This is a genomic window from Nostoc sp. 'Peltigera membranacea cyanobiont' 232 (assembly GCF_002245985.1).
Classification (GTDB): Bacteria; Cyanobacteriota; Cyanobacteriia; order Cyanobacteriales; family Nostocaceae; genus Nostoc.
Map to the genome: position 1 here is coordinate 173,015 of NZ_NOLK01000001.1, position 41,043 is coordinate 214,057.

Genomic DNA, 41,043 nt, shown 5'->3' on the forward strand with positions numbered 1-41,043 from the left:
AGCCACGTAATTCTGTCGGCGATTCAGCCAGAAACGGTAGCGAATCGCTTTGTAATTTCCCGCGATCATCAAACTGTAGATAATTAGCAGTGGATTATTCCTACTCCTCTTTGCACCGGATCAGCAGTACTATGTGAATTAGATAAGTTTTCTGTCGCCCTTGCTACAAACTCTTTAGTTACTAGTGGACTTGGCCGGGAACACAAGACTAATGAATAATATCTATTGATGATTCACAGATTGAGGGGATAATGCCAGTTTTACCCATCCAGAGTAGTGTTACCACCGAAGATTGCTTATATTTAGGCAGGTTGATTGTTTTAACTGGCCCTAGTGGGGTTGGTAAAGGTACTTTAATGCGATCGCTCCTACAACGTCACCCAGAACTTTATTTTTCAGTATCTGCAACAACTCGTTCTCCCCGTCCAGGGGAAATCGATGGCAAAAATTATTACTTTGTCAGCCGTAGTAAGTTTGAACAATTAGTGGCTGAAGGTGAATTTTTAGAATGGGCAGAATTTGCTGGTAACTATTACGGCACTCCCCGTGAAGCTGTACTTAACCAAATTCATTCTGGTAAGTTGGTAGTGCTAGAAATTGAACTAGAAGGCGCAAGACAAATTCGTGCTTCCTTCCCCAGTGCCCTTAGCATTTTTATTTTACCGCCTTCTTTTGATGAATTGGAGAAACGAATACGCTCTCGTGCCCAAGACTCTGAAGAAGCGATCGCCCGCCGTCTACTCCGCGCCCAAGAAGAGATTCAAGCCGCAGATGAATTTGATATTCAAATCGTTAACGACGATTTTGAAACTGCTTTAAATGACATTGAAACGGTTTTGTTTAAATAAGCGAAGAGTTAATTAGGAGTTAAGAGTTAAGAGTTAGAAGTTATGAACTTTAACTCCTAACTCCTTACTTCTAACTCCTAACTCTTAATTTCTCAATTAACCAAATAAACCTTGAATTAGTCCGAGGTTACTAGTCAAAAAGTAAGCAACTACTGCACCACCAATACCACCAATTAAGAAAGAACTGGCAAAGTTGTTCCAGCTTTCTTTAGAGTTAAAAGCATCTACCGGGGGATTGGGTACGGTAACGCTAGAAAGTGCTTTGTCGGGATTGCTATTGGAATACAAGGATAGACAAGCGGTGAGCAAAACCACCAAGCCGATAGCTCCCAGTAAACCAGCCAAGTTAGCGTTAGCTGTATCCCGCAGCGGGCCCAATTTGGCGAAGGGGCCAAATAGCAAGTAACCATGAGCCTGTCCAACTTCTAAACCGCGTCTGGCAGGAGATAGACCTGGGCGATAGGCAGGTAAGTTATTAATGAACCACTTGCTCAAGGGAGAAGAATTAATTGGGGTCTCTAGGTTGCCCAATTGCGGATCGCGAAATGCAGGGAAAACAACTTCCCTATTTCTGGGATCGCTGGGGAGATTCTTTGATGCATCTACAGCTTGTGCCATATTTTATGTTCGCCTCTAAATTTAAAATGGTGCCATTTTTATATTAATAATAATTGTAGCTAAAGATGTCTTTTGGCTAAGAAGTTTAGAAAAATTAATTTAGCTAGTTTTAAAAGAGTGAAACTCGCGAACTGTAAACAGGATCGCGAGTTTCAAAAAACTATTTGTGCTGCCTATTTTGGTGATAATTCTGGCTAACTAAGCTGAATACATCTACTACATAATTCTAGGCAAAACACAAGAAATTCATCTGTGCTAAATTCCATTTTCTACTTATGGTAGTGGGTGGAAAAGTAAGTCGGGGAAAAAGCGGTTGAATTCAATCAAGATACCTGCTGTGATTGTCAGCCAGATGGTAGCTGCCACAGGTGCTGTGGAAATAAATTTGATCAAATAAGCTGATTGATCGCCTTTGTCTGCCATGAATTTAGTCTCCAAAACGAAGTGAATTAATTAAGCTGATTTAGCGTGGAGAAACAGGGATTTCTGAATCCTTGGCTGCTAATTTGCCAGAGAGTAATTCTTGAACAGCTGCTGCTGGCCAAGCAAAACCTGTAGCGATGATGGGTAGTGCCAAACCAAGATCGATTTGGATTTCTTTGAGTTCAGTGTCAGATTCCTTCTTGATCGCTTGCAGATAGGCACGACCTACCCAGCCAATCCAGCCAGCAATATATAAAAACAGAATGCTGGGGATCAAAAAGTCACCAGCCCGATCTAGACGACCATCAACAATCAAGTGGGGGTAGCCTTCAGGGCCGCACAGCGCCTGAGAATAACGCTCAAACCGCTTTTTCCCAGATTCGGGGTCGGCAGTTGTATTACGGGCATTAGCTGCTAGCTCTTGAAAAGCGGGATTGTCCTTGCACGGTGTCAAATTAGCCCCTAAAGCTTGTGCTGGGGAGGCGAAATTGAACCAAAGACAAATCGCTAACATCAAAGCAAACAATCGTCGCATAGAGTTGTTTCCTTTTATTACAAAACAAGAAGTTCTTTGTACAAAACGAAGCGGCTTGTACAGTTGTTTATTTGCATAACTAGGAAGTCATCATACTCTTGGGTGGGAACCGAGTAAAGTTTAAGTAAATAAAAGTTAAAGCTTCTCAACCAAAATGCAGTAGCAAGTCTTGAGTGCTGAGTATAAGAATTGGTGTTGTAGGGTAGTAAAGAAGCAAGATTTTCTCTTTATTACTCAGGACTCCAGACTCAGTACTGATTACCTCAATGACAACCGTTTTAGCAATAGAAACCAGTTGTGACGAAACTGCCGTCGCAATTGTTAAGAATCGTAAAGTTTGCAGCAGTATTGTAGCCTCGCAAATTCCAGTTCATCAACAGTATGGCGGGGTAGTACCGGAAGTCGCGTCTCGCCAGCACTTGGAAACGATAAATGTTGCGATCGCACAAGCCCTAGAGCAAGCCCAGCTAGACTGGGGAAAAATTGACGCAATCGCCGCCACTTCTGCCCCTGGACTTGTAGGAGCGCTGTTAGTAGGGTTAACTGCTGCTAAAACCCTAGCGATGGTACACAACAAGCCATTTTTGGGAGTTCATCACCTGGAAGGTCACATTTATGCAACTTACTTGAGCGAATCAAGTTTAAATCCCCCTTTCTTGAGTTTATTAGTTTCTGGCGGACATACAAGCTTGATTTTTGTCAAAGATTGTGGTATTTACGAAACACTAGGACAAACCCGTGATGATGCTGCGGGTGAAGCCTTTGATAAAGTGGCGCGATTATTAAAGCTGGGTTATCCCGGTGGGCCAGTAATTGACAAGTTGGCACAACAGGGAAATCCCCAAGCCTTTGCCTTACCAGAAGGAAAAGTTTCTTTACCGGGCGGCGGGTTTCATCGTTATGATGCGAGTTTTAGTGGGTTAAAAACGGCTGTATTGCGTTTAGTGCAGCAATTAGAGAAAGATGGTGGACAAGTGCCAGTAGCAGATGTAGCAGCTAGCTTTCAGGAAACCGTAGCGCGATCGCTAACCAAAAGAGCGATCGCCTGTGCCTTAGACTATGGTCTAGATACAATTGCTATTGGTGGCGGTGTAGCAGCTAATAGCGGATTAAGAAAAAATCTCCAAGCCGCAGCCGTTCAACATAACCTCCGTGTCCTATTCCCACCTCTAAAATTCTGTACCGATAACGCTGCTATGATCGGCTGTGCCGCCGCAGATCATCTATCCCGTGGTCATACATCGCCCCTCACACTAGGCGTTGAGTCTAGGTTAGCACTGACCCAAGTGATGAAGTTGTATCACTCTTTTGAGTAGTCATTAGTCATTAGTCATTTGTCATTTGTGAATAACCAATGACCAATGACCAATGACCAATGACCAATGACCAATGACCAATGACCAATGACCAATGACCAATGACCAATGACCAATGACCAATGACCAATGACCAATGACCAATGACCAATGACCAATGACTAATGACTAATGACTATTGACCGAATTCGAGCGGCTACTTCATCAGGCTGTTCCAACATCGCTAGATGTCCGCAATGAGGAATTTCCAGAACATTGTCACCACAGTATTGAAACAGCCTGTGAAAGCTAGCTAAATGGCGCACATACTTGGGTTCCATAACCTTATCTTCCGCACCAGCCAAAAAATAAACTGGCTGCTTCAGTTGAGATACTAGCTCAGGTAAACGATTGATTTCTTCCTCAGTTGTGGAATCTAACAGAGTTCCTAGCGCTGCTTCTGGGTCAGCCACAACGAAATCAATCAGCCTCTGACGAGCCCAATGGCGGTCTAAAGGACGAACTACACTGGCTCTAGTAAACAGCAAATCAATCAAAGGCACTTGGGATAGCCAACGCGGGCGGACTTGCAAAAATTTCTGACCCGCCGAGCGAAACTGCTCAAAGGCTTCTTTGAGGTAAATACCACCGCCAGCGTTGATACAGATAACTCCCTTAACACACTCAGGTATTCGATCTGCTCCCCAAAGAGCGATCGTACCTCCCAATGAGTGACCAATTAGCCAAGCACTGGTAATATTCAGTTGTTTTAGGAGAATGGCTAAATCCTGAGCATAGGCAACAGGAGTATAAAGAGAATTGATTGGCGAGCCAAGCCCACTACTAAAAATAGGCATCAGACTCAGAGAAGTTTGGGCCCCACTAAAATCGGTTTTTACCTGGGACTGGGATTCACCAAAACCCCGCAAATCATAAGAAAGGCACTGCAAATCATCTGATAGGCGGGAAATCACAGGTTGCCAATATCCACGGCTATTAAGCCAACCGTGAATAAATACTAAAGCATGGGGGCAGGAAGAACTGGGAGCCGTTAGCTCGTATGCGTGTGGAACGCCCAAGATTTCGATAGTTGCCATGCTTATATCGTAACCCGAAGGGCGGGTGCGACTAAATACGGAATAGAAAGAGAGTTAGGAGTGAGGAGTTAGGAATTGTTAATTTTTAACTGATAACTCCTCACTTTTTCATTTCCCCAGCAACCTCTGTCGCACCCCTTCGGCAATTTTGTGACCGAGATATTCAGGAATAAGGCTTTCATTTGGCCCCAACAAGTAGAGAATTAGCCGTGTACGCCCGCGCCAAACCAATAAATTGGCATTGACTACCAGCAGGTCTTCTTGCCAGATGGCATACATCACTTTGTAGAATAATCCTGGTTGATTATCGGCTTCAATTACTAGGGCAGGGAGATGAAAGACCGGATCGACATAGAACTCAGTTTGTACCTGCTCTAAGCCAGTATCAAGATTAAATTCTACTGCCAACATCTCTTCTACCTCAAACCGACCTCCTAAAGCCTCGCGAATGGCGCGACAGACATTTTCTGCGGTTTTCTCGGTTAAGGCTTTACTACCACGAGATACCAATAATTTGATAAAAACTAACATCGGCGGACGGATCTGACCGTATAGACTCAGACCGTGAATAGTCAACCCATAAGCTGCTAGTACACCAAAAATATCGCTGAGGAGAAAAGATTGGTTGCGGTAAGCAAAATGCAAAGCACTTTTACTACCTTCCGGTTTCAGTTCAATAACAGCGCGTCTAGTTTTATAGAGACGGTAGGCTAACCGTAAATTTTGCAGTTGAATCTCACTGCTGACAAATTGCTCATAAAACTGGGGAAACGCTCGATTAAAGCGCTTTAGGAGTTCCAGTGTTGAAGATTTTAAACCAGAAGCCATTGTTAAGGGTAAGACTCGCTTGCTTTCGTCACCTGGGTGTTGGGTGTTGGGTGTTGGGTGTTGGGTGTTGGGTGTTGGGGACTAGGGACTAGGGACTAGGGAAGAACTTTCCCAAAGACTCAATCTCTTGTATACAATTCACTCCTAAGCTAACGTGCATTTAAGCTCTATACGAGCAATTGCCAGGATTTGGTTTTTCCATATTAAATTTTTAATTTGAAGCAGAGGCTTCTGACAATCATAACTTCGGTGTCCAATTGCATTAGCAAGTAAGAGGGCGAACTGAACAGGATGCGATCTGGAATTTTGAATTATGAATTAGTTTATATCCTTACCCTTTTGGTGAATTTCTCCTAGCCTTTACAACAAAATGCTAAAGTTGAAAATGATTGGTGTGAAACACGCTCTAACTAGCTGTTACCATTGTAAATCCCGAAAACAACCGAAAAACTTTGAGTGTAAGGGATAGTAAATGGGGATAGCTATGTTAAACATGAATCAACACTCCTGAGAGTGGAAACCAATTTAGTTATACTACCCGAACCACGTTGGCATGGGTTTTTGGAAAACTTGGTTTAGTACTCCTGAATCTGTAGCGACAACTAGGACAAACCCCTTTGAAGAACGTGTTGATGCTGCGGGCAACTCCAACCCCACCAGCATTAGCGAAGCTTCTTCAAAGGAGACTCGCATCGTCTTCAGTACTGAGCGAGATATTGACCTGTATGAGCTAGAAGAACTCTGTGATGCAGTTGGTTGGTCGCGTCGTCCTCTAAGAAAAGTGAAAAAAGCTATTGAGCATAGTTTTCTTGTCGCCTCAATGTGGCAGGTGAGAGGAAACCAAAAGCGGCTCATTGGTTTTGCCCGCGCTACCTCAGATCACGCGTTTAATGCCACTATTTGGGATGTGGTGGTTCACCCAGACTTCCAAAGTCAAGGACTGGGTAAGGCACTAATGAAATACGTTCTGAAAAAACTTAGAAGTGAAGAAATTAGTAATGTGACTCTCTTCGCCGACCCCCATGTTGTAGATTTCTACCGGACTATGGGGTTTATGGCTGATCCAGAAGGCATTAAAGGCATGTTCTGGTATCCTCACTAGCACTCGATCAAAATAAAACCCGATTTGCATAAGAAAATCAGGTCAAATGGTGAAAATCTATTATTTTGATGTGGTTTTGCTTTTTTTCTGCCGACGAAGGCGCAAGTGTATATATATCTTGTAAAACTAAGTCGGCAAAAAACCTTTGTTAGTATAAAAATGTAATTTATCTTGTTCTTGGCAAAACAGAAAAAAGGTTAGGCACAAGCCGTATGATGTGATATTATAGATTTCATGGTTTTGGTGAAGCGAAATTCGCTTTAATGGAAAATTGAAACCAAAGTCCAAAAGTAGATGAGTGGAAACGGGATGTAGCGCAGCTTGGTAGCGCGCCTGCTTTGGGAGCAGGATGCCGCAGGTTCAAATCCTGTCATCCCGATTTAGATAGTATATTTAATAGCTAAGGCGAACTCAATAGGCTTTTCTTGCTATAGTGTGTGATTTATTTATAGGTTTTTACGGTTAAGAACAAATCGCCTGTTAGAGTATTGGTCTGGCTGTTGAACCGTTACACACGCATTTCGCCCTCAAGTTGTAAGATATTCCTGATACTGAGCTTTCTATCAGATTTGAGAAGATATTAAAGCAAGGGCAGATGGAACGATTGATTTAGTAATAGCGTCACCCGATATTAGAGAAAGCCGATAAAATGGCATTTATCATATCCAAGGTTGGAGAGACTGAAAAGCTTTTCACTGTCGGACAAGACATATAATAGGCATCTACGGCATTTCGTGGTAAATAGCAAAGCGAAATCGATAAAAACACAACTTTTGCACAGTCTATTTGTGAAAACCATACTACAGCAACCCTAAATAGTTGTAGAATATTGGATTCTGACCGTTGACGCTTAACACTCAACCTCAACGCTCACAATGAATTTTTTACAACTGAAATAGATTGCTATATAACTAAAGCTAGTTGGTGCTGTGCAAATCCAACCATTTGTTTAATTTAATTGGATTATTGATGCGAGGAGCAGTCATGAAATCATTTATTCGCTTAGGCGCAACATTGGGTATAGCTGGGAGTGTATTTTTAACGGGACTTTCAGGAATAGGGAATCTACCGGGAATAGGCAATCTAGAGGCGGTAGCATTGCCACAAGATCAGATAGTGAAAAAGCTCCAAGAAGTACCTGTATTCACGCTCACCAATCCTAAAGGTGAATTCGTAGTTCTTTCGAGGAAAAACGAATCCAAAACGATCTCGCAAGTTGGATTTTTTATTAGCAAGCAAGATGCTCAAACATTCCTTGACAATCGGCTCAAAAAAGAAAACCCCCAGTTGGCAAGCACGCTACAGGTGAGACCTTTGTCCTTGGCAGACTACTATAAAATAGTCCAAGAAAGCAAAAAGAAATCAGACTCTGTAATTTACACTTTAGTCCCGACGCAAGCACAGGTAGCTTCAGCAACAAGTATGCTGAATCAAAATGGTAAAAAAGGGCAGCAATTCAATGGCATTCCCTTATTTGTACCTAAATTTAAGAAAGATAATAGCTATTTGACCATTCCCCTTGCAAAAGGCAACGAGCGATTCATCCCATTCTTTTTTGAAAAAGAGCAAGCAGTGGCTCTGTTAGATCAATTCAAAAAAGCCGTGCCAAAGGAAGCAGACAACACTGAAATACAGGTAGTGGATTTATATGGTGTTATGGAGGCTCTCAATAGCAGCACCGACCCTAGTATAAATAAAATTGTTCTGTATCCATCGCGGGAGTCCATCAGTTTTATTCGATCGCTTGCGCCAAATCAGTCATCCGCGCCTAAAAAATAACGGATATGCTCTCCAAGGTTGAAGTATGGGGGAGAAACATCTGATAGTTTCTGGTTTACAACTTTGGCAGTGGCGAAATGCAGCTATCCAAGCAGCGATCGCCACTGATGTCTCTCCAAGGGAGGTAGATTGGCTGCTCTTAGAAGTTGCTGGGTTAGATCGCTTGTCACTGCGTTTGGAATCTTTTAAAGACTGGCCGCAAATTCAGTTGCAATTGCCTCTAGAAGAGTTAGACTGGCTATGGCAGAGACGATTGAGCGATCGCTTGCCAGTGCAGTATATTGCCGGAGTAACACCTTGGCGTAACTTTCAAATCGCGGTGTCAAGCGCAGTTTTGATTCCCAGACCAGAGACAGAGTGCTTAATTGATTTAGCTTTAGCAGCTGCTAACGATGTGTCAGGACATTGGGCAGATTTAGGTACTGGGAGTGGAGTGATCGCACTAGGATTAGCAGATGTCTTGCCAAAAGCAACAATTCATGCAGTTGATTACAGTTTAGAAGCTTTGGCGATCGCTCGAACCAACGCCGCTAATTTGGGTTTTGCTGACCGGATTAAATTTTATCAAGGTTCCTGGTGGGAGCCACTGGCATTCTTAAAAGGTCAGTTTAGTGGTATGGTGTCGAACCCGCCTTACATACCCACCAGTACCTTACCTACCTTGCAACCAGAAGTAGTTAACCATGAACCACATCTAGCTTTGGATGGTGGTGGTGATGGCTTAGATTGCATCCGCCATTTGATAGAAATCTCCCCTAGTTATTTACAACCTGGTGGCGTGTGGCTGATTGAGATGATGGCAGGACAGGCGGATGCCGTCGGAAAATTTTTGCAAAATCAAGGTAGCTATCACAATATTCAAATTCACGCTGATTTAGCTGGAATTGAACGCTTTGCCCTAGCTTATAAAAGTTAGGGTTTTTCTTTCTCAATTTTGCTATCTCCATCTGTTTGAGCCATTCCAACATCACTGGAATATCATCAATCACAAAAGAACTTATCTTTACCATTTACCTCATTTAACTGTTTTCTAGACTCCCTTGATTCCTAAACCGTAATGCAGTCGGGTTATAAAATACACCTATTCCTTTTCGCTCAAGGCATTAATTTATTTTGCCATCTTCAAACGAGCGAACGTACAGTTATTGATATTATCTCCGCTATTAACGAAGTTTTTAGAATAGCACAAGCAATCGGCAATTCGTCTAAACCAATTATGTGGTTGTTATATATCTAGGCATATTCTGCATCTATATCTACCTATATATTTTTATCTAAACATTTTGTTCAACTCATTTTGTTTAGCTTTTGTTGATTGACAACCCCGAAAAATAATGATAGTTTTAATTTCGGATTGAAAAAGAATTTTAATCCATCCAAATTTACAACACATCTAAAAATGTTTAGAAATAGGTAGATTTTCTACCTATTTGGTTAAAACTAAATGAAGTTACTAGATCAAAGGGATTGTACTGCTTTAATTTCTGTAGATAGTGGTCTTGTTAAAGAGTTTAGACAAAAAGACCAAAATATTTATCTGTATTCTCTTCCACTTAAAATCATGTTTAAAGTGGAAAATTGGGTAGAATATTGGCCAACTGGCACTCCTCGTTAAATTAAACACAGTAATCTTAAATGCTTTATAAAACTGAGAATAGATTAAGCCTCTCTAGTTTTATGATGCTCACACTTCAAATAAGATTGCTCTAGAAAGTACTTGATGATGTTTGCTGGCTAATATTCAAAGTCAAAATAACACTAGTTTTTAGCGAAATCAGTTTTAGCAGTTTTTATGGTAGACAAGTGCTTTGTAAACTACAGCATATAGACAACATAAAAATGCTAGTAATAGAGCTTTATTCAGATAAAAATTGCTAGCTATTCTGAATAAATTTACTAAAAAGGTAGATATAGTTTTTATCAGAAAAACGCTATTAACCTGTGTGATTGACTATTTTAGAAAAATGTAAAATCCCTTTGTATTCACACGCAGAGTAAGACACTTGCGTGTAGGAACTACTCATAATTTGTAATCGCATTAGGTCTATTAATTAAAAGACTTGAGTGGTTAATTTGCTTTGCTAAAAACAGAAAAACAGACGGAGGTAGAGTTCACCATAATGTTAAGTAAACAGACTAATAAATCCCCAGAAGATGTTAAGAATATATGGGCTGCACCAGATACTAGCAGCCATGCCGAGAATTTTTCCTTCAAAGATTTTTTCCCAGCAATCGGTTCATCCTTAGCTGAACGTGTAAAGCCTTGTTCTAATTGGTTGCATACGCCAAATACTTCCATAGGTTCCAATGCCTGTATGCTGAATTATTTCCCTCGTGAGGTTGTTGGGCCGATTGAAAATCGAACTCTCATCAAAGATCCGCTCACTGGTGAAATCAGATCGATGCTGATGTTCGGATCGAATAACTACCTTGGATTAACCACCCATCCCTATGTTCGAGAAGCAGCAAAGCGAGCTATTGAAGAATTTGGTGTTGGTATGGGTGGGCCACCTTTACTCAATGGTATGAGTAGCCTTCATCGCCAACTTGAAGCTCGTATTGCCCAATTCAAAGGCGCTGAAGATGCTCTCCTTTTTGCTAGTGGATTTCAAGCACAGTTAGGCTGGGTTAATGGTCTGTTACGGGATGATGATATTTTGATCTGCGACGAGTTAGGCCATGCCAGTCTATATGATGCCATTAAGCTAGTTTCTATGGGTTCCAAGGTTCGTGCTTTTAGCTTCAAGCATAACGACTGCAACGACCTCGAACAACGTCTGATTAAATGTCAGCAATTGGGAACACCGGAACGATTAATCTATGTGGCTGTCGAAGGTGTGTATTCGATGGATGGCGACTTAGCGCCACTCGTAGCAATTCGTGAACTTTGCGATCGCTATGGGGCTATTCTTGTCGTGGATGATGCCCACGGCACTGGTGTCATGGGTAAAAAGGGCGGCGGTAGCGACGAACACTTTGGTCTTAAAGGTCGAATTGATGTAACGATGGGGACATTTAGTAAGGCATTGGGTGTCACAGGCGGCTTTATCGCTGCTAGTCGTGATGTAATCGAGTATCTACGCTTCTTTGCTCGGTCTTATATGTTCTCAGCATCTTTGCCTGCTCCTGTGATTGCGGCTGTCTTGGCAGGTCTGGATATCATCGAGCGAGAGCCAGAGCGGATTAGTCAACTTCGGGTCAATAGCACTTACTTATTGCAGCAACTCCAAGAGGCAGGATTCCAAGCCAGCAGCGATTCCGCAATTATACCAGTGAGAATCCCGGCAGAAGTCGAAATTCGCACACTTGCGTGGAGATTTCACCAAGAAGGCATCTTTGTGAATTCCGTCGAGTACCCTGCTGTTCCCCTCAATGCCCAAAGACTCCGAATTAGTGTCATGGCAACCCATACACAAGAAGATTTAGACACATTTATTCACATTTTCCAAAAATTGGATTGTGAATTAGGCATCATTCGATAAATCGTTGACGGTTAGAGAGACGCGATAAATCGCCGTCTCTACAGGGAATTTATCCATCAATTATTTATTGACAGACTCGTAGCTGACAAACCCATACATACACATGACGTTACTGTGTAAACTGTGAAATTGGCTTATGACTATTTGTTTGGCTGATCTCCAAAACCCTCTAGACAACTTTTCAACCTTAGTAGAACTACTGAGCTACAGAGCTAAAAATCAGCCGGATAAAACGGCTTATATCTTTCTCCGAGATGGAGAAACTGAGGAAAATAGCCTAACTTATGGAGAATTAGACCTCCAAGCCCGATCGCTCGCAACCCATCTTCAGTCTCTACTATCCCCTGGCGATCGCGCTTTACTCTTATATCCACCCGGTTTAGAATTCATTACCGCCTTCTTTGGCTGTTTATATGCAGGTGCGATCGCAGTTCCCGCTTATCCACCCAGAGCCAATATGAACTTGCTCAGGTTACAGGCGATCGTTAAAAATGCCCAAGCCAAGGTAGTTTTGACCACAAAATCCTTGTTGGATAACCTGGAAAATCACTTAGTCGAAAATCCAGAATTGGCAACAATGCGCTGGTTAAATAGCGATCGCATTGACACCAATCTCAGTTCAAATTGGCAAAAACCGAAACTAGATAGAGACACTGTAGCTTTTCTCCAATACACTTCCGGCTCTACAGGAACTCCGAAGGGAGTTGCGATCGCTCATGGAAATTTGTTGTGCAACCAGAGATCCATCAGAATGGGTTTCGGACATACAGATAAAACAATTTTTGTCGGTTGGTTGCCCTTATTCCACGATATGGGACTGATTGGGAATGTGTTGCAGCCCCTATATCTGGGTATACCGTCTATTTTGATGTCACCAGTCGCTTTTCTCCAGAAGCCATTTTCCTGGCTGCAAGCTATTTCTCGTTACAAAGCCACTACTAGCGGCGGGCCAGATTTTGCTTACGATCTGTGCGTTCGCAAGATTACGCCCCAACAGCTTTCTAGTCTTGATTTAAGTAGTTGGGAAGTCGCTTTCAACGGAGCCGAACCAGTCCGAGCCGAAACACTGGAACGATTTGCTAGCTATTTCGCACCTTGCGGTTTTCGTCGGGAAGCGTTTTACCCCTGCTACGGGATGGCTGAAGCAACCTTATTCATTTCTGGAGGTTTGAAAACAGCTTCCCCCATTCTCTACCAAGTTGAAGGAGCAGCCCTGGAGGAAAATCGGGTGGTGGCTACTGAATCTGGGGAAGGAACTAAAACAATTGTGGGCTGTGGTCGTACCTGGTTAGATGAAAAAATCGCCATTGTCGATCCCGAATCTTTAACTCAGTGTCCTTCTGGCAAGGTGGGAGAAATTTGGGTATCAGGTTCTTCTATAGCTAGTAGCTATTGGAACCAACCAGAAAAAACTGCGGAAACTTTTCAAGGTTATCTAGCAGATACAGGAGAAGGCCCGTTTCTTCGCACGGGGGACTTGGGATTTTTGCAAGACGGCGAACTGTTTGTTACAGGAAGAATCAAGGATGTGATTATTATCCGAGGACAAAATCATTATCCCCAGGATATTGAGTTAACAGTTCAAAAGAGTCATTCAGGACTGCGATCGCATTGTGGAGCAGCATTCACTATAGAGCGGAAGGGACAACAGCGATTAGTTGTTGTTCAAGAGGTAGAACGAACCTATTTAAAGCGGTTGGATATTCAAGAAGTCATCGGCAATATCACTGAAGCAGTTGTAGATAATCACGGTTTACAAGTGTATGCCACAGTTTTGATTAAACCTGGGAGTATTCCCAAGACATCTAGCGGGAAGATTCAGCGTCATGCCTGTAAGCGTGGGTTTCTAGATGGCACTTTGAATGTGGTGGCGCACTGTAGTGGAAATACTCAACATCAAGCCCAGTTTCAAAAGTTGGAAGTTGATGTCAACTCACTCTTAGCAAAAGTGCAGCAAGGTAATCCTGATTCTCAAAGAGTGAATATTAATGCAGTTCAATAGTCAAAGTCAGTTCTTAGAAAGTTCAAGTCGTCAACGTGCAGAAAAAGTTATCCATTGGTTACGTGATTATGCCCAAAGACGAATCAATTCTAGACTGATGGACGAGCGGCGCTGTATAACTCCCCATGTCGTTCTAGACTTTGGTAAAAAAGGCTTGTTAGGAATGATTGTCCCCCAATCATCTGGGGGTCTTGGCTTAAATTACACTGATATGTTGCAAGTAATGGAACAACTAGCAGCGATCGATCTCAACTTAGCTTCATTTGTTGGTGTAAATAATTTTCTTGGAATCTATCCAATTCTTAAATATGGTACAGATGAAATCAAAGAAACCTATCTCAAAAATTTAGCCCAAGGGAGAGATTTAGCAGCCTTTGCCATTACAGAATCATCTGCGGGATCTAATCCCAGAGGAATCAAAGCCGAAGCTGATCCAGATGGAAGTGGTGGGTGGTTAATTAGCGGTACTAAAATTTGGAGCGGTTCTGCATCTTGGTCAAGTGCAATCAATATTTTTGCTCATGTTGTAGATGAACAAGGCGAATCTTTGGGAATCACAGCATTTACTATCCCAGAAAATGCTCAAGGATTGAAGCAAGGTACTGAAGCCTTGACTATGGGAATGCGAGGTATGGTTCAGAATACTATTTACCTTGAGCAAGTAAAAGTTGATCGTGAAAATGTTTTAGGCGAAATTGGTTCTGGTTTTGAGGTGGCTCAGGACGCGATGCAACTGGCACGATTGGGAATTTCTGCAACGTGTATTGGGGGAATGAAACGCTGTGCCCAACTCATGCTTCGTTATGCTACCCGTCGCTCAATTGGTATAGAACGGCTAATAACTCAACAGATTACTTTACAACGTCTGAGTGATTTAACAGCAGCAATTGGCGCAGTTGAGTGCTTGGTAAAAACCATTTCTACATCCTTAGATGAAGGAAAACCTGTTCCTCCAGAAGCTTATCTTGTCGCTAAGATTATCGCACCCGAATTAATGTGGCAAGCAGCAGATAATCTTGTTCAACTGCTAGGTGGACGGGGTTATATCGAATCGAATATTGCGCCCCAAATCTTACGGGATGCTCGTTTGTTTCGGATTTTTGAGGGGCCGACTGAAACTTTACAAATGCACTTGGGCTTAATAGCTTTATACCATACCCCTCAACTCTGTTCATCTCTTAATGAGTTTCTGGGAGCTACAAAAATCAGCGAGCAATTGCAACACACGGCTGAATCTTGTACTTCTGAACTCACAAATAAAAACCTATCTCGGAGCAGTAATAAGAAATTCAGTAAAATATTATCCCAAAAGTTAGGTGACGTAGCTGCATGGGCATTTGTACTTGGTTGCATCCAAAAGTCATATCAAAGTGAACCAACAGATGAACTAAAACGTGTCGAAAACTGGGGTCAAGAATATTTTCAGGCAAAGATAGCTAATGCTCTGGCAGAAAATCTCTCTGAGCAGACTTTGCTAGATACTAATCAGGTAGAAAATCTGATTAATCAGTATGCAGAAGAAATTGGTGATGTCGAGCAAAATTTAGCTGGAGAAGAAGATGAACTTGATGAATATCTCTGTAAAAAAGCCTAATTTTCAAGAATTGAATGAGGATGTAAAAGCTAATGCAGTTAAATAATCAAAGTCCTTTGTTATTAGCTTCAACTAAAGAAGCAAAAATAACAATCAAGAATGATTACTTGCAAACCGTACAGAAGCGGTTTGCCGCAGCCACAATCGCAATTCCTTTGATCGGTACACTGATTGCCCTCAAATTCGCTTGGGATTTTGGAATTAGTCTCATAGAATTAGAACTATTTTTAGTCTTCTGGTTCCTAACTATGGTTGGAGGGGTTACTGTAGGAAATCATCGGCTTTTATCTCACTGTTCCTTTAAAACTCACCCATCTGTTCGAGTTACTTTGGCTATTTTGGGTTCGATGGCGGCTCAAGGCCCTGTGATTAATTGGGTTAGCAATCATAGACGACATCATCAATACAGTGACCAAATAGGAGACACTCATTCACCCAACCTTTACCAAGGAGAACCTTGGGGAAAGTTAAGGGGAATGTGGCACAGCCATATTGGTTGGATGCTGACCGGTGAACTCACAAACTCTACAGTATTTGCTAAGGATTTGTTGCAAGACTCGGTGATGACAAAAATCAACCAACAATACCTAACTTTTGTTGTTTTAGGTCTTTTGATTCCATCTATTCTTGGAGGACTATTATCAGGTACTTGGATAGGTATATGGCAAGGATTTTTGTGGGGAGGGCTAGTCAGAATTTTTGTAGTACATCATTTAACTTGGAGTCTTAATTCCATTGTTCATCTGTATGGTAGTCGCTCTTTCAATACTAATGAAAAGAGTACTAATAATGTTTGGCTAGCAATTCCTACAGGAGGAGAAGCTTGGCATAACAATCATCATGCTTTTCCTAACTCGGCAAAGTTTGGCTTGCAATGGTGGCAAGTTGATTTAGGAGACTATTTGATTCGCACTCTGGAAGTATTGGGTTTAGCTTGGGATGTGAAAGTTCCTACCCCAGGAATGATTGAAGCGAAGAAAACTGCTTGCTGATTTTTAGTTTAACCTTTGGAGGATCTATGCTTACTCAACAAACTGAAGCTTTGAAAGTATCTACCACAGAAATCAAAGAATGGTTGATTGCTTATCTAGCAGATTTGCTAGAAATTGAACCAGAGCAAATAAATGTAGAAACTACTTTTGCCCGTTATGGTTTAGATTCATCGGTAGCGGTAGTTTTAACAGGAGATTTAGGAAATTTGCTCGGCAAAGAGCTAGATTTAAGGGTAATTTGGGATTATCCCACGATCGCATCTCTTGCACAACATTTAAGCGAGTAATTGCATACTGTGCTACTGATTGATAAATATTAGACATCTTGCACAAATATATTTACGCAAAAATGGGGAAAGGACTTAAAACCTTTCCCCTTTCACACTTTTATTTTTTCCCTAACTTATGCAAGAAGTTGAGTCAAAATATATATTGAATTGTTCTCACCAACTCACTTAGTAAGATGACGCAAGTTTCCCTCAAAGACCTAATCGTTGGCGCACGCTCTGGCTTGTTGGTGAGCTTTCCTACGGATACTGTTCCTGCACTTGCAGCGATACCAGAAAAAGCAGCATTAATTTTTGCGGCGAAACAACGCAGTCAAGACAAACCTTTGATTTTGATGGCTGCTAGTGCTGAAGATTTATGGCTGTATGTCAAAGGTAATGAGAATGAGTATAAAATTTGGCAAGAAGTAGCTAATAAATATTGGCCAGGAGGGTTGACATTAGTATTGCCAGCGAGTCAACGCTTACCAAAAGTTATGAACCCCATCGATCCAACAACAATTGGCATTCGAGTCCCAAATAGTGCGATCGCTCGAACTATTTTGGCACAAACTGGCCCCCTTGCCACTACTAGCGCCAATTTTTCCGGTCAGCCGCCTTTGCAAACGATGGCAGAAATTGAGGTTCAGTTTCCCCAAGTTTTGACTCTAGGAACGACAGAATGCCAAGAAGAGCTAGGGATGGGTATACCTTCCACTGTTGCTAAATGGACAGGGATAAATTGGCAGATTTTGCGGCAAGGTGCGATAAAGTTAGATATTTCGACTAATAACCAAATATAGGTAGCTATAATGTTGTTTTCCTGATTTTCACAACAGAGAAATCTGGAACTTTAGTTTGCGCTGTTGTGGTCAATTAACAAGTTAATAATTGCCAAATTATGAATTGGAGTAACTGGATATATCTAGGAGCAGGACTAGCACTAGGTATAAATTTTCGTAGGTTATTTGCGCGATGGCTACGCCCGTCGCAGGCATCGCCAAAGGTTTCATCTAACTCATCTCCTGTAGCCCCATTAGAGCAAGAGGATATGCTACCAATATCGCAACAGCTACAGCAAACGCAGTTGGCATATCAAATGGCAAGGGAAATGAGCCAGTTTAAGGCTGGTTTTTTGGCGCGGACTACCCATGAATTGCGATCGCCTCTCAATGGTTTGATTGGCTTGCATCAGTTAATTTTGTCAGATTTGTGTGAAGATCCAGCTGAAGAACGAGAATTTATTGCTCAAGCTCACGAGCGAACCTTGAAGTTGCTCAAGTTGATGGATGAAATTCTTACTGTTGCTAGAACAGAACACGGGACTAATAAATTAGATATTCAGCCCAGACAGTTATCGCAAATTTTGGAAGAGGTTCATAACTTAACTTATATGCTGGCGGCCAATCGCAATTTTCCCTTGCAATTGTTACCCGGCGATCCAGAAATTTATGTTTTGGCAGATTATCTCTGGCTCCGCCAAATATTGATCGGTTTAATAGACACTGCCATTACTCAAATGGAGGAAGGCAGCATCTGTATTTCCAGTAGCACCATATCTACAAATAATTTTGTAAATATTTGGCTGGATGTACCAACTCATGCTATTCCCTGGAGCGAGCCGATTGATTTGATCGAATCTAATGAGCAGCATATCCAGATTGACCCAAAGAACGCTGCTCTTTCCCCAGGAATGAGGCTATTAATCAATCAAACTTTAGTGGAAGTTATGGGAGGAAAGTTAGAAATCCTGCCTTCGAGCATTGTGAAGGAACCACATCAGGAGATTACCAGACTACAAATTTCTATCCCCCTAATAATTCCTGAAACTGAACTTCTGTAGTAGTAAGAAAAGCGCGGTTAGTTAGGTTGTGTAGTACCATTGTAGTGGTAGAGTTGGTTTGAAAACCAATCTTTTCATAGAAACCCTGCTGGTGAGTAGTCATCAGGTAAATGCGCTCAACCCGCCTCATCTGGGGATGACTCAAAATGGTTTCTACTAACTTACTTCCCAACCCACCATGTTGATACTCTGGATGAATTACAACATCCCAAATTGTGGCGCGATATATGCCATCAGATGTTGCTCTAGCAAAGCCAATGAGTCTAGCGCTATCTGACACAGAAATCACGGGTTCACTGTTGGTAATGGCTATACCTAAATCTTCAATACTGCGTCCCTTTGCCCAGAAAGCAGAAACGTTTAACAGTTCTTGGAGTTGGTAAAGGTCAATTTCAGACTTGCAATCGCTAAATTGAATCCGAGACTCATTCATGTATGGCATCCACTTTTGGCAGTATCTTTGTATATTTAAGTCATATTTTGCTAAAAATTGCTGTCCGTGTATATGTATATGCAACGAGAAAGAAAAACTAATGACAAACCCACTTCCACAGAGGATGAGTTGGCCCCTGTTGACGTATCCGATAGACTTGTTTTTCTAAACGTTGTTTTTCCGCCTGTGGTAGTCCAAATAAGATATTCCGACTTTGCCAAACCAAAACAGAGGCAGTCATCCCAATACAAAAGGCTAAACCAAAGGTAGAGAGTGGATGGTAGAAAAGTCCATATCGCACTGCTACCCAGGTAAAATATTGTTGCCACAGAGCCAATTCTGTACGTAGACCCCACAAGCTAACAGGTGCAATGGTAAGCCATAAACAAGCGACAAACAGCCATCTACCATATATTGTCAGTTTGTGTAACCTCTGTACTTGTTGAATAAAGGATGCGTCAGAGTTCTCAAATTCTGGGTCAGTGATTGATGGTTCTTCAGGTTGATCCATAGAAGAATAAAATTCCAAAGCATGAGTGAGCAATTTAAAATGCTTTAACCCAATTGTGAAATGCACACAAATTTAACTATCTTGAGAGCTGGCAGATGTATCAATTGGCTCTGCACTCTCCATCACCTGTGATTGACTCTTGCGCTCTCGCCACCAAGCCAAGAGAGTACTGGCAAGGAAAATACTTGAATATGCACCCATTGTGAATCCAATAATTAAGGCAAGGGCGAAGTTTCTCAGGGTTTCGCCGCCAAATAGGAATAGGGAAAACAATGTTAGCAAAACGGTTAACGTGGTATTGATCGATCGGGTTAAAGTTTGATTGATTGCATCATCAACAACTTTGTCAATGGGATCGTTAGGATGTAAAGTCAGTATTTCCCGAATGCGATCGTAGATGACCACGGTATCTGTCACCGAGAAACCAGTAATAGTCAAAATAGCAACGACGAAAAGGCTATCAACTTCAATACCTGCGACTAATCCCAAGATGGAGAAAACACCAAGCGTAATCAAAACATCATGGAACAAGGCAAGAATTGCGATTACGGCATAGTCCACCTGAAACCGCACACTCAAATAAATAACAATCCCAGCAAAGGAGACAACCAGAGCTAATAACCCTTGGGTAAATAGCTGACGACCAAGTGTTGGGCCAACGGTGTCAATTTGAGTGGCTTTTGGGTCAAAGGCTCCAATTTTTTCACTCAAAGCTGTTTGCAACTGGGTGCGTTGCTCAACATTTAATGTCTTGGTGCGAACGGATATTCCCTGTTGGTTTTTACCAACAACTTGGATGCTACTATTATTTAACTTTTCAGCGTCAACTACTTCTCTGACATCAGAGATATTAATCGGTTGAGTGCATTTGTCTGGTTGTGTACAATCGCGTTCAAATTGTAGTCGCGTACCACCAATAAAATCTAAACTGGGACGTAGCGGTGCGCCTAGTTGTTGCCAAGAAATCAGCATTGCCACGATGCTAACAATCATCAAGATGGCAGAAATTGTCCACCAAAAGTTCCGACGTTTGATGACACTAAATTTCATGAAACCACCTCCGCACCAGACTTAATTGACGTTGATAGATTGGGACAAAACAATTCTGGCTTACGCAAATTGGGAAATTGCAATGTTAGGAACAGTAGGGTGCGACTACAAGTAATAGCAGTAAACAAATTTACTCCTAACCCTAGCGCTAATGTCAAAGCAAAGCCTTTAACTAAACCTGCTCCTAACCAAAACAGTGCTGCACAAGAAATTAATGATGTGACATGACTATCTAAAATGCTAGACCAAGCTCGGTAAAATCCTGACTCTACAGAACGATATAAAGTTTTACCAGCACGTAGTTCTTCACGGGTGCGCTCAAAAATCAATACGTTAGCATCAACTGCCATACCGATACTGAGAATAAACCCAGCAATACCGGGGAGAGTTAATGTAATGCCTAGCAAAGCGAAGGTAGCATAGGTCAATAGCGCATAAATAATCAAAGAAAAGTCGGCAATTAATCCTGGTAGTCGGTAGTAAACTAACATGAAAATCAATACTAACAGCAATCCGCCCATACCAGCGTAAATACTGCGTTGAATACTATCTTTACCTAAAGTTGCTCCGACGGTACGGTTTTCAACTATTTCTACTGGTACGGGTAATGCCCCACCGCGTAGTTGCACGCCTAAGTCATTGGCTTGTTGTGCGGTAAACCGTCCTGTAATTACGGCAGAGCCACCACTAATACCTGCGGCGGCAAATTCTATACCTACGGTGGGAGCGCTGATCAGTTCATTGTCCAGAAAAACACCAATGCTACGCCCAGTACCGGCAAGATTTTTCGTCAAATTGGCAAAGAGTTCACCACCCTTTTGGTCGAAGCGAATGCCAACATGCCAGTTGTTACCTTGAGTGGGTTCACCGTATGCATCCTTGAGGTATTTGCCAACTAGCGGTGGATTGGTGCTTTCAAACAATTCTGCGATCGCTTGATTATTTTTTTGTAAATCTTCTTGGTTCTTAGCAATTGCTGCTTTGTCAGTACTCTTTCTCAACTCTTCTTGCTTGACTTTCAATTCGGCCTTAGATGCTTGGAAAGCAAACAATTGGGTTTCTGTATTTGGCTTTTGGGTACGAAATTCTAACTGCGCCGTCCCCCCTAGTACCCGTTCGGCTTGTTGTGGATCGTTTACCCCTGGCAATTGTACCAATATTTTATCTGAACTGACTGTTTGGATTACTGGCTCGGAAACACCCAAACCATTAATCCGACCTTCGACAACTTTCTTTACACCTTCCAATTCACGGTCGGTGATTTTGGGAATTTCCGGTGATGGTTTCACCTGAATTGTGAGCTGTGAACCTCCCCGCAAGTCCAGTCCCAGAGGTATCGGAATTGTCGCAATCACCGTAAACGCGGCGATTATCAGGACTAAAATCAAAATTAATAGCGATCGCTGTCTTTGCATACCATAACTCGCAACTGACAAAGGCTATAATAGCGCTCTTTTATGGAGTTATGAGTAAGTATTGGGTACTAGGGATCGGGGATTGGGAATGAGTTATTCTCCTAGTCCCCAGTCCCCAGTCCCCAATCCCTACACTCGCAACGCCACCATTTTTTCTACAGCTTCCACGATTTGCTCTGGCTGGATGATTGTTAGTCGTTCCAGATTGCCGTTATAGGGTGTGGGAATATCTTGGGAAGAAAGCCGCAGTACTGGCGCATCTAATTCATCGAATAAGCGATCGTTTATTGAGGCGATGACTTCTGCTCCGATACCCGCAGTTCGCATGGATTCTTCCACAACAATGACTTTATGTGTTTTACGCACTGATGCACCAATTGTATCAAAATCCAATGGCTTAAGGGATATTAAATCAATAACTTCTGGATCGTATCCTTGTTTCTCAAGTGTTTTTACCGCTTGCAGCACATGATGCCGCATCCGAGAATAAGTGATAATTGTGACATCTTTCCCTTGGCGCACAACTTCGGCTTTATCTAGGGGTAGTAAATATTCTTCTTCTGGTAAATCTTCTTTCAAGTTGTAAAGCAAAACGTGTTCAAAGAACAACACGGGGTTATCATCGCGGATTGCAGATTTTAGTAGTCCTTTAGCGTTTCTTGGTGTGGAACATGCAACAATTTTCAATCCTGGAACTGCTTGGAAGTAGGTTTCTAATCGTTGCGAATGTTCTGCACCTAGCTGCCTTCCTACACCCCCAGGGCCGCGAATTACCATTGGAATTTTAAAGTTACCGCCAGAAGTATAGCGCAGCATCCCAGCGTTGTTGGATATTTGGTTGAAAGCGAGCAGTAAAAAGCCCATATTCATGCCTTCGATGATGGGACGTAACCCAGTCATCGCTGCTCCTACTGCCATGCCGGTAAAGCTATTTTCAGCGATGGGGGTGTCTAGAATGCGAAGTTCGCCATATTTTTGGTACAGGTCTTTGGTAACTTTGTAGGAACCGCCGTAGTGTCCTACGTCTTCACCGAGAACAAATACGCTGGAGTCTCGCGCCATTTCTTCATCAATGGCTTCCCGTAAGGCGTTGAAGAATAGTGTTTCTGCCATTTAGACCTTTTAGTACGATTATGGTTTTAGAATTTTATCGTGCTGCTGTCGCAAATACGGTGAGCGATCGCACTAGTTAGAGATTGGTTTTTTTAAATGAACCGCCCAACGATAGAGCGAGTAATTGCCATAACTATATCAAAGCCATTTTATTTAGATTTTAGAGGTTTTACGAGCGATCGCTTCACCTTCTAGTAAATGGGCTGATTTTTTTATGTAATAAAACGTATATTTAATGTATAAAATACACCAAAAACTTCACGATTGAAATATACCGACTTAACTGAAATCACCCCAGTAGCAAAAATATACCTACTGTAGAATATAGCGGTTCTCGTTTGCATAAAGTACATTTTTAAACCTCACCCCGTATTTGTGTGAGCAAATACGGGGTGAGGTTCAGACTGTATTGCACCGAAGTGAGAACCGCTATAATTAAAAGCGTTATTTATCTGAAGTTTTTGGGCTACTAAAAAGGAGTGCGATCGCGCTTCTTTTCTACTTCATAATCCTAATTCTTACTCAATCGCCCACCCTACTTTAACCATCGTGCCGCATCTTTGGCATGATAAGTCAAAATCAAGTCTGCGCCAGCGCGTTTAAATCCAGTTAAAGTTTCCATGACTACTCGTTCCTCATCAATCCAACCGTTGAGAGCCGCAGCTTTTACCATCGAATACTCACCAGAAACATTGTAAGCCGCAACGGGTAAGTTACTCGCTTCCTTCACGCGCCAGATAATGTCCATGTATGCCAAAGCTGGCTTAACCATGAGCATATCAGCACCTTCAGCGATATCCAATTCAATTTCTTTAAGGGCTTCGCGGGCGTTACCTGGATCCATTTGATAAGTTCTTCTGTCCCCAAATTGCGGTGTCGAGTCTGCTGCATCCCGAAACGGGCCATAATAACCCGAAGCATACTTAGCAGCATAAGACAAAATCGGCGTATCTTGAAATCCTGCTTCATCCAAACCCACACGAATCGCCTGCACAAACCCATCCATCATCCCCGAAGGCGCGATGATATCAGCACCAGCTTTCGCTTGAGAAACTGCTGTTTTTTTCAACAATTCCAAAGTTGGGTCATTTAAAACTCGTCCTGTTAAATCACCAACTTGCAGATAACCACAATGACCGTGGCTAGTGTACTCACATAAACAAGTATCAGCGATTACAATCAAATCTGGCACTGCTGCTTTTACCGCCGTTGCTGCTTTTTGGACAATACCGCAATCATGCCAAGCGCCAGTGGCATCTACATCTTTATCAGCCGGAATACCAAATAAAATAATAGAAGGAATTCCTAAGTCATAAACTTCTTTTGCCTCTTCAACTATTTTATCTACCGAAAGTTGGTAGACTCCGGGCATCGATTTCACCTCATTAGCAATTCCTTCACCCGGTACAGCAAATAATGGGTAGATAAAATCGCTTGTTGTCAAAACAGTTTCACGAACCATCCGGCGCAGTTGGGGATGAGTACGCAGACGACGGGGGCGATGTGTAGGAAACATAAAATTTTATGAAGAAAAACAACGCAAATGGACACAAAATAAAGCGTCACAAAAGCAGGTTAAAATTTTCCTGCCGTCAGACAGACTACAAACAGTGCTTAACTGTCCTTTGCCCTACTCTTAATCAAGTTGTGGGGCAATTTTGTATTCTACAGCTTGGTTGCACCTATCCGACGGACTGGAAAAAAAACAACATAAGCAATTCAAAATTCAAAATCGTAAGACCCTATGTTGGCAAAATCCTGGCGATTGGTTGTGTGCAAACTCAAGGCACAACAGCTTAATAAAAATAACTGACAATTCCCAATGCCCAATGATAATTTCTTCTAAAAAACTCGAAAAATGTAGGGATAACGAAAAGGTATATCAGGATTGTTGAAAACTCCGATGAGCGCCCAAATTGTTAATCCCCAGTGTAATAGATATCCCAGACCGGCTATTGGGCCTAGCAATAATAGAGGTAAGACTAACCAACCAAATAGAAAAAACAGCGCTCCTAGAATTGCGCCATAAAACCAGACATTAAAGTGGAAATTGATGGATTCTTTGGCGTTTTCTTTAACAACAGGATCGTCAGATACAAGCAGTATGGCAATAGGTATACCTACAGATACCACTGTTGTGCTGAAAAAAATGGCTCCATGAGACAAGGCAGATAGAAGCTTTCGCTTGTCTGTGTCGTACATTGCTTTCTCCTATTTAATCAGATTGTTGGTTATACTACGACCCTATCACGAGCATCGTTGTCTTAAGATTAAAAGACTTGCCACAGTCAAAAAAAATTAAGCTAGCTGACAAACAAATACAGTTATGTCTACTGAACTTCAGTCTGAACTTATTCAAGCAGTTGAACTTCGCCGCAACTTTGCGATTATATCTCACCCCGATGCAGGTAAAACTACACTAACAGAAAAGCTACTGCTGTACGGAGGTGCAATTCACGAAGCTGGGGCCGTCAAAGCGCGACGGGCACAGCGTAAGGCTACCTCTGACTGGATGGCAATGGAACAACAACGGGGCATTTCCATTACCTCCACAGTGTTGCAATTTGAATACAAGAACTGTCAAATAAATTTATTAGACACTCCCGGACACCAAGATTTCAGTGAAGATACTTATCGCACTCTCGCCGCCGCCGATAATGCAGTGATGTTAATTGATGCGGCAAAAGGTTTGGAACCCCAAACCCGCAAATTATTTGAAGTGTGTAAGTTGCGGGGTATTCCGATTTTTACATTTATCAACAAGCTCGATCGCCCAGGAAGGGAACCTCTGGAACTGTTGGATGAAATTGAGCAAGAATTGGGATTGCAAACCTATGCAGTAAACTGGCCCATTGGCATGGGCGATCGCTTTAAAGGTGTTTTTGATCGATACAAACAACAAATTCACCTGTTTGAACGCAGTGCCCACGGCAGCCGAGAAGCCCGTGATACGATAGTGGAATTAGGCGATCCAAGAATAGAAGAACAGCTACAACAAGACCTCTACTACCAACTGAAAAATGATTTAGAACTCTTAGAAGGAGTTGGCCCGGAGTTAGATTTGCAATTGGTACACGAAGGGAAAATGACACCTGTGTTCTTTGGTAGTGCCATGACTAACTTTGGGGTAGAGTTATTCCTCAAGTACTTCCTCGACTATGCCCTCAAACCCGGTTCTCATCACAGTAGTGTGGGCGAAGTCGCTCCTACCTACCCGGAATTTTCAGGGTTTGTCTTTAAACTGCAAGCGAACATGGATCCGAAACACCGCGATCGCGTTGCATTTATCCGGGTCTGTACTGGTAAGTTTGAAAAAGATATGATGGTGAATCACGCCCGCATTGGTAAACTTATCCGTCTGTCTCGCCCGCAAAAACTCTTTGCTCAAGAGCGGGAATCGATTGATGTGGCTTATCCTGGCGATGTGATTGGTTTGAACAATCCCGGTGTTTTTGCGATCGGGGATACAATTTACACGGGACAAAAGCTCGAATATGAAGGGATTCCGTATTTTTCGCCGGAACTGTTTGCATCTCTGAGGAATCCCAACCCCTCGAAGTCAAAACAATTCCAAAAAGGCGTTGCGGAATTGCGAGAAGAAGGTGCTGTGCAAATTATGTATTCAACTGATGAAGCCAAGCGCGATCCAATTTTGGCGGCGGTGGGTCAGTTGCAATTTGAGGTAGTGCAGTTTCGCTTACAAAATGAGTATGGTGTAGAAACCATATTAGATGTATTACCCTACAGTGTCGCCCGTTGGGTTGAGGGTGGTTGGGAAGCATTAGAAAAGGTGGGACGGATATTCAATACCACTACAGTTAAAGACAGTATGGGACGACCAGTGTTGCTATTCCGTAATGAATGGAATTGTCAACAGTTGCTGGGCGACCATCCAGAGTTAAAATTAAGCGCGATCGCTCCAGTATTTTCTAGTCAACAACCAGTGGAAGAATGAAGAAGAATACAGAATACAGAATCCAGAATTCAGTTGAGTCTTCATCTGAATTCTGACGGAGGCGGAGCGTCTCCGGCTCTACTCCTGAATTCTTTCTCGATCAATTCACTTAGACAAGCAAAACTTGGGCGCGGTTGATTTCCACGGCATCCGAGGTTCGCGCTTTTGCACAAACGTGGATCACTTAGAAGAGATTGGAGTGCCAGAATTTGTATGCCTTCACATGCCAAATCATCTTTGGAGGCTGGTTTAGTTGCCCTCAAACAGGGAAATTATCAAACAGCGATCGCCCAACTAGAACCTATTGCTAGCAGCCAAAATAATGGTACTGCTAGCTTACAAGCCCAAGTTGGTTTAGTGATGGCTTATGCTCGCACTGGCGAAGTTCCCAAAGCGATCGCTATTTCCCAGAATCTCATTGAGAGTAACAATCCACAAGTTCAAGAGTGGGCAACACGCGCTCTCGAACACCTAACAAAACGTAAAAAACCCGATCGAGAATCAAAAAATGTCGAAACTGGATTTGTTGCTTTTGAGAATTCAACCCCAAATTCAACCCCACATTCAACCCCAAATTCAATCCCGATAACTCCTACATTAGAGGAAAAGCCAGAAGATCGAGTAATAGAAACCAAAAGCGACGACACCCCGGCGATGGTGCCACTAACTAGACTCAAAGCTACAGTAGCGACACCCTTACCACAACCTGCTACACCTCTAAGCGGCTTCATGGGTTCTGTTACCCGCACCCAAGCCAAATTATTCGGCGTTATTTATTGGCGGCAAGCACAACGTGCCAGAGCATGGCAACCACTACGCAAACCGAAATTAATTCCCTTGCGACTACTGTCAGCAGGAACATTTATCGCCCTGTTTTGGGTGATGCGAGAAATCCTTAAGTTCGTAATGGGATTAATCAACCAAACTTTAGTCAAACTACCTTATCTGGAGCCGTTGCAGCTTTTATACCGCGACCCTACTAAATTGTTGCTGATAGTATTAGCGATCTTGATGGCAGTATCACCTTGGTTGCTGGATCTGCTACTGGCAAAGTTGTATGGTCAGCGAGAATTTCCTAAAGATGTATTGAATGCCCATAGCCGTGAAGCCGTCCGGGTACTTCAACGTTGCAGCCAACAGCGCCACTGGCCGTTACCCAAATTACGAATTTTACCAATGGCTGCACCAATCATCCTGACCTACGGTATTTTACCACGTAATGCCAGGATTGTTGTGAGTCAAGGGTTATTAGAGCAACTAGCAGATGATGAAATCGCCACTATCTACGCCACGCAGCTAGGGCATATTGCTCACTGGGATTTTGCTGTGATGTCTTTGTTGCTGCTGGTAACAGTACCTATCCATAAGCTATATCAGCAAGTGTCACAGTTGGGAGACAAGATATCAGGCAAAATTTGGCGCTGGCCGGTGACGATTCTAGCTAGTATAATTTATGGAGTTTGGTGTTTGCTGACTGGGACTGGATTGTGGTTGTCGCGGTTGCGGCTTTATTATAGCGATCGCGTTGCAGCTGAAATTACTGGTAATCCCAATGCTCTGATTCGGGCTTTACTCAAAATTGCTATTGGCATTGCAGCTGATATCCAAAAAGAGGAAGAGACAAGTTGGCAACTAGAAAGTTTAAATCTCCTGATACCAGTCAGCCACCAACAGAGTCTTGCTTTGGGCACTATTGCTAGCAATTTATCTTTTGAATCATTTTTGAAGTGGGATACTGCCAATCCCTATCGACGATGGTTTACGATTAATAATAGTCATCCTTTGATTGGCGATCGCATCGAACGCCTCTGCCAAATCGCCCGTCACTGGCATCTAGACACTGAACTACATTTTGCTAGCGAACCATCAAAGGTGAAGCGTCAGTCTTTCTTATTACAAATTGCTCCCTGGTTAGGAATTCCTTTAGGGGTTCTGTTTGCAGCTTTAGTCTGGCTAACGTGGCAACTAGCATTCACACTCAAGTTTTTAAATCTAAAGTGGATATATGAAGATTGGTCTTTCATTACAGGCTGCCTTCTAATTGGCTTTAGCATCGGTACAGTAATGCGGATTAATTCTTTTTTCCCCGATATTAAACCCACGACTGTGCAAACTGACGACTACCTGCCCAACCTCTTAGCTGACCCTTCTGCCTTACCTATTGATAGCGTCAGCGTGCGTCTGGTGGGCAAACTATTAGGTCGTCAAGGCACTAGCAACTCCCTAGCGCAAGATTTAATCTTTCAATCCAGCGCGGGTTTGGTGAAATTGCACCACATTTCTTGGCTAGGACAGTCAATTAATCACCAGGATCTCATTGGTCGCCAAATTATCGTCACAGGTTGGTTCCGCCGAGGAGCAACACCTTGGATCGATATCCAAACTCTGGAAACCCAAAGTGGTAAAACCATTTATAGCCCTCATCCCATCTGGTCTACTTTTTTGGCAGTTGCAGCACAGGCTTGGGGCGCATACGTTTTTCTCACTGGTTAGTCATTGGTTATTGGTCATTAGTCATTAGTCATTAGTCATTTGCAAAAGACAAAGGACAACTGACAAATGACAAACCAAAATGTAAACAAAAGTTGCAGGTTTTCTTTCAAAGTGTTACATTTATTTACACAAACAATAGCAGCCAACATAACTCAGCACTACAGCTTAGTTAAAAACTCGGATGCTTTCCACCCCTCCATACCTTTTTATCCTCCCAACACAGCAGGAAATCAACCAGCCACCGGCTGGTTTTTGTTTCAAAATATGCTCCCTTGAATCAAAAAATGTGTTTTATGTTACGATGCAGTAATACTAACGTCGGAAATGTATGCGCTAAACTAGCTACGTAGAAAATACCGTGGTAATGTAAGGAATGGTATTTGATTCTGCGAAAAAGGCATGGAAGAAAGCGTGTACTTTAGCAGGCAATAGGCTATTAAATTTACAATTCTTAGAATTAAGGTGTTATTAGCTCACCATAGTGTGGGCCTTTGGATTAAACAAGCTTGATCCCGACGAAAAACTGTATTGTATAAGTTGACAGTTTCGAGCAAAAAAATTGGTTGATGGCAGTCTTGGTCAATAGCATCTATTTAAAAGCCAAAGCCAAGTAATTGTTTTCTCGCCTTGCCATGTTCATTTAACTCTGGAGGTATAGTTCATGTCCGTTCGCCTATACATAGGTAATTTGCCTAAAGAAGAAATCGATCGTCAAGATTTGCAAGCAGTTTTTGCAGCAGAAGGTGAAGCTGTAACTACTAAATTAATTAAAGACCGCAAAACTGGCAAATGCCGTGGTTTTGGTTTTCTTACCGTCAACAATGACGAACAAGCTGACGAAATCATTGAAAAGTATAATGGTCAGATGTTTAAAGACACTGCCATTAAGCTAGAAAAGGCATTACCTCGCACAAAGGGTGAAGAGGGCGACGAGCAAGCTCCAAAACCAGTTAGTCTTAATGCTAGTAGTACACCTACTCCTACTCCTAATAGAGAAGGTAGCCGTCGCGAGAAAAGCTCTAAGAAGCCTCGTAGGGGCGGCGGTGGCGGTGGTTCTCGCGAAAACAGCACAACAACAACAACCGATTCAGACGCTATTCGTCCAGATCCTCGTTGGGCTTCGGAATTAGAAAAGCTGAAGCAGATGCTAGCTGCACAAACTACGAATTAATCCTTAAGGCAGAGAAATTAAAAATTAAAAGTCAGAATTTTTTTGATTTTTAATTTTTAATTGTTGACGATCGCCTAGCTGCTTAGTTAAAAGCTACTTGCAGCTATTTTTGTAAGTGTATACTGATACAACATAAATTGTATAGAGTTAGTGTTAAAGCCTGCTTATAAAAAAATTAAGTTTTTGTAATTAGACGGATTAAAAACCTAACTGAATATGAATGCGATGCCTACGACGGGCTGCGCCTACGCAGGAATTATCTGGATTTGACGAGTTATATTCAGTAATGGCTAGCTTGATAATGCCAAGAGAACCAGAGGCGCGTAGGCGCAGCCCACCGTAGGCATCGCTCTAAAGATAATTTACACTCAAGGTAAGACCGATCGTTTGCAGCTTCTGTTATGTCCTCAACTCTAGATTCTTTGCCACCTGCGCTTGCTAAAATTGTCCAGCGCTTTCAACGCGCTTCCGAACCGAAGCGGCGCTACGAACAGCTAATCTGGTATGCTCAGAAGCTCAATGAGTTCCCAGAAACTGATAAGTTACCTGACAATAAAGTTCCTGGTTGCGTGTCTCAAGTTTATATCACAGCAACCTTGGATGACGGTAAAATTGTGTTTCAGGGCGAGTCTGATTCCCAGTTAACTAAAGGTTTAGTAGGGCTGCTAGTTGAAGGATTGCAGGGACTAACGCCAACTGAGATTGTCCAACTTACCCCAGATTTTATTCAAGAAACAGGTTTAAATGTTAGTCTGACACCTTCCCGCGCTAATGGATTTTACAACATTTTTAAAACCATGCAAAAAAAAGCGTTGGAATGTAAGTTAGATTTACCTAGCTAAACTTGGTTATTAGTCATTGGTCATTTGCAAAGGACAAATGACTAATAACGTAAAATTACCAAAATTTAGTCTCATGCCAACAAATTTATTATCTACCTCTACTACTACTGGTTTTGGTGGAATAGTTCAAGAATATGTCTGGAATTGGGAAAATCAGCAATTGCCCGTTGTTTATGAAACTCTCGGTAAAGGTTCACCACTATTGCTACTACCATCTTTCAGCAGTGTCTCGACACGTTCGGAAGTAGGCGAACTTGCCAAATTACTAGCTCCCAATTTTCAAGTTGTAGCCATAGACTGGCCTGGTTTTGGTGAATCTTCTCGCCCTAGCTTGAATTACCGACCGGAAATATATCAGCACTTTCTGGAAGATTTTGTCAAAGCTGTTTTTAATACTCCCATTACTGTGGTGGCGGCTGGCCATGCTGCTAGTTACGTTTTGCAATTAGCTGTGAAGCAGGCTGCTTTCTCAAAGATTGTATTATTAGCTCCTACTTGGCGTGGCCCTTTGCCGACAATGGGGGCAAGTCAGCAAATAGCTGGCATTGTGAGAGAATTGGTGCGATCGCCTATACTTGGTCAAGCTCTCTACAAACTCAATACTGCCCCATCTTTATTAAGTTTTATGTATCGCCGTCATGTATTTACTGACGCGGCTAAAATTACACCCAGTTTCATTGAGAAGAAATGGCACACGACTAAACAACCAGGAGCGCGATTTGCTTCTGCTGCCTTTGTAACTGGTAATCTTGATGCTGTACGCGAACAATCTGATTTTCTGGGACTTGTGCAGTTTTTAACCGCACCGCTCATGGTAGTAATTGGAGAATCCAGCCCCCCTAAATCACGAGAAGAAATGAACGCTTTGGTAGCCTTACCAGGAGTCAGAAGCATTGTTGTTCCTGGTTCTTTGGGATTGCATGAAGAATACCCAGGAGTTGTTTTAGAAGTAATTCAAGATTTTTTGTTCTCTCCAGAAAATTAAATCTTCACCTATCCATCAAAGTATAATTTTATTGGTTGCGCTCATTATTATCACATAGCGCTTCTCGTTTGTATGCAATATACTCTGACTTCTTTTCCTTTAAGGAGAGAGGCTTTGAATTTTACAGGGTGATGTAGTAAATGGTGTGAAATTAGCGATCGCTACATTGCACTGCTACACCTGCCCCTATTTTCGTTTGAGTACGGATCTCGGTTTAATCTATTTTAGGTTAAAAAGTGAGCGGAAATAAAAGTTTTAGAAATGAGTAACAATCAGAAATTTAAATATTTATCTCTAGCGTATTGTGCGTATCTTGCGCTGACAATATATTGGGACTTTCACTATACTGGCCCAGTTAAATTTTTGGGAGAAATGCAGATGAGTCTGTTTGGTAAACAGTGGCAATCTGTAAGTTTAATGATCCTTAATCTTCCAGTTATATCGTTAGGGACTTATTTACGCAATCGAGTTCAAAGTCAAAATCCAGATAAAGAATTTTCTGCTAAGTGGAATGTAATTGATGATTTGACAAATAACCGACTTCTAAAAAATGCGCTCATGCCGATAATTATTTTAATTATTGGGCTTATTATGCTAAATATTACATTAGCGCAATCATTCAGCAAAGATATCGGTACGATCAACATTGCTCAACTAAATTCCGGCAAAATTGCTGAACACAGTTTTTATGCCAATATTTCAGGCTATCCAGATCCCAATGCGTTAGTAACACAAAAGGGCAATAGAATGCCCAGAGTCTATATTGCATTGAGAGAGAACTCTCAGTCGAACACCCCGGTTCATTTGATTATTTCATTAGACAAGGATGATATTGAAGAGTATGTTCACAAAGATCCAAAAAGTGAAACAGTAACGGTGAGTGGATTTGTGACTGAGGGTGGAGAAGGAGAAGTGAGAACGTGGTTAGAGAAGCAAGGAGTTGCCATTGCTGATAGTTACTGGACTATTGTCCCTAGAGTTAATTTGAGTAACCGCAGTAATGGGACATATTCTTCAGTATTTATACCTATTGCCTTTATTAGTTTTGCCGCTTTTATCTTTTATAGAAATTCCAAAGAACAAACAGCATAGCTGAATGTGGTATCACCGCGCCCAAACCGGAAAATTGTACGCTCAGGCTGAAACTAAGATGAGGTAAGCTTTTCAAGAAAGAAGTGCTTCTTACCATTATATTTGGTAAAAGAACTATGGTTATGCTGCTAGTTTTGATCTAGTTTCAACGAAAAATCGTCGTTTCAGGCACTTGAAATTTTCTTAGCGTGCAAAAACCATTTTTTGTGGTTAGCGGGGATCTCGTTTTCTGCCGCTTTCAATAAAAAGATTTATGATATGTGATAATGATTATCCATAAGGTGAGATAAGGGGAATTTAGAGTATGGTGGCTGACGTAATCAACAATTCAGTTCCCGTTACTGTTCTTACAGGCTACTTGGGAGCAGGTAAAACGACTCTACTCAATCACATCCTCACCTACGAACACGGCAAAAAAGTTGCTGTGATTGTCAATGAATTTGGGGAAGTGGGTATTGATAATCAATTGATTATCGATGCAGATGAAGAAATATTTGAAATGAACAATGGCTGTATCTGTTGTACAGTACGCGGCGATTTAATTCGGATCATTGGTAATTTGATGAAGCGGCGCGATAAATTTGACCATTTAGTAATTGAAACAACTGGATTAGCCGATCCTGCACCAGTGATTCAGACATTTTTTGTAGATGAAGATTTACAAAGCCAATTATCTCTAGATGCAGTGGTGACAGTGGTAGATGCCAAGCATATTTGGCAGCATTGGGATGCAGACGAAGCCCAAGAACAGATTGCTTTTGCCGATGTAATTTTACTTAATAAAACAGATTTAGTCGCGCCAGAAGAGTTAGATGAATTAGAAAAGCGGATTCGGGCGATGAATGCGATCGCAAAAATCTACCGGACTCAAAATTCTGAACTAGGAATGGATGCTTTATTAGGTGTAAAAGCCTTTGATTTAGATCGCGCATTAGAGATCGATCCAGATTTTTTAGGCGAAGATGCCCACGTACACGATGAAAGCGTCTTTTCTGTGGCTTTAGTAGAAGCAGGCGAAGTAGATGGAGAAAAATTAAACACTTGGCTTTCGGAGTTACTGCGTACCCAAGGCCCAGATATTTTTCGGATGAAAGGTATTTTAAATATTGCTGGAGAAGAAAATCGATTTGTATTCCAAGGCGTACACATGATATTTGATGGCAAACCCGATCGCCCCTGGAAACCCAGCGAAACTCCCAAAAACGAACTAGTTTTTATTGGTCGCAACCTTGATGCAGCCCAACTCAAGCAAGATTTTCTCGCTTGTTTAGCGTAAAAGGGGATTGGGGACTGGGGATTGGGTATTGGGGATTGGGAAAAATTCACTACCTTGATTCGAGTCTCTAGTTCCCAGTTCCTAATCCCTAATCCCCAGTACCTAGTACCCAATAACTATGAACTCCACAACTAAATCTAAGGAATTTGAACAACACTATTCGGGGACACTTTCAGATTATGTAACTGCGATCGCTTGGTCGCCACAAGGTAAAACTTTAGCAGCAACTTCTGCCGCTGGTGAAGTAGTTCTGTGGAATGATGGCGAACTTACAACGCTACAAACTGGTAACGGTAAATCAGTAGACTGTCTTGCATTTTCGCCCGATGGAAAATTTTTAGCCGTTGGCGGACAAGATGGACAGGTAAAAATTTGGCGCGACACTGAATTAATCGCCACGTTGGAAAATGCCCCCGCATGGGTTGACAAGCTAGCTTGGAATTACACCAGTAACCAACTGGCTTTTAGTTTGGGGCGTTACGTCCAAGTCTGGGATGCAGATACTCGTGAAATTGTCGTGACGCTAAATTTCGATAACTCTTCAGTGTTGGGTATAGATTGGCGGATTGACGGAGAATACTTAGCGATTAGTGGTTATAAGGGAATCAAAATTTGGCATAGTCAAAACTGGGATGAAGAACCATACAACCTAGAGATGACTACTGTCAGCGTAGCAATGGCTTGGTCGCCCGATGGCAAATACCTGGCTTCTGGCAACATGGATCGTAGTGTCACCGTTTTGGAATGGAATAATCCCGACCCTTGGGTAATGCGTGGCTTCCCTGGTAAAATTCGCCAATTGGCATGGTCAGAAGCTATCACTAAAGTTGGTGCGCCAATACTCGCATCTTCTAGCGTTGAAGGGATTGTGGTGTGGGAAAAGCTAGAGGATGATACTTTAGGTTGGGAAGCACGAGTATTAACTAATCATGTGGGTGTAATCAATGCGATCGCTTTTGCACCAAAAAGCTTCCTTCTCGCTTCTGCTGCTGCTGACGGCTGGTTGTGTTTGTGGAACCAAGCCAAGGAAGTATCCCAAATTATCACAGGTGTCTCAGGAGGTTTTTCAGCCTTAGCTTGGCATCCCCAAGGTAAGTTACTAGCGGCAGGCGGTGAGCAAGGCGAATTAGTTATTTGGTCAAAGGTTTTGCGGGGTCAAGGATTTGGGCGCAGCTAAAATAATTGGTAATTCGTAATTTTTGGGTTTAATTACCCTTCTCCTAAAAGGAGAGGCTAAGTCCAAGTCTAAGTAAGTGGGCGGGAAAATTTATAACTATGTAACGAAAGTTTGACCAGAACGATTAGATTCAAATTTTACACACAAATTCCTAATCTGGCAGCACCCAACTTGATTCAAGCATCTCATCCGATTAGCGATCGAGTTGGTTGCAATTGTGCAAACTGTGTTCAGTCTAGATTTTGCAGCCCCATCGCAATTTTACTATGTTTCTCAATTTGCCTCATTACTTGTTTAGCTCGTTGAATAACCACTGCCGGTAAACCCGCCAATCTTCCCGCCTCAATTCCGTAAGACTTATCAGCGCCTCCCGGTTGGACTTGGTGCAAAAAGATAATTTGGTCGGGTAATTCTTTCACCGTCACTTGATAATTAGCCACATTCGGCAAAATACTAGCTAATTCATTCAATTCATGGTAGTGAGTAGCAAAAATTGTTCGCGCCCGAATATCCACTGCGATATATTCCGCCACCGCCCAAGCTATGGAAAGACCATCAAATGTCGCCGTTCCCCGACCAATTTCATCTAATAACACCAGCGATCTAGATGTGGCATGGTTGAGAATATTCGCCGTTTCATTCATTTCCACCATGAATGTAGATTGACCAGTTGCAAGATCGTCTACTGCACCTACACGGGTAAAAATGCGATCGCATATTCCCAATCTAGCAAAATTAGCTGGTACAAAACTACCAATCTGCGCCATTAACTGAATCAATCCCACCTGACGCAAATAACAACTTTTGCCACTGGCGTTTGGCCCGGTAAGGATAATTAAATCGGGATTGTCATTTGTTATTTGTCCTTGGTCATTTGTCCTTTGTTCTTGGTCATCTGCTAATGATAAATGACTAATGACTAATGACTCTTCACCCAATTGCGTTGAATTCGGCACAAAGAAACCCGCAGGTAAAGACTGTTCCACCACCGGATGACGGCCATCAACAATATTTATCTCCCTTCCTGGTAACATTTCTGGACGACAATAACCTTGATGCACGGCTAACTCAGCTAAACCACACAGCACATCAGCCGCCGCTACTGCACGAGATAGATTGCGAATTACTTCCGCCTCTTGTGCTACCTCTTCCCGCAACGCTGTAAAAATTTCATATTCCAACTGATTTAAATCATCCCGCGCCGTGAGAATCCTGGCTTCTCGTTCCTTCAAATCTGGGGTGATGTAACGTTCCTCATTGGTTAGGGTTTGCTTGCGGATGTAATTAGCAGGTACTTGGTCAGCTTTGCTGCGGGAAATACTGATATAATAACCAAAAGTTTTGTTAAATCCTACCTTCAGTGTCGAAATTCCTGTCTTAGCTCTCTCATCAACTTCTAAGTTGGCAATCCATTGCTGGTCTGCTTCTACAGTTGCCTTCCTCTCATCCAACAGGGAATTTACACTAGGACGAATTAATCCGCCTTCTTTAATTAGTATGGGTGGCGACTCCACAAGGTGCGCGTGTAACTTTTGTGCCAATTCTTCCAACACACTTGGGACTTTATGCAAAGCTTTGAGAAAGGGAGAACGCGCTTCAGTTACTAAGTGGGATAATTCTGGTAAACGTGAGAGAGAATCTGCCAAAGCTACTAAATCTCTAGCATTAGCTGTACCAGAACCTGCCCTTCCTGTGAGACGTTCTAGGTCATAAATTTGCCGCAACAACTGCCGTAAATCTTGACGCAGTGGCGTATTTTCCATCAATTCTTGGATAGTATCAAGACGTGCCCGAATGCCTTTAATATCGAGTAGTGGTTGCAATAACCACCGCCGCAAAGCTCGCCCACCCATCGCTGTACTAGTTCTATCTAATGACCAGAGTAGGGAACCGTGAAAAGTTCCATCTCGGACAGTTTGGGTAATTTCCAGGTTACGGCGGGTTTGATTGTCAACAATTAGGTAGTCGGTGACAGTGTAGCTGCGGAGTCTTTGGAGGGGAACTGTGTTTTCTTTTTGGGTATCTTCCAGGTATTCTAGAAGACCGCCAGCCGCACGAACGGCGAGGGGGAAACGATCGCAACCGAGTCCTTCGAGCGATCGCACCTTAAATTTCTGCAATAATCTAGGTCTAGCTTCGCCTTGGGAAAAGGGAACTTGCGATCGCAAACTATAGCAAAATGATGGTGGTAAACACTCCGGTAGATGGGGCGAGGTTTCTCCCGGACGCAGCAAACTACCCAAATCAGGCGCATTTGTTGGAACTAACACCTCTGAAGGTTGCAAGCGCATTAATTCCTGTGTCAAATGTTCTAAATCACTGCCTTGAGTCGTGAGAAATTCCCCTGTGGAGATGTCTGCATAAGCTAAACCCCAATGATTTGCGGCAATTACTACTGCTGCTAGGTAATTATTGCGACTTGATTTGAGCATTCCTTCTTCTAGCAACGTGCCAGGGGTTAGAATGCGCGTTACTTCCCGCCGCACCAATCTCCCAGCAGCTTCTGAAGCATCTTCCACTTGGTCGCAAATTACCACTGCATAGCCTTTTTCTACCAACATTGTGGTATAGCGTTCCCAAGCGTGATGCGGAACACCAGACATCGCCACTCTTCCCTGTTCCCCAGCTTGCTTGCTAGTGAGGACTAATTCTAATTCTTGCGCTAGTTTGACAGCATCTTGAAAATAGCATTCAAAAAAATCTCCCACCCGATACAGCAACACTGCGTGAGGATATTTATCCTTCGTCTCGACGTAGTGCAGGTACATTTGACTTAGCTTACTGCGATCCACCTGTTGATGGTCAGAAATAAAAGTACTTGCGTCGGGTTTCGTAGATGGAGTTTCAGAGTGAGAAGCGGTCATAGATGCTATTGAGTTACGCGCGGAAATTCCCCAATATCCGATGATAGCTTGATGTTCGAGATGAATTGCGATCGCTCAAGGATATTTTACCCTGTTGGTGCGATCGCTACAGCACGTAGATGAGAATAGTAGCGGTAATTAATGTGATTTTAGTAGAGTTGTTTAAGACGGTAGCCTATACCATGAACTGTTTCAATAAAATCATCAAAAGCTCCGCCTGCTTTGAGCTTTTGACGTAGGCTTCTGAGATGAACTTTCACAGCATGTTCTTCTGGAGGAGACTCTAGCGACCAAATATGTTCAATAATCACACTGCGACTCAGAACCCGACGACCATTTCGCAGCAATAACTCTAATATTCCGTATTCTTTTGGGGTTAAATGGAGCATATTTTCGCCATAACTCACCTCATAAGTGCTGGGGTTGAGGTGCAAATTGCCCCATTCCAGAATTGGCGCTGATGAAACATTACCCCGCCGAAGCAAGGCCCGAATTCGGGCAAATAGTTCTTGCAAATCCACTGGTTTAACCACATAATCATCGGCTCCTGCATCTAATCCGGTGATTTTATCGCTAACAGTGTCACGAGCAGTCAGCATGAGAACAGGCATCGTGTAGCTGTGCGATCGCAGTCGATGGCATAAACTAATTCCATCTAGCTCTGGTAACATCACATCCAGCAGCAGCAAATCATAATCCAGCATTTTGGCTTGATTCCATCCAGCCTCACCATCTGTCACCACATCAACCATATAACGCTGGTCTGTAAGGGCTTCTGCTAAAGTTTCGGCCAGGCGGACATCATCTTCAACTAAGAGAATTCGCATAAATTTTTTTAATCTTACGTACTAGTTATGTTTAAAACAATCTGTGAACTCTCTTTGAGAAAATATTGCAAAAAGTAACAATTTTTAGTTTTCGTGATTTATTTCCGATTTCTTTACTATTTCCTGAGCGATTTCCTTACTTTTGGTATGCAATTCTTGATTGGATGTAGGTTTCTAATAACCTCTTTAAGAAGTTCCAAAAGAACTTGATGTTTAGCCAGGAGATTTTCAGAAAATGGCTTTTGGAGCAAGTTCACGTCTAGGTATCAGCCTGTTTGAAGACACTCACTCAACTGAGAGAGTACCCGGTTATTCAGCAGAAGAACTTGAAGCTCTCATCACAGTTATCTACAGACAGGTGTTAGGAAATGCCTATGTGATGGAAAGCGAGCGGCTGACTGTTCCTGAATCGCAGTTTAAGCGAGGCGAAATCAGCGTCCGCGAATTTGTGCGTTTGGTAGCGAAGTCTGAGTTATATCGTTCTCGGTTTTTCAGCAATTGTCCTCGTTATCGGTCAATTGAATTGAACTTTAGGCATTTGCTTGGTCGCGCTCCTATTGACTTAGAAGAAATGCGATCGCACAGTACTATTCTGGATGAAAAAGGCTTTGAGGCTGAAATTGATTCCTATCTCGACAGCGACGAGTACCAAGATACCTTCGGGGAAGATATTGTGCCTTATATTCGAGGCTACAAAACCGAAGCCTTTCAGAACATCGTGCAGTTTACCCATATATTCCAATTAGTCCGAGGAGCCTCTAGTAGCAGTCTCAAAGGTAACTTGACAGGTAAGCAACCTCGATTAAATAGCTTGGTAATTCAAAATACCCCGACCCCTGTGGTTTCACCAGCTAGCAATGGTGCGATATTCCGCAATCCACCACTAGGCTCTAGAACTCGTCATGGTGTAGCAGCTAGTGATGAAGGTAAGGTTTATCGATTGGAAGTCACTGGTTATCGAGCAAAGGCAGTAAACCAAATTTCTCCATTTCGCCGCAGCAACCAAGTCTATCTCGTGCCCTTTAATAAACTGTCGCAAGAGTATCAACGCATTCACCAGCAAGGCGGCGCGATCGCGAGTATCACCCTCGTTAACTAGCCCAATTCCCAATCCCCAATCCCCAATCCCTAATCC

Annotated in this window: 36 protein-coding genes and 1 tRNA gene (1 of these 37 running past the window's edge); 23 read left to right on the forward strand and 14 right to left on the reverse strand. The window is 42.5% G+C overall.

Annotation, left to right across the window (positions count from 1 at the left end; translation table 11 throughout):
- Positions 1 to 87 carry the final stretch of an extracellular matrix/biofilm regulator RemA gene (remA, locus tag CDG79_RS00780; protein ID WP_012410221.1) on the forward strand. It extends 180 nt beyond the left edge of the window, so the window shows 87 of its 267 coding nt (coding positions 181–267); its start codon lies off the left edge, out of view; it ends in the stop codon at positions 85 to 87.
- A 164-nt stretch (positions 88 to 251) separates the two neighbouring features.
- Positions 252 to 848, forward strand: coding sequence for a guanylate kinase (gene gmk / locus CDG79_RS00785; RefSeq protein WP_094339705.1), 597 nt, complete (start codon positions 252 to 254; stop codon positions 846 to 848).
- Between the two features lie 96 nt (positions 849 to 944).
- On the opposite strand, the gene CDG79_RS00790 is transcribed toward gmk, so the two are convergent.
- The 3 genes from CDG79_RS00790 to CDG79_RS00800 all read right to left on the reverse strand — a co-directional run bounded on the left by CDG79_RS00790 (position 945) and on the right by CDG79_RS00800 (position 2,424).
- Complete coding sequence (locus CDG79_RS00790) at positions 945 to 1,466, reverse strand: photosystem I reaction center protein subunit XI (RefSeq protein WP_094339706.1); 522 nt, start codon at positions 1,464 to 1,466, stop codon at positions 945 to 947.
- 273 nt (positions 1,467 to 1,739) lie between these two features.
- Positions 1,740 to 1,889 (reverse strand): photosystem I reaction center subunit IX, encoded by a 150-nt coding sequence (psaJ, locus tag CDG79_RS00795; protein WP_094339707.1) that lies wholly within the window; start codon positions 1,887 to 1,889, stop codon positions 1,740 to 1,742.
- Between the two features lie 40 nt (positions 1,890 to 1,929).
- Positions 1,930 to 2,424 (reverse strand): Photosystem I reaction center subunit III, encoded by a 495-nt coding sequence (locus CDG79_RS00800; protein WP_094339708.1) that lies wholly within the window; start codon positions 2,422 to 2,424, stop codon positions 1,930 to 1,932.
- A gap of 266 nt (positions 2,425 to 2,690) precedes the next feature.
- Between CDG79_RS00800 and tsaD the strand changes: the two genes are divergently transcribed.
- The gene (gene tsaD / locus CDG79_RS00805; RefSeq protein ID WP_094339709.1) at positions 2,691 to 3,740 is read left to right on the forward strand and encodes a tRNA (adenosine(37)-N6)-threonylcarbamoyltransferase complex transferase subunit TsaD; all 1,050 of its coding nucleotides are present in this window, start codon (positions 2,691 to 2,693) and stop codon (positions 3,738 to 3,740) included.
- Positions 3,741 to 3,901: 161 nt separating this feature from the next.
- Here the strand turns inward: tsaD and CDG79_RS00810 are convergent, their stop codons facing one another.
- Together CDG79_RS00810 and CDG79_RS00815 are read right to left on the reverse strand one after the other, a co-directional pair.
- Positions 3,902 to 4,816: an alpha/beta fold hydrolase gene (locus tag CDG79_RS00810; protein WP_094339710.1), complete on the reverse strand. Its 915-nt coding sequence runs from the start codon at positions 4,814 to 4,816 to the stop codon at positions 3,902 to 3,904.
- Between the two features lie 108 nt (positions 4,817 to 4,924).
- Positions 4,925 to 5,644 (reverse strand): hypothetical protein, encoded by a 720-nt coding sequence (locus tag CDG79_RS00815; RefSeq protein ID WP_012410214.1) that lies wholly within the window; start codon positions 5,642 to 5,644, stop codon positions 4,925 to 4,927.
- A gap of 553 nt (positions 5,645 to 6,197) precedes the next feature.
- Between CDG79_RS00815 and CDG79_RS00820 the strand changes: the two genes are divergently transcribed.
- From CDG79_RS00820 to CDG79_RS00870, 11 genes are all read left to right on the forward strand, one after another.
- Positions 6,198 to 6,746 carry a GNAT family N-acetyltransferase gene (locus tag CDG79_RS00820; protein ID WP_094339711.1) on the forward strand — a complete coding sequence of 183 codons (549 nt, stop codon included), beginning with the start codon at positions 6,198 to 6,200 and terminating at the stop codon, positions 6,744 to 6,746.
- Between the two features lie 305 nt (positions 6,747 to 7,051).
- A tRNA-Pro gene (locus tag CDG79_RS00825) sits at positions 7,052 to 7,125 on the forward strand.
- A gap of 566 nt (positions 7,126 to 7,691) precedes the next feature.
- Positions 7,692 to 8,525, forward strand: coding sequence for a Tic22 family protein (locus CDG79_RS00830; protein ID WP_143855388.1), 834 nt, complete (start codon positions 7,692 to 7,694; stop codon positions 8,523 to 8,525).
- Between the two features lie 25 nt (positions 8,526 to 8,550).
- Positions 8,551 to 9,441: a peptide chain release factor N(5)-glutamine methyltransferase gene (prmC, locus tag CDG79_RS00835; RefSeq protein ID WP_094339713.1), complete on the forward strand. Its 891-nt coding sequence runs from the start codon at positions 8,551 to 8,553 to the stop codon at positions 9,439 to 9,441.
- Between the two features lie 1,204 nt (positions 9,442 to 10,645).
- Complete coding sequence (locus CDG79_RS00840) at positions 10,646 to 12,007, forward strand: aminotransferase class I/II-fold pyridoxal phosphate-dependent enzyme (RefSeq protein WP_094339714.1); 1,362 nt, start codon at positions 10,646 to 10,648, stop codon at positions 12,005 to 12,007.
- 136 nt (positions 12,008 to 12,143) lie between these two features.
- Positions 12,144 to 14,009 carry a fatty acyl-AMP ligase gene (locus CDG79_RS00845; protein WP_094339715.1) on the forward strand — a complete coding sequence of 622 codons (1,866 nt, stop codon included), beginning with the start codon at positions 12,144 to 12,146 and terminating at the stop codon, positions 14,007 to 14,009.
- Positions 13,996 to 15,603 carry an acyl-CoA dehydrogenase family protein gene (locus CDG79_RS00850; protein WP_094339716.1) on the forward strand — a complete coding sequence of 536 codons (1,608 nt, stop codon included), beginning with the start codon at positions 13,996 to 13,998 and terminating at the stop codon, positions 15,601 to 15,603. Before CDG79_RS00845 ends, CDG79_RS00850 begins: the two co-directional genes overlap by 14 nt.
- A gap of 32 nt (positions 15,604 to 15,635) precedes the next feature.
- Positions 15,636 to 16,595 carry an acyl-CoA desaturase gene (locus CDG79_RS00855; protein ID WP_094339717.1) on the forward strand — a complete coding sequence of 320 codons (960 nt, stop codon included), beginning with the start codon at positions 15,636 to 15,638 and terminating at the stop codon, positions 16,593 to 16,595.
- Between the two features lie 26 nt (positions 16,596 to 16,621).
- Entirely contained in the window at positions 16,622 to 16,882 is a 261-nt protein-coding gene (locus CDG79_RS00860; protein ID WP_094339718.1) for an acyl carrier protein, read from the forward strand.
- Between the two features lie 176 nt (positions 16,883 to 17,058).
- A complete protein-coding gene (locus CDG79_RS00865) occupies positions 17,059 to 17,664 on the forward strand; it encodes an L-threonylcarbamoyladenylate synthase (RefSeq protein WP_094339719.1) in 606 nt (201 codons plus the stop codon).
- A 98-nt stretch (positions 17,665 to 17,762) separates the two neighbouring features.
- Entirely contained in the window at positions 17,763 to 18,704 is a 942-nt protein-coding gene (locus CDG79_RS00870; protein ID WP_094339720.1) for a sensor histidine kinase, read from the forward strand.
- Here the strand turns inward: CDG79_RS00870 and CDG79_RS00875 are convergent.
- From CDG79_RS00875 to CDG79_RS00905, 7 genes are all read right to left on the reverse strand, one after another.
- Positions 18,667 to 19,137, reverse strand: coding sequence for a GNAT family N-acetyltransferase (locus CDG79_RS00875; RefSeq protein WP_094339721.1), 471 nt, complete (start codon positions 19,135 to 19,137; stop codon positions 18,667 to 18,669). The two genes, CDG79_RS00870 and CDG79_RS00875, sit on opposite strands and share 38 nt — an antisense overlap.
- Before the next feature lie 97 nt (positions 19,138 to 19,234).
- A complete protein-coding gene (locus CDG79_RS00880; protein WP_094339743.1) occupies positions 19,235 to 19,648 on the reverse strand; it encodes a hypothetical protein in 414 nt (137 codons plus the stop codon).
- A gap of 72 nt (positions 19,649 to 19,720) precedes the next feature.
- Positions 19,721 to 20,698 carry a protein translocase subunit SecF gene (gene secF / locus CDG79_RS00885; RefSeq protein ID WP_094339722.1) on the reverse strand — a complete coding sequence of 326 codons (978 nt, stop codon included), beginning with the start codon at positions 20,696 to 20,698 and terminating at the stop codon, positions 19,721 to 19,723.
- Positions 20,695 to 22,113: a protein translocase subunit SecD gene (secD, locus tag CDG79_RS00890; RefSeq protein ID WP_094339723.1), complete on the reverse strand. Its 1,419-nt coding sequence runs from the start codon at positions 22,111 to 22,113 to the stop codon at positions 20,695 to 20,697. The genes secF and secD overlap by 4 nt, the downstream gene beginning before the upstream one ends.
- Positions 22,114 to 22,242: 129 nt before the next feature.
- Positions 22,243 to 23,226: an alpha-ketoacid dehydrogenase subunit beta gene (locus CDG79_RS00895; RefSeq protein WP_012410204.1), complete on the reverse strand. Its 984-nt coding sequence runs from the start codon at positions 23,224 to 23,226 to the stop codon at positions 22,243 to 22,245.
- 535 nt (positions 23,227 to 23,761) lie between these two features.
- A complete protein-coding gene (gene hemB, locus CDG79_RS00900) occupies positions 23,762 to 24,742 on the reverse strand; it encodes a porphobilinogen synthase (protein WP_094339724.1) in 981 nt (326 codons plus the stop codon).
- 326 nt (positions 24,743 to 25,068) lie between these two features.
- Entirely contained in the window at positions 25,069 to 25,428 is a 360-nt protein-coding gene (locus tag CDG79_RS00905; RefSeq protein WP_094339725.1) for a DUF4870 domain-containing protein, read from the reverse strand.
- Positions 25,429 to 25,552: 124 nt separating this feature from the next.
- Here CDG79_RS00905 and prfC point away from each other — a divergent pair, with 124 nt between their 5' ends.
- The 8 genes from prfC to CDG79_RS00950 all read left to right on the forward strand — a co-directional run bounded on the left by prfC (position 25,553) and on the right by CDG79_RS00950 (position 36,217).
- The gene (gene prfC / locus CDG79_RS00910; protein ID WP_094339726.1) at positions 25,553 to 27,181 is read left to right on the forward strand and encodes a peptide chain release factor 3; all 1,629 of its coding nucleotides are present in this window, start codon (positions 25,553 to 25,555) and stop codon (positions 27,179 to 27,181) included.
- Positions 27,182 to 27,394: 213 nt separating this feature from the next.
- The gene (locus CDG79_RS00915) at positions 27,395 to 29,674 is read left to right on the forward strand and encodes a M48 family metalloprotease (RefSeq protein ID WP_094339727.1); all 2,280 of its coding nucleotides are present in this window, start codon (positions 27,395 to 27,397) and stop codon (positions 29,672 to 29,674) included.
- 661 nt (positions 29,675 to 30,335) lie between these two features.
- A complete protein-coding gene (locus CDG79_RS00925) occupies positions 30,336 to 30,845 on the forward strand; it encodes an RNA recognition motif domain-containing protein (RefSeq protein WP_094328195.1) in 510 nt (169 codons plus the stop codon).
- A 401-nt stretch (positions 30,846 to 31,246) separates the two neighbouring features.
- Positions 31,247 to 31,687: a SufE family protein gene (locus CDG79_RS00930; protein WP_094339729.1), complete on the forward strand. Its 441-nt coding sequence runs from the start codon at positions 31,247 to 31,249 to the stop codon at positions 31,685 to 31,687.
- A gap of 73 nt (positions 31,688 to 31,760) precedes the next feature.
- Positions 31,761 to 32,672, forward strand: coding sequence for an alpha/beta fold hydrolase (locus tag CDG79_RS00935; RefSeq protein ID WP_094339744.1), 912 nt, complete (start codon positions 31,761 to 31,763; stop codon positions 32,670 to 32,672).
- 261 nt (positions 32,673 to 32,933) lie between these two features.
- Complete coding sequence (locus CDG79_RS00940; RefSeq protein WP_094339730.1) at positions 32,934 to 33,764, forward strand: hypothetical protein; 831 nt, start codon at positions 32,934 to 32,936, stop codon at positions 33,762 to 33,764.
- 304 nt (positions 33,765 to 34,068) lie between these two features.
- A complete protein-coding gene (locus CDG79_RS00945) occupies positions 34,069 to 35,040 on the forward strand; it encodes a CobW family GTP-binding protein (protein ID WP_094339731.1) in 972 nt (323 codons plus the stop codon).
- A gap of 118 nt (positions 35,041 to 35,158) precedes the next feature.
- On the forward strand, positions 35,159 to 36,217 hold the full coding sequence (locus CDG79_RS00950) for a WD40 repeat domain-containing protein (RefSeq protein ID WP_094339732.1): 1,059 nt from the start codon (positions 35,159 to 35,161) through the stop codon (positions 36,215 to 36,217).
- Between the two features lie 230 nt (positions 36,218 to 36,447).
- Here CDG79_RS00950 and mutS read toward each other — a convergent pair whose 3' ends face one another.
- Together mutS and CDG79_RS00965 are read right to left on the reverse strand one after the other, a co-directional pair.
- Positions 36,448 to 39,081, reverse strand: a complete 2,634-nt coding sequence (gene mutS, locus CDG79_RS00960) for a DNA mismatch repair protein MutS (protein WP_094339734.1) — start codon at positions 39,079 to 39,081, stop codon at positions 36,448 to 36,450.
- A gap of 149 nt (positions 39,082 to 39,230) precedes the next feature.
- Positions 39,231 to 39,908: a response regulator transcription factor gene (locus CDG79_RS00965; protein ID WP_094339735.1), complete on the reverse strand. Its 678-nt coding sequence runs from the start codon at positions 39,906 to 39,908 to the stop codon at positions 39,231 to 39,233.
- Between the two features lie 235 nt (positions 39,909 to 40,143).
- Here CDG79_RS00965 and CDG79_RS00970 point away from each other — a divergent pair, with 235 nt between their 5' ends.
- The gene (locus CDG79_RS00970; protein ID WP_094339736.1) at positions 40,144 to 41,007 is read left to right on the forward strand and encodes a phycobilisome linker polypeptide; all 864 of its coding nucleotides are present in this window, start codon (positions 40,144 to 40,146) and stop codon (positions 41,005 to 41,007) included.
- Positions 41,008 to 41,043 lie beyond the last annotated feature (36 nt).

What these genes read in the sequence shown, in the direction of transcription:
- prfC (WP_094339726.1), top strand. Translation starts at nt 25,553, where the DNA reads ATGTCTACTGAACTTCAGTCTGAACTTATTCAAGCAGTTGAACTTCGC.
- CDG79_RS00790 (WP_094339706.1), bottom strand. Translation starts at nt 1,466, where the DNA reads ATGGCACAAGCTGTAGATGCATCAAAGAATCTCCCCAGCGATCCCAGA.
- CDG79_RS00875 (WP_094339721.1), bottom strand. Translation starts at nt 19,137, where the DNA reads ATGAATGAGTCTCGGATTCAATTTAGCGATTGCAAGTCTGAAATTGAC.
- CDG79_RS00845 (WP_094339715.1), top strand. Translation starts at nt 12,144, where the DNA reads ATGACTATTTGTTTGGCTGATCTCCAAAACCCTCTAGACAACTTTTCA.
- CDG79_RS00945 (WP_094339731.1), top strand. Translation starts at nt 34,069, where the DNA reads ATGGTGGCTGACGTAATCAACAATTCAGTTCCCGTTACTGTTCTTACA.
- CDG79_RS00895 (WP_012410204.1), bottom strand. Translation starts at nt 23,226, where the DNA reads ATGGCAGAAACACTATTCTTCAACGCCTTACGGGAAGCCATTGATGAA.
- CDG79_RS00855 (WP_094339717.1), top strand. Translation starts at nt 15,636, where the DNA reads ATGCAGTTAAATAATCAAAGTCCTTTGTTATTAGCTTCAACTAAAGAA.
- CDG79_RS00865 (WP_094339719.1), top strand. Translation starts at nt 17,059, where the DNA reads ATGACGCAAGTTTCCCTCAAAGACCTAATCGTTGGCGCACGCTCTGGC.
- CDG79_RS00850 (WP_094339716.1), top strand. Translation starts at nt 13,996, where the DNA reads ATGCAGTTCAATAGTCAAAGTCAGTTCTTAGAAAGTTCAAGTCGTCAA.
- CDG79_RS00940 (WP_094339730.1), top strand. Translation starts at nt 32,934, where the DNA reads ATGAGTAACAATCAGAAATTTAAATATTTATCTCTAGCGTATTGTGCG.
- CDG79_RS00880 (WP_094339743.1), bottom strand. Translation starts at nt 19,648, where the DNA reads ATGGATCAACCTGAAGAACCATCAATCACTGACCCAGAATTTGAGAAC.
- CDG79_RS00915 (WP_094339727.1), top strand. Translation starts at nt 27,395, where the DNA reads ATGCCTTCACATGCCAAATCATCTTTGGAGGCTGGTTTAGTTGCCCTC.
- secD (WP_094339723.1), bottom strand. Translation starts at nt 22,113, where the DNA reads ATGCAAAGACAGCGATCGCTATTAATTTTGATTTTAGTCCTGATAATC.
- CDG79_RS00905 (WP_094339725.1), bottom strand. Translation starts at nt 25,428, where the DNA reads ATGTACGACACAGACAAGCGAAAGCTTCTATCTGCCTTGTCTCATGGA.
- psaJ (WP_094339707.1), bottom strand. Translation starts at nt 1,889, where the DNA reads ATGGCAGACAAAGGCGATCAATCAGCTTATTTGATCAAATTTATTTCC.
- gmk (WP_094339705.1), top strand. Translation starts at nt 252, where the DNA reads ATGCCAGTTTTACCCATCCAGAGTAGTGTTACCACCGAAGATTGCTTA.
- CDG79_RS00820 (WP_094339711.1), top strand. Translation starts at nt 6,198, where the DNA reads ATGGGTTTTTGGAAAACTTGGTTTAGTACTCCTGAATCTGTAGCGACA.
- CDG79_RS00950 (WP_094339732.1), top strand. Translation starts at nt 35,159, where the DNA reads ATGAACTCCACAACTAAATCTAAGGAATTTGAACAACACTATTCGGGG.
- CDG79_RS00870 (WP_094339720.1), top strand. Translation starts at nt 17,763, where the DNA reads ATGAATTGGAGTAACTGGATATATCTAGGAGCAGGACTAGCACTAGGT.
- prmC (WP_094339713.1), top strand. Translation starts at nt 8,551, where the DNA reads ATGGGGGAGAAACATCTGATAGTTTCTGGTTTACAACTTTGGCAGTGG.
- CDG79_RS00925 (WP_094328195.1), top strand. Translation starts at nt 30,336, where the DNA reads ATGTCCGTTCGCCTATACATAGGTAATTTGCCTAAAGAAGAAATCGAT.
- mutS (WP_094339734.1), bottom strand. Translation starts at nt 39,081, where the DNA reads ATGACCGCTTCTCACTCTGAAACTCCATCTACGAAACCCGACGCAAGT.
- CDG79_RS00800 (WP_094339708.1), bottom strand. Translation starts at nt 2,424, where the DNA reads ATGCGACGATTGTTTGCTTTGATGTTAGCGATTTGTCTTTGGTTCAAT.
- CDG79_RS00935 (WP_094339744.1), top strand. Translation starts at nt 31,761, where the DNA reads ATGCCAACAAATTTATTATCTACCTCTACTACTACTGGTTTTGGTGGA.
- CDG79_RS00970 (WP_094339736.1), top strand. Translation starts at nt 40,144, where the DNA reads ATGGCTTTTGGAGCAAGTTCACGTCTAGGTATCAGCCTGTTTGAAGAC.
- CDG79_RS00810 (WP_094339710.1), bottom strand. Translation starts at nt 4,816, where the DNA reads ATGGCAACTATCGAAATCTTGGGCGTTCCACACGCATACGAGCTAACG.
- CDG79_RS00930 (WP_094339729.1), top strand. Translation starts at nt 31,247, where the DNA reads ATGTCCTCAACTCTAGATTCTTTGCCACCTGCGCTTGCTAAAATTGTC.
- CDG79_RS00815 (WP_012410214.1), bottom strand. Translation starts at nt 5,644, where the DNA reads ATGGCTTCTGGTTTAAAATCTTCAACACTGGAACTCCTAAAGCGCTTT.
- CDG79_RS00860 (WP_094339718.1), top strand. Translation starts at nt 16,622, where the DNA reads ATGCTTACTCAACAAACTGAAGCTTTGAAAGTATCTACCACAGAAATC.
- CDG79_RS00840 (WP_094339714.1), top strand. Translation starts at nt 10,646, where the DNA reads ATGTTAAGTAAACAGACTAATAAATCCCCAGAAGATGTTAAGAATATA.
- hemB (WP_094339724.1), bottom strand. Translation starts at nt 24,742, where the DNA reads ATGTTTCCTACACATCGCCCCCGTCGTCTGCGTACTCATCCCCAACTG.
- tsaD (WP_094339709.1), top strand. Translation starts at nt 2,691, where the DNA reads ATGACAACCGTTTTAGCAATAGAAACCAGTTGTGACGAAACTGCCGTC.
- secF (WP_094339722.1), bottom strand. Translation starts at nt 20,698, where the DNA reads ATGAAATTTAGTGTCATCAAACGTCGGAACTTTTGGTGGACAATTTCT.
- CDG79_RS00965 (WP_094339735.1), bottom strand. Translation starts at nt 39,908, where the DNA reads ATGCGAATTCTCTTAGTTGAAGATGATGTCCGCCTGGCCGAAACTTTA.